Origin of the sequence: Pseudoalteromonas sp. PAST1, assembly GCF_021532515.1 — a bacterium.
Classification (GTDB): Bacteria; Pseudomonadota; Gammaproteobacteria; order Enterobacterales; family Alteromonadaceae; genus Pseudoalteromonas; species Pseudoalteromonas simplex.
Window position 1 is genome coordinate 57,672 of record NZ_JAKGBH010000005.1, and the last position, 57,671, is coordinate 115,342.

At 40.7% G+C, this 57,671-nt stretch carries 53 protein-coding genes (2 of these 53 cut by a window edge); 19 read left to right on the forward strand and 34 right to left on the reverse strand.

What is annotated here, in order from left to right:
* Positions 1-36: the end of a TonB-dependent receptor gene (locus L1272_RS03545; protein WP_228482563.1), read on the forward strand. Its footprint begins 2,490 nt before the window's first position; the window shows 36 of its 2,526 coding nt (coding positions 2,491-2,526); its start codon lies off the left edge, out of view; the stop codon is at positions 34-36.
* Between the two features lie 70 nt (positions 37-106).
* Here the strand turns inward: L1272_RS03545 and L1272_RS03550 are convergent, their stop codons facing one another.
* The gene (locus L1272_RS03550; RefSeq protein WP_054551729.1) at positions 107-712 is read right to left on the reverse strand and encodes a peroxiredoxin C; all 606 of its coding nucleotides are present in this window, start codon (positions 710-712) and stop codon (positions 107-109) included.
* A gap of 279 nt (positions 713-991) precedes the next feature.
* On the opposite strand from L1272_RS03550, the gene L1272_RS03555 reads away from it, so the two are divergent.
* Complete coding sequence (locus L1272_RS03555) at positions 992-1,873, forward strand: NAD-dependent epimerase/dehydratase family protein (RefSeq protein ID WP_235372760.1); 882 nt, start codon at positions 992-994, stop codon at positions 1,871-1,873.
* A 51-nt stretch (positions 1,874-1,924) separates the two neighbouring features.
* On the opposite strand, the gene fadR is transcribed toward L1272_RS03555, so the two are convergent.
* The gene (gene fadR, locus L1272_RS03560) at positions 1,925-2,638 is read right to left on the reverse strand and encodes a fatty acid metabolism transcriptional regulator FadR (RefSeq protein ID WP_054561887.1); all 714 of its coding nucleotides are present in this window, start codon (positions 2,636-2,638) and stop codon (positions 1,925-1,927) included.
* A gap of 232 nt (positions 2,639-2,870) precedes the next feature.
* On the opposite strand from fadR, the gene nhaB reads away from it, so the two are divergent.
* Complete coding sequence (gene nhaB / locus L1272_RS03565) at positions 2,871-4,451, forward strand: sodium/proton antiporter NhaB (RefSeq protein WP_054551954.1); 1,581 nt, start codon at positions 2,871-2,873, stop codon at positions 4,449-4,451.
* Positions 4,452-4,540: 89 nt separating this feature from the next.
* Here the strand turns inward: nhaB and tyrA are convergent, their stop codons facing one another.
* From tyrA to ffh, 6 genes are all read right to left on the reverse strand, one after another.
* Complete coding sequence (gene tyrA / locus L1272_RS03570; RefSeq protein ID WP_235372761.1) at positions 4,541-5,674, reverse strand: bifunctional chorismate mutase/prephenate dehydrogenase; 1,134 nt, start codon at positions 5,672-5,674, stop codon at positions 4,541-4,543.
* Between the two features lie 268 nt (positions 5,675-5,942).
* The gene (gene rplS, locus L1272_RS03575) at positions 5,943-6,302 is read right to left on the reverse strand and encodes a 50S ribosomal protein L19 (protein WP_054551733.1); all 360 of its coding nucleotides are present in this window, start codon (positions 6,300-6,302) and stop codon (positions 5,943-5,945) included.
* A gap of 33 nt (positions 6,303-6,335) precedes the next feature.
* Entirely contained in the window at positions 6,336-7,103 is a 768-nt protein-coding gene (gene trmD, locus L1272_RS03580) for a tRNA (guanosine(37)-N1)-methyltransferase TrmD (RefSeq protein ID WP_054551734.1), read from the reverse strand.
* Entirely contained in the window at positions 7,103-7,636 is a 534-nt protein-coding gene (gene rimM, locus L1272_RS03585; protein ID WP_054551735.1) for a ribosome maturation factor RimM, read from the reverse strand. Before rimM ends, trmD begins: the two co-directional genes overlap by 1 nt.
* Before the next feature lie 17 nt (positions 7,637-7,653).
* On the reverse strand, positions 7,654-7,902 hold the full coding sequence (gene rpsP, locus L1272_RS03590) for a 30S ribosomal protein S16 (protein ID WP_054551736.1): 249 nt from the start codon (positions 7,900-7,902) through the stop codon (positions 7,654-7,656).
* 240 nt (positions 7,903-8,142) lie between these two features.
* A complete protein-coding gene (ffh, locus tag L1272_RS03595) occupies positions 8,143-9,519 on the reverse strand; it encodes a signal recognition particle protein (protein ID WP_054551737.1) in 1,377 nt (458 codons plus the stop codon).
* A gap of 243 nt (positions 9,520-9,762) precedes the next feature.
* Between ffh and L1272_RS03600 the strand changes: the two genes are divergently transcribed.
* The 3 genes from L1272_RS03600 (at position 9,763) to L1272_RS03610 (ending at position 12,900) form a co-directional block, all read left to right on the forward strand.
* Positions 9,763-10,566, forward strand: a complete 804-nt coding sequence (locus L1272_RS03600) for a cytochrome C assembly family protein (RefSeq protein WP_054551738.1) — start codon at positions 9,763-9,765, stop codon at positions 10,564-10,566.
* Between the two features lie 61 nt (positions 10,567-10,627).
* Entirely contained in the window at positions 10,628-11,896 is a 1,269-nt protein-coding gene (locus L1272_RS03605) for an HlyC/CorC family transporter (protein WP_138601544.1), read from the forward strand.
* Between the two features lie 164 nt (positions 11,897-12,060).
* Entirely contained in the window at positions 12,061-12,900 is an 840-nt protein-coding gene (locus L1272_RS03610; protein WP_138601540.1) for a mechanosensitive ion channel family protein, read from the forward strand.
* Between the two features lie 44 nt (positions 12,901-12,944).
* On the opposite strand, the gene L1272_RS03615 is transcribed toward L1272_RS03610, so the two are convergent.
* Positions 12,945-13,553, reverse strand: a complete 609-nt coding sequence (locus tag L1272_RS03615; RefSeq protein WP_054551741.1) for a transglycosylase SLT domain-containing protein — start codon at positions 13,551-13,553, stop codon at positions 12,945-12,947.
* Between the two features lie 136 nt (positions 13,554-13,689).
* Positions 13,690-15,264 (reverse strand): glutamate--cysteine ligase, encoded by a 1,575-nt coding sequence (gene gshA, locus L1272_RS03620; RefSeq protein WP_054551742.1) that lies wholly within the window; start codon positions 15,262-15,264, stop codon positions 13,690-13,692.
* A 386-nt stretch (positions 15,265-15,650) separates the two neighbouring features.
* On the opposite strand from gshA, the gene L1272_RS03625 reads away from it, so the two are divergent.
* Positions 15,651-17,198 carry a methyl-accepting chemotaxis protein gene (locus tag L1272_RS03625; RefSeq protein ID WP_235372762.1) on the forward strand — a complete coding sequence of 516 codons (1,548 nt, stop codon included), beginning with the start codon at positions 15,651-15,653 and terminating at the stop codon, positions 17,196-17,198.
* Between the two features lie 58 nt (positions 17,199-17,256).
* Here the strand turns inward: L1272_RS03625 and clpB are convergent, their stop codons facing one another.
* The 3 genes from clpB to rluD all read right to left on the reverse strand — a co-directional run bounded on the left by clpB (position 17,257) and on the right by rluD (position 21,638).
* Entirely contained in the window at positions 17,257-19,833 is a 2,577-nt protein-coding gene (gene clpB, locus L1272_RS03630) for an ATP-dependent chaperone ClpB (RefSeq protein WP_235372763.1), read from the reverse strand.
* Between the two features lie 99 nt (positions 19,834-19,932).
* On the reverse strand, positions 19,933-20,655 hold the full coding sequence (pgeF, locus tag L1272_RS03635; protein WP_235372764.1) for a peptidoglycan editing factor PgeF: 723 nt from the start codon (positions 20,653-20,655) through the stop codon (positions 19,933-19,935).
* A gap of 5 nt (positions 20,656-20,660) precedes the next feature.
* Complete coding sequence (gene rluD / locus L1272_RS03640) at positions 20,661-21,638, reverse strand: 23S rRNA pseudouridine(1911/1915/1917) synthase RluD (RefSeq protein WP_235372765.1); 978 nt, start codon at positions 21,636-21,638, stop codon at positions 20,661-20,663.
* A 129-nt stretch (positions 21,639-21,767) separates the two neighbouring features.
* Here rluD and L1272_RS03645 point away from each other — a divergent pair, with 129 nt between their 5' ends.
* Entirely contained in the window at positions 21,768-22,526 is a 759-nt protein-coding gene (locus L1272_RS03645) for an outer membrane protein assembly factor BamD (RefSeq protein WP_054551747.1), read from the forward strand.
* Between the two features lie 97 nt (positions 22,527-22,623).
* Here L1272_RS03645 and L1272_RS03650 read toward each other — a convergent pair whose 3' ends face one another.
* The gene (locus tag L1272_RS03650; RefSeq protein ID WP_054551748.1) at positions 22,624-22,962 is read right to left on the reverse strand and encodes a P-II family nitrogen regulator; all 339 of its coding nucleotides are present in this window, start codon (positions 22,960-22,962) and stop codon (positions 22,624-22,626) included.
* A gap of 138 nt (positions 22,963-23,100) precedes the next feature.
* Between L1272_RS03650 and L1272_RS03655 the strand changes: the two genes are divergently transcribed.
* Positions 23,101-23,649, forward strand: coding sequence for a GspH/FimT family pseudopilin (locus L1272_RS03655; protein WP_166339017.1), 549 nt, complete (start codon positions 23,101-23,103; stop codon positions 23,647-23,649).
* Positions 23,650-23,721: 72 nt separating this feature from the next.
* Positions 23,722-24,261: a GspH/FimT family protein gene (locus tag L1272_RS03660; RefSeq protein ID WP_199529258.1), complete on the forward strand. Its 540-nt coding sequence runs from the start codon at positions 23,722-23,724 to the stop codon at positions 24,259-24,261.
* A 6-nt stretch (positions 24,262-24,267) separates the two neighbouring features.
* Here L1272_RS03660 and L1272_RS03665 read toward each other — a convergent pair whose 3' ends face one another.
* From L1272_RS03665 to murJ, 15 genes are all read right to left on the reverse strand, one after another.
* Complete coding sequence (locus L1272_RS03665; RefSeq protein WP_235372766.1) at positions 24,268-24,693, reverse strand: type IV pilin protein; 426 nt, start codon at positions 24,691-24,693, stop codon at positions 24,268-24,270.
* Positions 24,694-24,847: 154 nt separating this feature from the next.
* Positions 24,848-28,033, reverse strand: coding sequence for a pilus assembly protein (locus tag L1272_RS03670; RefSeq protein ID WP_235372767.1), 3,186 nt, complete (start codon positions 28,031-28,033; stop codon positions 24,848-24,850).
* A 12-nt stretch (positions 28,034-28,045) separates the two neighbouring features.
* Positions 28,046-28,558, reverse strand: coding sequence for a pilus assembly PilX family protein (locus tag L1272_RS03675; protein ID WP_194441679.1), 513 nt, complete (start codon positions 28,556-28,558; stop codon positions 28,046-28,048).
* 416 nt (positions 28,559-28,974) lie between these two features.
* A complete protein-coding gene (locus L1272_RS03680) occupies positions 28,975-31,980 on the reverse strand; it encodes a PilC/PilY family type IV pilus protein (protein WP_235372768.1) in 3,006 nt (1,001 codons plus the stop codon).
* A gap of 15 nt (positions 31,981-31,995) precedes the next feature.
* A complete protein-coding gene (locus L1272_RS03685; RefSeq protein ID WP_235372769.1) occupies positions 31,996-32,478 on the reverse strand; it encodes a pilus assembly PilX family protein in 483 nt (160 codons plus the stop codon).
* Complete coding sequence (locus tag L1272_RS03690; RefSeq protein ID WP_235372770.1) at positions 32,466-33,461, reverse strand: PilW family protein; 996 nt, start codon at positions 33,459-33,461, stop codon at positions 32,466-32,468. Before L1272_RS03690 ends, L1272_RS03685 begins: the two co-directional genes overlap by 13 nt.
* A 1-nt stretch (position 33,462) precedes the next feature.
* Positions 33,463-34,017, reverse strand: coding sequence for a type IV pilus modification protein PilV (pilV, locus tag L1272_RS03695; RefSeq protein WP_194441683.1), 555 nt, complete (start codon positions 34,015-34,017; stop codon positions 33,463-33,465).
* A gap of 183 nt (positions 34,018-34,200) precedes the next feature.
* Complete coding sequence (locus L1272_RS03700; protein ID WP_228482538.1) at positions 34,201-34,911, reverse strand: LytR/AlgR family response regulator transcription factor; 711 nt, start codon at positions 34,909-34,911, stop codon at positions 34,201-34,203.
* Entirely contained in the window at positions 34,908-35,933 is a 1,026-nt protein-coding gene (locus L1272_RS03705) for a sensor histidine kinase (protein WP_235372771.1), read from the reverse strand. The genes L1272_RS03700 and L1272_RS03705 overlap by 4 nt, the downstream gene beginning before the upstream one ends.
* A gap of 38 nt (positions 35,934-35,971) precedes the next feature.
* Positions 35,972-36,901: a 4-hydroxy-3-methylbut-2-enyl diphosphate reductase gene (gene ispH / locus L1272_RS03710; RefSeq protein ID WP_235372772.1), complete on the reverse strand. Its 930-nt coding sequence runs from the start codon at positions 36,899-36,901 to the stop codon at positions 35,972-35,974.
* Positions 36,901-37,341: an FKBP-type peptidyl-prolyl cis-trans isomerase gene (fkpB, locus tag L1272_RS03715; protein ID WP_054551758.1), complete on the reverse strand. Its 441-nt coding sequence runs from the start codon at positions 37,339-37,341 to the stop codon at positions 36,901-36,903. Before fkpB ends, ispH begins: the two co-directional genes overlap by 1 nt.
* A complete protein-coding gene (gene lspA, locus L1272_RS03720; protein ID WP_054551759.1) occupies positions 37,338-37,838 on the reverse strand; it encodes a signal peptidase II in 501 nt (166 codons plus the stop codon). Before lspA ends, fkpB begins: the two co-directional genes overlap by 4 nt.
* A gap of 9 nt (positions 37,839-37,847) precedes the next feature.
* Entirely contained in the window at positions 37,848-40,673 is a 2,826-nt protein-coding gene (ileS, locus tag L1272_RS03725) for an isoleucine--tRNA ligase (RefSeq protein ID WP_235372773.1), read from the reverse strand.
* A 25-nt stretch (positions 40,674-40,698) separates the two neighbouring features.
* Entirely contained in the window at positions 40,699-41,625 is a 927-nt protein-coding gene (gene ribF, locus L1272_RS03730) for a bifunctional riboflavin kinase/FAD synthetase (RefSeq protein WP_187490126.1), read from the reverse strand.
* Between the two features lie 73 nt (positions 41,626-41,698).
* Entirely contained in the window at positions 41,699-43,279 is a 1,581-nt protein-coding gene (gene murJ, locus L1272_RS03735) for a murein biosynthesis integral membrane protein MurJ (RefSeq protein WP_268795023.1), read from the reverse strand.
* A gap of 243 nt (positions 43,280-43,522) precedes the next feature.
* On the opposite strand from murJ, the gene rpsT reads away from it, so the two are divergent.
* On the forward strand, positions 43,523-43,783 hold the full coding sequence (gene rpsT / locus L1272_RS03740) for a 30S ribosomal protein S20 (protein ID WP_036967030.1): 261 nt from the start codon (positions 43,523-43,525) through the stop codon (positions 43,781-43,783).
* A gap of 96 nt (positions 43,784-43,879) precedes the next feature.
* Here rpsT and L1272_RS03745 read toward each other — a convergent pair whose 3' ends face one another.
* On the reverse strand, positions 43,880-44,263 hold the full coding sequence (locus L1272_RS03745; RefSeq protein WP_054551762.1) for a response regulator: 384 nt from the start codon (positions 44,261-44,263) through the stop codon (positions 43,880-43,882).
* A gap of 151 nt (positions 44,264-44,414) precedes the next feature.
* Between L1272_RS03745 and L1272_RS03750 the strand changes: the two genes are divergently transcribed.
* The 3 genes from L1272_RS03750 (at position 44,415) to smrA (ending at position 46,197) form a co-directional block, all read left to right on the forward strand.
* The gene (locus tag L1272_RS03750) at positions 44,415-44,858 is read left to right on the forward strand and encodes a hypothetical protein (protein ID WP_235372774.1); all 444 of its coding nucleotides are present in this window, start codon (positions 44,415-44,417) and stop codon (positions 44,856-44,858) included.
* Positions 44,859-44,958: 100 nt separating this feature from the next.
* Positions 44,959-45,204, forward strand: coding sequence for a hypothetical protein (locus tag L1272_RS03755; RefSeq protein WP_054551958.1), 246 nt, complete (start codon positions 44,959-44,961; stop codon positions 45,202-45,204).
* Positions 45,205-45,615: 411 nt separating this feature from the next.
* Positions 45,616-46,197, forward strand: a complete 582-nt coding sequence (gene smrA, locus L1272_RS03760) for a DNA endonuclease SmrA (RefSeq protein WP_054551764.1) — start codon at positions 45,616-45,618, stop codon at positions 46,195-46,197.
* 61 nt (positions 46,198-46,258) lie between these two features.
* Here the strand turns inward: smrA and L1272_RS23100 are convergent, their stop codons facing one another.
* Complete coding sequence (locus L1272_RS23100; RefSeq protein ID WP_262387613.1) at positions 46,259-46,393, reverse strand: hypothetical protein; 135 nt, start codon at positions 46,391-46,393, stop codon at positions 46,259-46,261.
* A gap of 95 nt (positions 46,394-46,488) precedes the next feature.
* Entirely contained in the window at positions 46,489-47,409 is a 921-nt protein-coding gene (locus tag L1272_RS03765; protein WP_235372775.1) for a 2-hydroxyacid dehydrogenase, read from the reverse strand.
* 124 nt (positions 47,410-47,533) lie between these two features.
* On the opposite strand from L1272_RS03765, the gene L1272_RS03770 reads away from it, so the two are divergent.
* Positions 47,534-49,252 carry a lysophospholipid acyltransferase family protein gene (locus L1272_RS03770; protein ID WP_138616947.1) on the forward strand — a complete coding sequence of 573 codons (1,719 nt, stop codon included), beginning with the start codon at positions 47,534-47,536 and terminating at the stop codon, positions 49,250-49,252.
* A 50-nt stretch (positions 49,253-49,302) separates the two neighbouring features.
* Here the strand turns inward: L1272_RS03770 and dapE are convergent, their stop codons facing one another.
* Positions 49,303-50,481 carry a succinyl-diaminopimelate desuccinylase gene (gene dapE / locus L1272_RS03775; protein ID WP_235372776.1) on the reverse strand — a complete coding sequence of 393 codons (1,179 nt, stop codon included), beginning with the start codon at positions 50,479-50,481 and terminating at the stop codon, positions 49,303-49,305.
* 70 nt (positions 50,482-50,551) lie between these two features.
* The gene (locus tag L1272_RS03780; protein WP_054551768.1) at positions 50,552-51,970 is read right to left on the reverse strand and encodes an MATE family efflux transporter; all 1,419 of its coding nucleotides are present in this window, start codon (positions 51,968-51,970) and stop codon (positions 50,552-50,554) included.
* A gap of 233 nt (positions 51,971-52,203) precedes the next feature.
* On the opposite strand from L1272_RS03780, the gene L1272_RS03785 reads away from it, so the two are divergent.
* The 4 genes from L1272_RS03785 to L1272_RS03800 form a co-directional block, all read left to right on the forward strand.
* Positions 52,204-52,857, forward strand: coding sequence for an OmpW/AlkL family protein (locus L1272_RS03785; protein WP_235372777.1), 654 nt, complete (start codon positions 52,204-52,206; stop codon positions 52,855-52,857).
* Positions 52,858-53,184: 327 nt separating this feature from the next.
* On the forward strand, positions 53,185-55,398 hold the full coding sequence (locus tag L1272_RS03790; RefSeq protein WP_235372778.1) for a CapA family protein: 2,214 nt from the start codon (positions 53,185-53,187) through the stop codon (positions 55,396-55,398).
* A 9-nt stretch (positions 55,399-55,407) separates the two neighbouring features.
* Positions 55,408-57,318 carry a hypothetical protein gene (locus L1272_RS03795; RefSeq protein ID WP_138601489.1) on the forward strand — a complete coding sequence of 637 codons (1,911 nt, stop codon included), beginning with the start codon at positions 55,408-55,410 and terminating at the stop codon, positions 57,316-57,318.
* Positions 57,318-57,671, forward strand: partial view of a poly-gamma-glutamate biosynthesis protein PgsC/CapC gene (locus tag L1272_RS03800; protein WP_235372779.1) — the 5' end (the start) only. The gene runs 2,760 nt beyond the window's last position; only the first 354 of its 3,114 coding nucleotides appear in the window; it begins with the start codon at positions 57,318-57,320; the stop codon falls past the right edge of the window. The genes L1272_RS03795 and L1272_RS03800 overlap by 1 nt, the downstream gene beginning before the upstream one ends.

The following is a 57,671-nucleotide window of genomic DNA, read 5'->3' on the forward strand; positions in this document are numbered from 1 at the left end:
TATTTCTATACTAAGCTAACAATGCGCTTTAACTAAATCTCATTGAGCTTAAAAACAAAAACCCGCCAAATTGGCGGGTTTTTTAATTCTTTAACTTAGGCCTAAATTATAGATCGCCTTCGTTTTCAGAAAGGAACTTAGCAACACCTTCAGGGCTTGCGTCCATACCTTTTTTGCCTTCAGTCCAACCAGCTGGACATACTTCACCGTGCTCGCTGTGGAACGCTAGCGCGTCAACCATGCGGATCATTTCGTCGATGTTACGGCCTAGAGGAAGGTCGTTAACTACTTGGTGACGTACGTTACCTTCTTCGTCGATTAGGAAAGAACCACGGAAAGCAACACCTGCTTCTGGGTGCTCAACATCGTATGCTTGACAGATTTCGTGTTTAACGTCTGCAACTAGTGCATATTTTACTTGACCAATACCACCGTCAGCAACGGCAGTGTTACGCCATGCATTGTGTGAGAATTGTGAATCGATAGAAACACCAATTACTTCAACGCCACGCTTTTGGAACTCTTCAAAACGCTTATCGAAAGCGATTAACTCTGAAGGACAAACGAAAGTGAAGTCTAACGGGTAAAAGAAGATAACTGCTTTTTTACCTTTGATAGTTTCTTTTAGGTTGAAGTTTTCAACGATTTCACCGTTACCAAGAACAGCTGCTGCAGTAAAGTCTGGTGCCTGACGGCCAACTAATACACCCATTTTTATCTCCAAATATTTGAGTTTATTTCCAATTGCCTAAGCAATACTCACATAGATATGGTTACTAAAACGCAAAAACCAAGTGTAAGTATTGATAAATTGCAAGATAGTGTAATGAGGTTACAGACAAATGAACAATCGAAAAAAGCGATATGCCTAATCGGAAAAATTGATTTATAAAAATATTACGTAACTCTTGAAGCAAACAATCGCACAGAGCTGCAAAATCAGCAGCTAAAATCTGATAAAATATGCCGAGCTAAGCAACTAGGTAGAAAAATGAAAGTTTTGATCACAGGTTCAGCAGGTCGGGTTGGCCGTGCAATTTATATCAAGTTAATGAGCAATTATAATGTCGTTGGGATGGATAAAGCGCCCTGCTCTACAGCTGACTTTGTGGGTGATATTCGTGACCAACACTTAATTAAGAGAGCTCTTCAAGACATCGACGTGATAATCCATACAGCCGCTTTACATGCCCCTCATGTTGGCCTGCACTCTGACGACGATTTTTACACTATAAATGTGGAGGCGACAGAACAACTGGCACTGTTAGGTATAGAAGCAGGCGTAAAACAGTTTATTTTTACCAGCACCACAGCGCTCTATGGTTCAGCTTCAACGCCATTAGGTCAAGCGGGTTGGGTAAACGAGGATATTATTCCAAAGCCAAAATCCATTTACCATAAAACTAAAATTGCCGCCGAAGCCAAGCTTGAAGCTATGTCAATAAAGCACAAATTACCAATCACAGTATTACAGATGTCTCGCTGTTTTCCTGAACCTGCCGATATTATGGCGCTATTTCGTAATAGCCGTGGCATCGACGCTCGCGATGTTGCCAATGCTCATTTATGTGCAATCGAGAAAAAACTAAGTGGTTTTAATCGCTTTATTATTTCAGGCGTTACGCCTTATTCAAAAAAAGATTGCCAGTCGCTTTATAAGCAAGCAGATAAAGTCATTATTGAAAAAATCCCAGCATTAGCAGATGCATTCAAGGAGCGAGGCTGGCTATTACCAACGAGTTTAGACCGAGTATACGATTCAACTAGAGCGCAGCAGCAACTTGGCTGGCATCCCAAACATGATTTTAATAGTGTTTTAGCAATGCTTGATGATGAAAGCGCTGAAGTACTCCCGGTGCTTAAAAGTAACTAACAAAAAACCCAGCTTTTAGCTGGGTTCTTAAATGAATATCAATACAGACGCTTAGTCCATGATATCTTCTGGCATATCACCACGAATTTGTTGCCAAATTTCACCTGTTTGATGACCATATTTACGCATCATTGAAATCGCACCGTCGTGTTCACGACGCTCTGCCAGTTCTGTTAAATCTTTATAAAATTGACGCGCTAATTCACGAGTCCGAGAATCAGAGAAGTAGTGGCAGCCAATTTTTGAGTAGAAACCTTTAAAGCCATTTAGGATAAGAACGTAAATGCGGTTATTACCCGCAACTGCTAATTCATGGTGAACTTTATAATCGTAATCAGCAAATGCTTGCGCACTGTCTTCTAGCTCTTCACTTTGCGATAAAATTTCAATTACACGCTCAGGAGCAAGCTTAATAGCCGCACGGGTATAAATTGCGCTGATATTTGTGCGTGCAGAAAGTAATTGATCTGTAAGCTCTGGCATTTTGTCTTCATCTAGTCGCGCTAGCGTTTCTAAAATGTTCAGGCCCGAGGTTTCCCAGAAGTTATTTACACGGGTAGGTTTACCGTGCTGAATCGTTAGCCAGCCATCACGGGCTAGACGCTGAAGTACTTCACGTAAGGTTGTACGTGTAACACCTATCAGCTCAGATAATTCACGCTCAGCTGGAAGAATTGAGCCAGGCGGAAAGTCACCATTCCAAATAGATTCAACAATGTATTCTTCAGCAAAACCTGCTGGGCTTTTCGCTTTAAAAATTCTCATTCACTTTCCACTTGAGTTAGCAACTACTTTTACCGCATTTGGTGTTCAACTCACTGATTGTACCAGATGATAAGCAACTAACAAGTAAACTAACTCGGCAGTACATAAAAATCTATAAGATCTAGTTAAATAAATGGCCTTTTGGATTAAAAGTACATCAAATAACAATACTATCGATATAATCAATTTCTATTTATTAACAATAATAACCAGCACTGATATAGGTATGGCCATGCAGCAGCGCGTTTTACCAGCTCTATTTAAAAATTTTTTAGGAACTTCACCAAAGTGGTACAAATACACCATTATTGCGTTTTTACTAATCAACCCGGTGTTATTTCAACTTAATCCTTATCTGGCAGGATGGGTATTAGTGTTAGAGTTTATTTTTACACTCGCCATGGCACTTAAATGTTACCCGCTACAACCGGGTGGTTTACTGGCAATTGAAGCCTTGTTTATCGGCATGACAACAGCAGGTCAAGTTGAACATGAGATAGTACAGAATATCGATGTGATCCTGTTACTTATCTTTATGGTTGCTGGTATCTATTTTATGAAAGACTTACTTTTATATATCTTTACAAAGCTGGTTGTTTCGGTACGAAGTAAAACCGTATTATCCCTGTCGTTTACGATAGCTGCCGCATTTTTATCTGCCTTTTTAGATGCGTTAACGGTGATGGCCGTTGTTATTGCCGTCGCGATGGGCTTTTACAGTATTTACCACAAGGTAGCATCAGGCAAAGACTCCAGCAGTGAGCATGATATTAATGACGATAACCAAGTTCGCCCAGTCAATCGTCAAGAGCTTGAAGAGTTTCGTGCTTTTCTTCGTAATTTATTAATGCATGCATCCATAGGTACTGCCTTAGGCGGTGTTTGTACTATGGTAGGCGAGCCACAAAACTTGATCATTGCAGAGCGTGCAGGCTGGTTATTTGGCGAATTTTTCTTCCGAATGTTGCCTATTACTTTACCCGTTATGATTGCAGGTATTGCCACTACTTTCTTACTCGAAAAAACCAAAACCTTTGGTTACGGCGCAAAACTCCCTGCCCCCATCCACACGATTTTATCGGATCATGCTAAAAAGCTAGAGAAAAAACGCACTACACGCGACAAAGTAAACCTAGCGATTCAAGCTTTCATTGCTGTTTGGTTGATCATAGGTTTAGCCCTTCACTTAGCCACTGTTGGTTTAATTGGTTTGTCTGTTATTATTTTTGCCACGGCCAGTGCAGGTATTATTGAAGAGCACCAATTAGGTAAAGCATTTGAAGAAGCTCTACCATTCACAGCGTTACTTTGCGTATTCTTCTCAATTGTTGCAGTTATTATCGACCAGCATTTATTTACACCTGTGATCGCATGGGTACTTACTTTCGAAGGTCAGCTGCAACTGGTGATGTTCTTCATTGCCAACGGTATTCTTTCGATGGTCAGCGATAACGTGTTCGTGGGTACTGTGTATATCAATGAAGTGGCTGCTGCGTTACAGGCAGGTCAAATTACCCGTGATCAATTTGACCTATTAGCTGTGGCAATTAACACAGGTACTAATTTACCAAGTGTTGCTACGCCTAATGGACAAGCTGCCTTCTTATTCTTGCTTACATCAACATTAGCCCCTGTGTTAAGACTATCTTATGGACGCATGGTATACATGGCGCTACCTTATACCATAGTGTTGACGATTGTTGGCTTGAGCATGACCTTATTCAGCCTTTCAGATATGACTGACTTGCTGTATCAATGGGGCTTAATCAATCACCATAGCGGTGCGTTACCTGGCTCATTAGGTGGTCATTAAAACGATTATTTAAAACAAAACATTTGAAACTAAAAAGCCCGCTTGATGCGGGCTTTTTTGATAGAGCTCTTTTTTGCTAGATTAGATGTTTAATCAAGCACTTTCGCGTCGTTTGCTTTGTTGAGTAAGCTGCGGCTTTGCGTTAAGAAATGTGCAGTTGCATCAGAGAAGTATTCTTTTGCATCAGCAAATGCGGCAATCAATGATGCTTTATCCCCTGCTTTTAGCTTTTCTAGCGTGTCTGCAAAAGTATCTTGGTAGTTGGCAAGCAGTGCTTCTACATCGTCGAATTGTGCTAACATGATGTCAGAGTAAAGCTCTGGCGATTGGGCAAATAAGCGCCCGACCATCATTAACTCTAACTGATAAATGGGTGATGAGCAGCTGCGAAGCTCTGCAAGTGTATGGCTTTGCTTGGCAAGAAACTGGCCATATACAAAAGTTGTTAAGTGACGCATAACCTGAATGATCTGCATTGCTTCATCGTGTTTTTTAGCATCCATTTCAACTACTTGGCAGCCCCAAACTTGTAGTTGTGCCATTAACCCTTTAGCTACTTCATGATCTCGCCCTTCACACACGACCACCGTTTGTTTTACCCAATGTGAAATATCTGGGCCAAACATGGGGTGTAAGCCAACTACAGGGCCGCTATGAGCCGCCATAAGTGCTTTTAAAGGTTTTTGCTTAACAGAGGTAATATCAACCAGCAAACAGTCATCATCAAGTGTCGGTAGCGCAGCGACAACTTGCTCAAGTGCATTAATTGGCACACTGACAAGAACCAATTTTGCCCCTTTTAATATCGTCTCACTTTGTGCTTGCTGTGCTTTATCTAAAATACGCACTTCATAACCTGAACGAGTAAATTGTTGAGCAAATAACTGGCCCATGGCACCTTCACCACCCACAATTACAATGGGTGATAATTGGGGTGCAACACAGGCAAGGCTACCTTGTTGGTTTTGATACGCTTCACGCATCATACGACGCAATATATCTTCAACTAACTCAGGGTTAACCCCTTGTGCGACAGCTTCTTGACGACGAGCTGCAAGTAACTCAGCCTCGCGATCTGGGGCATGTAATGGTGCTCCGATTTGTTGCTTAATTGCGCCTATTTTTTCTGTAATCCCATTACGCTTTGCCAGTAATGCCACCAATTGCGCATCACATCCATCTATTCCTGCTCTTAAATCAGCTAGATCATTCACTGTTACCACGTTACTACACCTCAAACCCTATAAACGTAAATATTTATATACAAAAAAGTAAAGCTTTTAATACAAATTATAGTAACAGGATAACAGCCAAAGCACAAAGCCCCAACGCTCTTGTAGCATAGCTTATAAAGGGATAAATAGGAGTAAGTAGATAAGTTAGAAGGGAGTATCTCTCAGAGGGGTAAATTATTTTTGTGGTATAAAAACCAAAACGGGTTGCAACCTAAGGCTGCAACCCGTTTTATTTTGCGTTGTAAAACAGCGCGTATTAGTTAAGTTTTTCTCTAATACGTGCAGATTTACCAGAACGCTCACGTAGATAGTAAAGTTTCGCACGGCGAACTGCACCGCGACGTTTAACTGAGATACTATCGATAAGAGGGCTGTGCGTTTGGAATACACGCTCAACACCTTCACCGCTCGAGATTTTACGAACTGTGAATGCTGAGTGAAGACCACGATTACGCTTAGCGATTACAACACCTTCAAAGGCCTGTAGACGCTCTTTGTTACCTTCTTTTACACGTACCTGTACAACTACTGTATCACCAGCGCCGAATGCTGGTACGTCTGTTTTAAGCTGCTCTTCTTCAAGCGCTTTAATAATATTTTGGTTTACTTTTGCCATTATATTTCTCACTTTCCTAGGTGTAACTGTCTTCTAGCCACAAGCTTGTTGGTACTCTTGCTGAAATTCAGCAAGGAGTGCCGCTTGCTCCTCAGTCAGAGCTAGGTTATGCAACAAGTCAGGACGACGAAGCCAAGTTCTACCAAGTGATTGCTTTGTGCGCCACTTAGCGATTTCTTGGTGGTTTCCGCTGAGTAATACAGCAGGCACCTGTTTATCATCCAATGTCTCTGGCCGTGTATAGTGAGGACAATCAAGCAAGCCATTCGAAAATGAATCCTGCTCAGCTGACTGGTTATGACCTAACACCCCTGGTACTAATCGTGCTACTGCATCAATTAGCGTCATCGCGGGTAGCTCACCACCACTTAAAATAAAATCACCAATTGACCATTCTTCGTCAACGTATGATTCTATGATTCGCTCATCTATACCTTCATAGCGACCTGCAATTAAAATCAGCTTTTCTGATTGTGCAAGCTCGCTTGCACCTTGCTGATCTAATTTGCGCCCTTGCGGGGACATATAAATTACTTTTGCACCATCACCTGCCGCTTTTTTGGCGTCAAGGATAGCTTGTTTCAATGGTTCAACCATCATTAACATGCCAGGACCGCCCCCGTAAGGACGATCATCCACGGTTCTATGCTTATCAGTGGCATAGTCACGTGGGTTCCAACAGTTAAAGTCGATTAGACCATTTTTAACTGCGCGACCTGTTACCCCTTGGGTGGTAATAGCATCAAACATGTCCGGGAAAAGGCTTATCACCCCTACCCATAGCGAACTCGTTTGTGACATTAAAACCCTGGGTCCCAGTCTACGGTAATTTCTCTTGCATCATGTTTAACTTCTTTAATAACAGAATCTGTTAAGAAAGGAATTAAACGCTCTGCTTGGCCAAATGCATCTTTTTTGTTTGCTTTCACAACCAAAACGTCATTTGACCCTGTCTCCATTAGGTCATCAACAGTGCCTAAGTTATAACCTTTATCAGTTATAACAGACATGCCGATCAGATCTCGCCAATAGAATTCACCTTGCGGTAATTCTGGTAGCTGCGCTGCATCTACCGAGATTTCTGCATTGGTTAAAGCCATTGCTTCGTCTCGGTCGTTTACTTGCGCAACTTTAGCGATAAAGCCTTTGTTGTGGCGACGCCAGTCGACCACTTCTAAGGTCTGCCATTTACCTTGTTGCCCTATCAACCATGGGCTGAAATCGAAGATCCCTTCGGGATCATCAGTAAATGAATGCACCTTAAGCCAGCCCTTTATACCATACGGGGCACCGAGCTTTCCTACTGTAATATACGAGGTGTTCTCTTGACTCATGGTTACTCTTACGCCTATTAAGCCGCTTTACGAGCGTCTTTAACTAACTTAGCTACGCGATCTGAAAGAGATGCGCCTTGACCTACCCAGTGATCAACACGAGATAAATCTAAACGTACTTTTTCTTCCTGACCAGAAGCGATTGGGTTAAAGAAACCTACTTTCTCGATGAAGCGACCGTCACGCGAGAAACGGCTATCCGCAACCACAATTTGATAGAAAGGGCGTTTTTTAGCGCCACCACGTTGCAAACGAATAGTTACCATACCGTCCTCTACATTAGATTGACTGTTTTCATTAATAAGATTTACTCCCCAATACGGGAAGCTGGGGAATTGTACGAGTTTTTTGCAACATTGCAAGTAAGAACTGCTGCAAAATGTAAGTTTAGTTGATTAAACACTGATCTGGGCTTTAAATCTTACATGCAGCTAACAACTACGCATAAATTATCTACAAAAAAAGGAGCTATATGCTCCTTTTTATACATTTAATAGACAGTACTATTAAAATTTAGGGCCACCACCCATCATCCCTGGTGGTAACATGCCTTTCATGCCGCGCATCATTTTCTTCATGCCACCCTTGCCTTTCATCTTCTTCATCATCTTCTGCATTTGCGTAAATTGCTTAAGCAGTTTATTGATTTCTTGCACCTGAGTACCAGAACCTGCTGCAATACGTTTTTTACGCGAGCCTTTGATGATTTCAGGACGGGCACGCTCTTTTGGCGTCATAGAGTTGATGATGGCTTCCATTTGTACGAAAGTTTTATCACCCATCTGGCCTTTTACAGCGTCTGGTAGGTTTTGCATGCCTGGCAGCTTATCAAGCATCGACATCATACCGCCCATGTTCTTCATCTGACGAAGTTGCTCAGCAAAGTCATCTAATGTGAAGCCATCACCTTTAAATACTTTTTCGGCAACTTTAGCTGCTTTCTCTTTATCTACTTTCATTTCGACTTCTTCGATTAATGAAAGTACATCACCCATACCTAGGATACGAGAAGCAATACGGTCAGGGTGGAATGGTTCAAGAGCATCAGTGCGCTCACCCACACCCATAAACTTAATTGGCTTACCGGTAATATGACGAATCGATAATGCAGCACCACCACGGGCATCACCATCGGTCTTGGTTAAGATCACACCACTTAAAGGCAGTGCTTCATCAAATGCTTTTGCAGTGTTTGCCGCATCTTGACCTGTCATCGCATCAACAACGAATAAGGTTTCGATTGGGTTAATCGCGCTGTGAAGTGCTTTGATCTCGTCCATCATGTCGTTATCGACGTGTAAACGACCTGCGGTATCAACTAATACCACATCAATGAATTTCTTCTTCGCGTGCGAAATCGCATTGTTTGCGATATCAACCGGCTTTTGTGAAATGTCACTTGGGAAGAACTCAACACCCACTTCATCAGCCAGTGTTTCAAGCTGTTTGATTGCTGCCGGACGATAAACATCGGCACTCACAACTAATACAGACTTCTTTTTACGCTCTTTTAAGAATTTAGCTAGTTTACCAACACTGGTCGTTTTACCAGCACCTTGTAAACCCGCCATCATCACTACCGCTGGCGGCTGTGCATTAAGGCTTAGCTCTTCGTTAGCTTCACCCATGGCTTTTTCAAGTTCTTCACGAACGATCTTAATAAAGACTTGGCCAGGGCTTAAGCTTTTTGTTACCTCAACACCTACGGCGCGTTCTTTAACTTGCTTAACGAATTCACGAACAACAGGTAATGCAACGTCCGCTTCCAAAAATGCCATGCGGACTTCGCGTAATGTATCTTTTATATTGTCTTCAGTTAGGCGTCCGCGGCCACTGATATTTTTTAAGGTTTTACCTAAGCGTTCTTGGAGATTCTCAAACATGTAAAGGTTCCGATAAAACGTGTTGCACCTGCAATGTACATAAATCAAACAAGTTTGGTGACAATACAGGCAATATTAAAATTTAATTCCTAGCAGTATACCGTAAATGGTGGTCGACAATACAGTGTTCAAGTGCGCAGTTTGAGTTTCTTTTTACAAACTCTATGCTTTTGCCTTGCTATAAAATACAATGGCATCAAAGAGACAAGGATTTATCGATATAAATTAAGTGGCCAAAACACGATGATTATTAGTTTAACTATTATTGCTAGTTTGTTTTATGTGTTAGCAACGTCACATGTGCTATCACGCCTTTTTCACAAACAAGGTCCAAGCCAAAAACTCACAGTCATTCTTAGCACTGTGGCTATCCTTGCTCATATGCTATTACTGGTTAATTCAGTTTTTCGTGCTGACGGCCAAGATTTAAGTATCGTCAACGTTGCTTTATTAACCTGTTGGGTCATTGTGGTGTCGGTAACTGCTGTGTCTCTCAAATTCCCTGCGACTTTATTGTTGCCAGTTGTTTATGGTTTTGCAGCCTTACTGACTCTTGCCAGCTTGTTTATACCACATCATGTGATTTTGCAATCAATCGATGTTGAGCTTGGTTTAGTTACTCACATATCGTTATCACTGCTAGCCTATTGTGTTTTGATAATCTCAACACTTTATGCTGTACAGTTCTACTTTATTGATAAGCGCCTCAAACGCAAAGACTTGGCAATTGTACACAGCCACCTCCCTCCTTTAATGGTGGTTGAGCGTCAGCTATATCAATTACTCACGCTGGGTACTATCTTACTGACTTTTGCTCTCCTTTCTGGGTTCATCTTCTTAGAGGGAATGTTTGCCAGTGAGTTTATCCACAAAACAGTCTTATCACTAATTGCTTGGCTCATTTTCACCGTGGTCACTGTAGGTCATTTACGCCAAGGCTGGCGTGGAAAGCCTGTGGTGTTTTCGATCATGATAGCCGCTTTTATCTTGTCACTTGCTTATTTTGGCAGCCGTTTCATCCAAGAAGTGGTTCTAAATAAGTTTTAACTTGACTCAGCAAGCTGTCTCTAGCTTAATATGCACTGATTTATAAAAAAAGGATCCATCCTTGGACGACATATCGACTAGTACCCTGTTTATTATATTGGGATTATTGATACTTATTTCTGCTTATTTTTCTGGTTCTGAAACTGGAATTATGTCAATCAACCGAATTCGCCTGCGTCATCTTGCTAAAGAAGATCACCGTGCAGCGAAGCGCGTCAGCAAACTATTAAGTCGCCCTGACAGACTCATTGGTCTGATCTTAATTGGTAATAACCTTGTAAATATCGCTGCAGCACAGGTTGCAACGATTATTGGTATTCGTTTGTATGGTGATCTCGGTATCGCTATTGCAACCGGCGCGCTAACGCTGGTTGTTTTAATCTTTGCCGAAGTAACGCCAAAAACACTTGCTGCGCTCTACCCAGAGAAGGTTGCTTTTCCAAGTTCAATTGTGCTTAAAGGCCTTTTGAAAATCCTTTTCCCGTTTGTGGTTATCGTAAACTGGATGACCAACGGCATGTTACGCTTGTTTGGTATTACCACAGCACAAATTGAAGAGCACAGCTTAAGCAAAGAAGAATTAAAAACTGTGGTGAACGAATCAGGTGCACTATTACCTGCTCGCCACCAAAGTATGCTGACTTCAATTTTAGATTTAGAGCAAGTCACTGTTGAAGATATCATGATCCCACGCAACGAAATTGTTGCTATCGATATCAATGATGACTGGAAGCTTATCAGCCGCCAACTTACTCATGCACAACACACTCGCGTTTTGTTGTATCGTGATCAAATTGATGATGCTGTTGGCTTTATTCACTCACGTGATGCACTGCGCCTATTAACTAAAGAGCAGTTTGATAAACCATCACTACTGCGTGCAGTACGTGAAATTTACTTTATCCCTGAAGGCACATCACTGAACACGCAACTACTTAAGTTCCAGCAATCAAAAGAGCGTATTGGCTTAGTCGTGGATGAGTATGGTGATATTCAAGGTCTAGTAACACTTGAAGATATTCTTGAAGAAGTTGTGGGTGATTTCACTACAACTCAAACGCGTACACCGAGTGAAGAAGTAACAGAGCAAGATGATGGCTCAGTACTTGTTGATGGCGGTGCTAATATTCGTGATTTAAATAAAGAAATGGGTTGGGAGCTACCGATTGATGGCCCGAAAACGCTAAGTGGTTTAATTGTTGAATACTTAGAGGACATCCCTGACTCAAACCTAAGCTTGCGTATTGCCGGCTACCCTATTGAAGTTATTGAGATAAAAGAAAATATGGTGAAGTTAGTTAAAGTTATTCCAAGTAAACGCACTGACTGACTGCTAACTAAACTTAAACAAAAGGAGTAGCTTACTACTCCTTTTTGTTACTTATAGCTTAATTACCTCTGAAGATTCACATTTTAAAAGCTAACCCGCACAACCAAACACAAATTCCTCTACTATTATTTTCTTTTGCATATATTGATATAAAAGGGAAAATAATGGACGAAATATCAATCGAGAAAATCTATAACCAAGCCATTGAATTACTGATGCTTTACGGGCCGAAGTTTATTCTGGCAATTCTGGTTCTAATCATAGGTTGGTGGCTAATTGGTCGTATTGCCAATATGGCTGAAAAATCAATGAATAAGGTCAAGTTCGAAGTTGGCCTTACGCACTTTTTAGTCTCTTTTATCTCAGTCATTCTAAAAATACTATTACTGATCTCTGTTGCTTCGATGATTGGTATAGAGACCACGTCATTTATTGCAATGCTAGGTGCTGCTGGCCTTGCGGTGGGCATGGCACTGCAAGGTAGCCTTGCTAACTTTGCAGGTGGCGTGCTTATTTTATTCTTTAAACCTTTTAAAGTGGGTGATGTAATCGAAGCACAAGGCTATATGGGGAAAGTTGTTGAAATACAAATTTTTGTCACCGTTTTACTCACCTACGACAATGAAAAAATTATTATCCCTAATGGCACGCTATCAAACGGCTGCGTTAAGAATAAGTTCGCAGAACCTCTACACCGTGTTGCAATCGAATTTGGTATTAGTTACGGAGATGATGTTCATAAAGCACGTGATGTGCTTATGAGCGTGCTTGATGATTATGATTTGGTATTAAAAGACATTGAAGATAAGAAACCATCTGTTCATGTTAGCCAGCACGGTGAAAGCCATATCGGCATGTTGGTATGGGCGTGGGTGGAGTCTGATAACTACTGGCCAGTGTATTTTGGCTTGTACGAGCGAGTTAAAATTGCCTTCGACGCTGCAGATATCACTATCCCATTCCCGCAAAGGGATGTTCATATTCACCAGTTTCCTGGTAAATAAAGAAAAAGAAGCCCGCTAATTGATGCGGGCTTTTTATTTATGTACTAACTAAATAAACGCTCAAACCAGTTCTTATCTAAATCTGCTTCACATTTTTTAAGTTGAGCGCCATAGCGGCTTGCTCGATGTTTAACTTTATTTGCAACACTCATTAGCCACTTCTTACTTTTGTAAGTGCCTCGCTTGTAGCCGCCCCACCCTTCGTGATAATTAAGGTACTGCGCATAGGCATCCCACTTTGATATACCATTTACTTTATGGGTTTTGTAAACGAACCAAGCCATAAAATCGATTGCATCGTCAAAATCATCTCTGTCTGCACCGCTATTACCTGTTTCGCGAATGTAATCAGACCATGTTGGGGTTTTTGCTTGTGAGTAGCCATATGCCGAGCTGGCACGGCCGATTGGAATTACCCACAAGAAGTACTCCATTGGCGGCGCTGCATCATGACGAAATGAACTTTCTTGATACATCATGCTCATCAGTACATGTTTTGGCGAGCCCCATTTTTCTTGTGCATCACGGGCATCGTAATACCAATCGGGTTTTTCTTCAAAAATTTTACAAATATCATGAGGTTGCTCAGGAGGAGCCGTTGCACAACCAGCCAATGATGCGGCCAGCGATAAAATAATTATACTTTTTTTCATTTTTTTATGGATCTCGCTGAACTTTTTCTCGTCAGGTCAGTCTGAACTTATGAATGCAGCAGTATAGCATTGTTTCATCCCTGAAGAATCTTTGACGCAGCCTCCCTAGGCTGCGTTTTTTTATGCCTACAACATACTAAGCTTTAGAAAAATAGTCATCTAAAAATGCAGTGAAAGATACACTGTCTGCCGCTTTAACTTCACGCTCTTTAAGCACCGAGTCAGCCGCTTGCTCTGCCAAAAATGCTTGATCATAAAATTGGTAATCTGCATCAAGGTGACTTTGCTTGTACTGCTGTGCAAGTGCTAAAGCGAAATGACCATTATCCTGGTTTTCATTTGCAAGTGCTGCTACATATCTACCAGAAAAGGTTTTACTAGGATCCTCGACCCAGGTTACCATTTCTTTTATAGTTTCAGAGTAATAGCTCACACCGTAAGCTTTATCCATGTACTGTGCTACTGGGTGTAATTTATCAAAAATAGCATGCGCCCACTCAGTTAAGCTAGTAGCCCGCCCTTCTTTTGTTAACATTAACTCTGGATCACGACCATCATTAACAACCGCATCTAAATTTGCAGTACTTAATTTTTGCTCTTGCCAATCCATTTCTGGAGATTCGCTTAATAGGCAATAGGTTAAGAAAACATCTAAGAAGCGGATTTGCTGTAGATCAATTCCAGTTTCACTAAACGGATTAACATCCAATGCACGTACTTCTATATATTCTATACCGCCACGTAACAACGCATCAGTGGGTGTTTCACCCGAAGCTGCATTACGCTTAGGACGAATTGGCGAGTAAAACTCGTTTTCGATTTGCAGTATGTTTTTGTTTAGCTGCTTTGGTTCGGCACTTTTATAATCATCAAGATGACCATACAAATCCGAAGATAAGTGGATTGCTTCTTTTAACCCAGCTACATATTCTTCTAATGAGTTATACATAACACGCAAAGACGATTGTGCACTATTTGTGTAGCCAAGATTTCCCAGACGTAGTGCTGTACCGACTTCTAAATAAAGCGTGCCTTTACCTAATTTTTTAAAGGGTAAATCTGTTTCACGCCCTTGTAGAAACGAATTACACAAAGCCGGTGAAGCACCAAACAAATAACTGATAAGCCAAAGCTCACGCTTAAAATTGCGGATCAGACCTAAATAACCTTGTGATATAAAGTCCGACAAGCTTACTTTACTTTCATTTAGCTGATATAAGCTCTGCCATAAGGTTTCAGGAAATGAAATATTAAAGTGAACACCAGCAATCGCTTGCATCATACTGCCATAACGATTTTTAAGGCCTTCACGATAAAGTGTTTTCATACGCCCTATATTTGAATCACCAAACTGCGCCAATACAATGTCGTCTTGATGCTCAATAAAACATGGCATACTAATCGGCCATAGAAGTTCATCATTCATATGTGACAATGTGAACTTTTGTAAGTCTTTTAGCTGGGCTAGGGTTTGCTCAGCTGATGTGCTCACTGGAGTGATAAATTCTAGCAAAGATTCAGAAAAGTCAGTCGTGATATGCTCATTAGTTAACGCACTCCCCACGCCTTTTGGATGCCCCAGCTTTGATATGTGACCACTTGGTTTGATCCTTAAAGCTTCTCGCTCGATACCACGTTTAATCCCATTAATTGCGTTAGGAAATTGAGCTGTTAACGCTGCTAGCGTTTTATTTAAATCATGTTTTATCAAAAATGCTTCCTCGAGCCAGGTGGCTTTAATCCTAAGTGTATGGGGGCTAAAAATAATTACTCAAGAGCCAATTATAAGTTTCTGAAAAGTCCTTACACTGAAAGTTAATCTTGCCACTGTAAGTCATATTATACAATTGCTTTAGTGACCGCTGTGACGAGTATAAATTTTATTAGTGCAAACAAAGACCGAAACAAGATAACAATTCTTTCATCCAATACTAAAGAACTAGAGCAACCATATTTTTTCTGCTTCGTTATTGTTCTAGATCAATTCTCTTAAACAATTTTTAAAAGTTTAACAAAGATCAATCTTCAAGCTCTTCCCTTACATTTTTCTGAGTTTATAATCCGCGCACCATAAAAAAGTATATTTCAAGGACTCATATGCGTCGTGGGCAAGAAATCATTAATCAGGAAGTAACATACTCTGACAATCAAGAGCTTGTCTCTACCACTGACTTACGTGGTGTTATCACATACGTAAATAAGGAATTTTGTGCTATTGCTGGTTACAGCGAAGAAGAACTCCTCGGAAAAAACCATAACATAGTACGCCACCCAGATATGCCTAAAGCGGCATTTAAAGAGATGTGGGAAAAACTAAAACAAGGTCACTCTTGGCGTGGCATGGTGAAGAACCGCTGCAAAGATGGTCGCTACTATTGGGTCGATGCGTTCGTAACGCCAATTTACGAACATGGGCAGTTAGTTGGCTATCAATCTGTACGTACCAAACCAACTGAGCAATTAAAGAGTCGTGCAAAAGCGCTCTACACTAAAATTAATGATGGTAAATCAATCGCATCATTGCGTGAGAATATTTCACTAAGACAAATAGTGTCTGCGATTTTATTAGTTGCAGGTATTGTTGGTTTAGCTGTGGCCGCGTCATGGATGATTGCTTTAGCCGCATGTGCGCTTATAGCGCTACTTTTTGCTCTAAATTATGACGAACTGGTTGTTACGCCTAGCCATTTAAAGCAGCAACGTGCAGAGTTTGATTCAGTATCAAGGTATGTCTATTCAGGATCACATCCATTTAGCATTGCTGCCTTTAATCAGCAAATGCTGTTTGCAAAGCTCAGAACGGTGCTCGGTCGTGTTAAAGACTCTACTTACTCGTTTAAAAATATTGCCACCAGCTTAGATAAACAATCGTCACTAACTGAGCAAGGCATTGCTGCACAAAGTCAACGTTTGAGTGATATTGCCACAGCAATGACGCAAATGAGCGCAACGATTGGCGAAATTTCTGCTAATACTCATCATACAGCTGATAAGGTTAAGACAACTTATCAAAGCTGTAACGATATCAAACTGCATATTGAAGATAACAGTAGCATGGTGTCTGATCTAGCTAACCAAGTAGAGCAAGCTGCCACTACTGCTAACTCTCTTGCTAGTGAAGCTGACAAAATAGGCCAAGTAATGAGTGAGATTGAAGGCATTGCTGAACAAACAAACTTATTAGCACTGAATGCAGCAATTGAAGCAGCACGTGCAGGTGAGCATGGCCGTGGTTTTGCAGTTGTAGCAGATGAAGTACGCGCACTTTCTTCACGTACTCAAAATGCAACTTCGCAAATTCACAGCTCAATTAAAGAAATTCAAGATACTTTATTTAGCTGGTCTAAAGTGATGCAATCAACTAAAGCGCAAGCAGATAGTTGTGTTGATACGACTGCTCACACTCAAACTGAGCTAGCGAGCATCTTCGCGCAAATTGATGAAATATCAGGCCTTGCGACTGAGATATCGACGGCTGCTGAGGAACAACAAGTTGTCAGCACCGATATTCGCGAAAATGTAGAAAGCATAAAAGGACACAGCGAAGAGAACTTAAAGCTTAGCTACAACGTGGCTAAAGATGCAGCGGGGCTTGTTGAAGGCTCACGCAAAGTTAACGATATGCTGTTAACCTTTAAAGTTTAAACTTAACTGATACAAAATGCCGCATCATAAATGATGCGGCTTTTGTTTTTTAGGCTAATTAACGACTCGAGAATACAAGTCCATTCTCATCAGCATCAATATGAATGATGGCACCTGGCTGGTAATCCCCGCCTAATAATCGCTGTGCTAATGGGTTTTCAATGGTATGTTGAATAGCACGTTTTAAAGGCCTTGCACCATACACAGGATCAAAACCACTTTCTGCGATGCGGTCTAAAGCTGCATCTGTAACTTCAAGAATGTAGCCTTTTTCAGTTAATCGCTCACGTAGCTTACTTAACTGAATATCAGCAATTTCTTTAATGTGCTCATTAGCAAGTGGGTGGAATACCACGGTTTCGTCGATGCGGTTAATAAACTCAGGGCGGAACTGACTGACCAATACACCCATCACTTTTTCTTTCAACCCGGCATAATCATTTGAACCCGCTTGCTCTTGGATAATATCTGAACCCAAGTTAGAGGTCATGATGATCACCGTATTTTTAAAATCAACGGTGCGACCCTGACCATCTGTTAAGCGGCCATCATCAAGCACTTGCAGTAAGATGTTAAATACATCAGGGTGCGCTTTTTCGACCTCATCCAATAAAATGACTGAATACGGACGACGGCGTACAGCTTCAGTTAAATAGCCGCCCTCTTCATAGCCAACATAACCCGGAGGTGCACCGACTAAACGTGCCACCGAGTGTTTCTCCATAAACTCCGACATATCAATGCGCACCAAGGCATCTTCAGTGTCAAACATAAAGCTGGCTAGTGCTTTTGTCAGCTCAGTTTTACCCACCCCTGTTGGGCCTAAGAATAGAAATGAACCGATTGGGCGATTTGGATCAGCAAGCCCAGCGCGAGAGCGACGAATTGCATTCGCAACAGCGACAACGGCTTCATCTTGACCAATCACTTTGTGATGTAATTGATCTTCCATTTGCAGTAGTTTTTCACGTTCACCTTGCAGCATTTTCGATACCGGAATGCCTGTCCAGCGCGATAAAATCTCCGCAATTTCGTCTTCACCTACTTGGTTTTTAAGCAAGCTCATTTCTTGCATTTCAGCTTGCGAAGCAAGGTCGAGTTTACGCTCAAGCTCAGGTATACGACCATATTGTAGTTCAGACATGCGCTGTAAATCACTAGCACGACGTGCCACTTCTAAATCAAGGCGCGCTTGCTCAAGCTCAGCTTTAATAACTTGCGTGCCTTGCAATGAGGCCTTCTCGGCATTCCACACTTCGTCTAGCTCGCGGTATTGTGCTTCAAGTTCAGTGATCAGCTCTTGCATTTCGGTGCGGCGCTTTTGACTCGCTTCGTCTTTTTCTTTCGCCAGCGCATTGTCTTCCAGTTTTAACTGAATAATACGACGTTCTAGCTTATCTAAAGACTCAGGTTTTGAGTCAATTTGCAAACGAATTGAAGAACCCGCTTCGTCAATTAAATCTATTGCCTTATCTGGTAATTGGCGATCGCTGATGTAACGGTGCGACAACTGCGCCGCAGCAACAATAGCCGGATCGGTAATATCAACTGAGTGATGCAGCTCATAACGCTCTTTTAAACCACGTAAAATCGCAATGGTGTCTTCAACCGATGGTTCATCAACAAACACTTTTTGGAAACGACGCTCAAGTGCCGCATCTTTTTCGATGTATTGACGATACTCATCAAGGGTTGTGGCACCCACGCAATGTAACTCACCACGGGCAAGTGCAGGCTTTAACATATTACCCGCATCCATTGCACCGTCTGTTTTACCTGCGCCTACCATAGTATGAATTTCATCAATAAAAAGGATGACTTGACCTTCTTCTTTGGCAAGTTCATTCAATACTGATTTTAAACGCTCTTCAAATTCACCACGGTATTTAGCACCCGCAACCAAAGCACCTAAATCAAGCGATAATACTCGCTTGTTTTTTAAGCCTTCAGGTACTTCTCCATTGATAATTCGTTGCGCAAGGCCTTCGGCAATTGCCGTTTTACCTACCCCCGGCTCACCAATTAACACCGGATTATTTTTAGTACGGCGTTGTAATACTTGGATAGTACGACGAATTTCGTCATCACGGCCAATGACTGGATCAAGCTTACCTTGCTCTGCTCGCTCAGTTAAATCGATGGTGAATTTTTTTAATGCCTGACGAGTTTCTTCAGCATTTGGATCTTCTACTTTTTGGCCGCCACGAATGGCTTCAATTGCAGATTCAATCTTGCTAGAAGTAATATTCAGTGCTTTAAAAATTTCGCCTAATGGACCTTTATCATCACACGCGGCAAGGACAAATAACTCACTCGAAATGAATTTATCTTTTCGTTTTTGAGCGTATTTATCACATAAGTTAATTAACGAAATCAGGTTATTTGACAGCTGAACATCGCCACCAATGCCTTCAACTTTAAACAGTTTTTCGATTTCTTGAGATAACTTGGTATTTAACTCATCAGCACTGACACCTGCTTGTGCAAGTAGCGCACGCACGCTTGAACCATTTTGCTGAAGCAATGAATACATTAAATGCACAGGCTCAATAAATTGATGATCGCGCCCAAGTGCTAATGACTGCGCATCTGAAAGCGCAGATTGAAATTTACTTGTAAATCTATCTAAACGCATAAAAGGTTTACCTATTAAAAAATCTAATTGCTTAATTAATGGGTATGCTTAGTGATTTGTTCAAGTAAAAGAAGAAAATTTAATCGTATAAAAGGCGTATTAATTGCGCCAGATCAAGCTCGCCATACGGCCTGTTTGTCCGTCGCGGCGATAAGAGAAAAACTGTGATTTATCAGTGACAGTACAGTACTCACCACCATATATTTTAACCACGCCTAATTGTGCCAGTTGCTGACGTGCCAGTAAGTAGATATCAGCCATGTATTTTTCATGTTTGGCTGTAAAGGCTTGTTGATGCACAGGGTTTTGTAAGCAAAAACACTCTTTAACGTCTTGCCCGACTTCAAATTGCGAAGGACCAATGGCAGGGCCTAACCAAGCAATAATATCGCTCGCTGGCGCTTGAAAGTGCGAAACCGTGTTTGCCAATATACCTTGCGCTAAACCACGCCAGCCACCATGGACAGCAGCGACTTCATCCCCAGAACTCGAGCAAAGCAATACTGGTAAACAGTCTGCGGTCATTATCGCCAGCGGCTGCTTTATTAATCGGGTGTAAAGCGCATCAGCAGAGCGTAGTTCGCTTAAATCAGACTGCTCATCAATCACGACTACATCGCTGCTATGTGTTTGGTTTAACCACACAGCAGGGTTTGGCAGCTGATTTGTAAGTAAGGCGCGATTTGCAAGCACAGCTTGCTCATCATCACCAACATGTAAACCCACATTAAAACTATCAAAGGGTGCAGCCGAAACACCGCCCTGTCGGGTGGTACTCAGTGCGCTAACAGAGTTTGGGGCAGTCCATGCTGGTGTGATCATAAAGCTTAAAACTCGATATTTGGGTTTGCTTTAGTATCAGCGCGTAAAGCTTCTGTCATAGCTGCCATATCATCTGGAATTGGCGCTTGCCAAGTCATTAGCTCACCAGTGATTGGGTGCGCAATTGATAGCTTAACAGCATGTAATGCTTGGCGTTTAAAGTCGCGTAGCATTTGAAACAGCTCAGGTGTAGCACCTTTTGGCGGGCGCGGACGATCACCATACAGTTGGTCGCCAACTAATGGGTGGTTTAAATAAGCCATGTGTACACGAATTTGGTGAGTACGGCCTGTTTCTAGGCGTAAACGTAAGCGTGTATGTGCACGGAATTTTTCTGCAACACGATAATGCGTAACCGCTGGTTTGCCCATTTCATGCACGGCCATGTGAGTACGTTTTGTTGCATGACGACCAATTGGTTTTTCAACCATGCCACCAGCAGTCATTGTGCCATTACAAATTGCTTCGTATTCACGGGTGAAGTTTTCACGCTTTTGTAATGCAGATACTAAATGTGTTTGTGCCGGAATTGTTTTCGCCACCACCATTAAACCAGTAGTGTCTTTATCTAGACGATGCACAATACCCGCACGAGGTACATTAATAATGTCAGGATAATGGTGCAGTAAAGCATTTAATACCGTGCCATCTGGGTTACCCGCACCTGGATGAACGACTAATCCCATTGGTTTATTAATTACCAAAATATCATCGTCTTCATAAACGATGTTTAATTTGATATTTTGTGCCTCATATTCACGAGGGGCTTCGATGGTTGTTTCTACACTCACCATTTCGCCACCGAGTAGTTTTTCGCGCGGTGTGTTTAATATTTCACCGTTTACAGTGATTTTATCATCCAAAATCCACGTTTTTATACGTGATCGAGAATAATCAGGGAACAATTGCGCTAATACTTGGTCTAGACGTTTACCGCCAAGGTCAATTGGAACCTCGGCTTGGAGAGAAATTTGCTCTGACATTAGTAACTTTACCCAATTTACCAGTGCAAGCTGTGCTCGACTGGGTTAGAATCGCTTTAATATAATACGTATAGTTTACTCGGTTTTCCTCACTTGGCCTAGCCGAAGACATCGAAGGTAAGAAATAAAATGATAAATAAAATAGGGAAACGTGCGTTCGCCATAGTTTTTTCAGTATCTGTACTTGGCTTAGGTGCCTGTTCATCAGCACCGGATCAAGAAGATATCCAACGCGTTCCTAATAAATCTGCACAAGCTTTATATGAAGATGCAAAACAAACATTAGATTCTGGCTTATATGCCCGTGCAATTGAGCTATTAAGCGCTATTGATTCTCGCTACCCTTTTGGTCCTTTATCAAAACAAGTACAAATGGACTTAGTGTATGCGCATTATCAAGCAGGTAATACTGAGCAAGCACTCGCAACAATCGACCGTTTTATTCGCTTAAACCCAAACCATAAAGACTTAGACTACATGTACTACATGCGTGGCTTGGTAAACATCAAAGCGGATGAAAACGCATTCCAAGAATATTTTGGTGTAGACCGTGCTGACAGAGATGCAAACCGTACTCGTGTCGCATTTACAGACTTATCAACGCTATTAAAACGTTTTCCTAACAGTGCTTATGCGCCAGAAGCGAAAAAACGTTTAGTGTGGCTACTGAATAAAATGGCTCGCTATGAGTTAAAAGTTGCTGAATACTACTATGAGCGTGAGGCATACCTTGCTGCAGCAAACCGTGGTAAATACGTGGTTGAGCACTACTCACAAAGCAGCTACCTTGATCAAGCGCTAGAGATCATGGAAAAAAGCTACAACAAACTTGGCTTACCTGAGCTGAGTGAACACGCTAAAGCAACACGTGAAGCTAATAAGCGTTAAAAATAAACTAAAAGCAAAAAAGGCGCCTAAGGCGCCTTTTTTAATATTTGCGATCGAATATACCCAAACCACCTCAAGGTGCGAGTTTCAGTTGGAATTAAATCGCATCTTCGTCTTCTTCAGCGGTACGAATTCGTACTACACGCTCAACGTCAGTGACAAAGATTTTACCGTCACCAATTTTACCTGTTTGCGATGTTTTAACGATAACATCGATAGCACGGTCAACATCTTCATCGCTTAATACGATATCTAGTTTCACCTTAGGTAAAAAGTCCACCATATACTCAGCACCGCGATAAAGCTCGGTGTGCCCTTTTTGACGGCCAAAACCCTTAACTTCGCTAACCGTCATACCTGTGATGCCCACGTCTGATAATGCTTCGCGTACATCATCAAGCTTAAATGGTTTAATAATTGCTTCGATTTTTTTCATTTTCGGATTACTTATTATTTCTCGATTGCCTCGATTTTAGACAATCCCATTGCTGATGGCAAACAAAGCTATGAATTACGGTGATTAAATCAGCAATCATGATATTATTAAACAAAGTGATTCAAAATAGAGACAACAATGAAATCATTGCAACAGGGTTTTACATTATTGGAGTTAATGGTCACGATTGCTATTGTAGGTATTATTGCAACTATTGCGATCTGGGATAGCTCAGACATGCTTGAAAATGACCGTGCAGAGAGCTATTTGTTAGAGTTAAAACGCACACTCAGTTTTGCACGCGCAAAAGCAACAAGTAGTGATGCAATTATTGTTGTTTGTAGTGGCAACACTTCAAGAGTTGAAAGTAACAGACGAGTTCCATGTTTAAACGATTGGAGCCAAGGTACTGTATTCGTCTTTTTCGATTCGAATCAAAATGGCGTTTATAACCCAAGAGTTGGCGATATCATTTTAAGAGTCATGGAAGAAGTTCCAGAAAGCAGTCAGTTAAATTTCACTGGAGATAATTCTATTATTTTTGATACCAGCGGTATGCTCACGTCAAGTCAAGGAAAGTTCACTTACTGCCCTTCAAAAGCTGATGACGATAATAACAAACAACTAGAAGTATTTACCTCAGGGACTGCTTTATATATTGGTACTACGACAGATGGCTGTAATTAAGCTTGGTAAATTGACAGCCCACACTCTCGAATTATAGTTAAATAAACAGTCGCAATTTTGGAGTCTTCAAGGATGAAGGCATTTACAACTCTGCGCAGCCTCAATGGAGCGACGTTAATTGAAAGCCTAATAGTGTTATCAATTTTATCACTCCTGCTGCATTTCGTCTTATTTGAATATAAGCCACTTCTGGCCAAAAACCGTTTAGAAAGCAACATGCAAACGGTGAAAAGAGCGCTGCAGTTTACTCGCCTAAAAGCGCAAACAAATGATGCCTATGTCACCTTCTGCGCCTTAAAACACAACAGATGCAACAAAGCTATATGGCACAAATCGTTAACCGTTTTTGTAGACAGAGGCGTGCTAGGTGTATTTGAAAGTGGTGATACCAAATTAATGGAAATCGAAGCGATTAATAAATTTGATATGCTGACTTATCCGCGTCATTCAGTCACATTTAGCCCAGCAGGTATGCCGATGGGGCTAGGTAATGGTACTTTTATCTACTGCCCAGAATATAGTAAAGCAAGCCTCAAAGGGCTTGCTATAAGCGTTAGTCCATTTGGACGGGTCAGGTTAATTGATACTGATAAATGCCAAACTGATAATTGATAAAGCTTATTTACCCCAACATGTGCTTGAATCAGCAGACCCTGTTGACGTTTTTAAACCCGTATCAGAAATAGATAAAGTTTTGCACTCGCTATCCTGTAACGGCGGTCCAGACTCAGGTGTTGCCTTAAATATAAATGTACCTGCGTCATTATCTACCTCGACACTAATGGTATAAAAGTTATTTTCTGTAGTACTAGAAACACCTAAATCAGCAATTGTGCTTGTATATTCTCGATTATCGACAAAATACTGCTCTTGCTTATTAGCTGCATCTAATAACGAAGTAATTGCCTCAGTTCGAGCAGTACGTTTTACGTGCTCAAAATAACTAGGAATAGCAATGCTCGCGATGATCCCCAAGATAGCTACAGTAATCATAAGCTCGATTAGCGTAAAACCGTTATGACCCTTTTTTCTTATAAAGTTCATTTTTTAAAAACCTATATGATTGTTTTTTTACAGGAATTACCCCTATTTGTTCTTATCTTAGATGGCTAACAATAATTATGCAATTAAGGCGAGTATTCAAATCGCTACCACATGCTCTGCCTTAACATCTAAGGCAGAGCATTCGCTTAGTGCTTTATTGGCTATTATCGTTTCGCTCTTGCTTGTAGATGAAAGTTTGTTGTGTTTTAAAGCCAAAGCCAATAGGCACTGCATCACTAACAAGCTTAATTTTACCGTCTTCAACAGTTATACCTGGACCTAAGATTTCTTGAACCTTAAATGGGTTTTCTTGCCCCTTAATACCAGGTCCAATTGTTAGAAATTGACTTAACTCTTCGACTTTATCTTCAGTATCTTTAATGACATCTGGGTTGTCAGGATCAGGTAAGTCATCACAATAGCCATTATTATTATTATCAACACAACTATTCCCCACGCCAAAATACAACTGAGGTGTGTCCGGAACATCATTGGAAGTAGTAAATTTCAGGCTATCGTAAACCTTTGTGCCATAGTGTAAATGAAAGGCATATACGCTTCCTGAGCCACCAGTTAACGAGCACTGGTTAGTTGTCTCGGTTGCAGAAGCAGGGGTATAGCTTGTGAAATAGGCAACACCCCCTATAACTGTACTCGCAGCAAGTGATTTTTCTCCCACTGACGGGAGGTTATAATACCAGCCTTTATAAGCTCCAAGTTCAACTTCTAGCTTGGTAAATTTATCAACATTATCCAGCGCATTACCAAATGGATCTGAATCCATATTCATTAAATCAGATTGAGTGATTACTTTGGGTACGTCACTACCTACAAAAGATTGAGTAACTGTATTAATATCTCGAATCATGAAAAGTTGATCCTTAGTTACTGTTGAAGTTGGCTTTGAACGATTACCACTGCCAACTAAAACTGCATCAAAGGGTGTATCTTTTCGAGAAAATATTTTTTTCCCATTAATAGTTGTTTCTGTTACCTTACTGAACATAGTTCTTGCTATCAGCGGCTTGTAGAAAAAACGCCTATCTTGCGTACTCAAAGAACTGCCCAAGCTTGCAAGTTTGAAGTGAGTCCAGGGACTATCAGAGCTATTTGGTTTTTCACTCGGCATATCTATTCGCCAAATATCACCACCTGTGTCAGTTGCATATAAACGGTCAACAAAGCCATCATAATCCGAATCAAGAACACTAACATCAGCCGCAATACTGTGCTTACCTTTAAAACCGTTTTCGGTTGGAGTTAGTGCCCAAATTTTATTTCCTGTTTGCGCATCAACAATATAGATCCCGCGGCCTTCGTTATCATCTGTTCGGATCACGTTATCCTTGTTGGTGTCGTAACCTGCACCAAAAATCAATACAGGGCGGTTTTTGTAACCTTCCATATTAATATAGGTAACCGTAGGCTTAGACCAAGTTTGACCTAACTCTTTGAAGTCACCGGAACCACCTTCAATAGGTTGATCCCACAGTAAACTTGGTGAGTCGGGGTTTGTAATATCTAAGCCATAGTAATAATTACCACCACGCCTCAAACCAAAAAATGCCCAAACACGATCACTCCCATTTACCACACCATCATTATTTTTGTCATCGAAAAATACAGATATTGGACCATCAACACCATATACTTTAGTGTTCGCTTGATTCTCTCGTAGCGGCCTAATTATTTTGTACAAACTACTTGGAATAAATGCCCAGCTTTCTTTAAGAACGTCCTTTTTATCTTGGAAAAAGTGTAAAAAGCCTGCATTTGTACCAATTAAAATGCGAATGTCATCATTACCATAATCAATTGTAACGGGTTTAGAATGTAGCGGATCACCGAAAATATCTTGTCGCTGGTCCACTGATGAAGAATCTCCATCCTCGTTATCAACATCTATCCCGCGCGCCCAATCAATTGTTTTTTGTAATTGTGACTTATCAACCCCAAACAACTTCGCGGCTTTTTCATCGCCACCTAAGGCACTCGAAACATTTGCTTTTGTAAAATCTACTAGACTAGACTTACCCGCGTCTGTGTATAACTTTCGCGATGCTAGTTTAGTTAAATGTAGATTTACGCCACCACGTTGCACTGTATTTCCATCAGCTTCTTCATTAGTTGGTAGCCAGAACGTTCTCGTTTTATTAGAAATCAAACCATCTTCATTAAGTGCAGATTTACCTGTTGAATCAACAATTTGATCACCAGACACTTTTAATTTTTTCAAATTTCCACGCCAACGCGCACCCGTTTCAGGGTAAAACATAGCGTAGTAAATCGATTCGCGGCTACGGGTTTGATCAACATTGTTACTCGCGATTGACGGTGAAGTGAAACTATCATTTACTTCACGGATTTGGGTGATTGTATTTTTCAATGCCTCGGATAATTGCTCCGACGTATTCGCATGCAGGTACTGGCCACCGCCTAATCGAGCGGTTTCCGAAAGTAGAGTTTTACCGTTATTACTCATCCCACTACCAAAGCCGATGGTATATACACGCCCTGTTTCATGGATATCCGTTGTGGTTGGCCTTAAGTCGACTTCAACATCATCAGTGCCATGTATGATCTGAGCTAACTTGTGTAGGAGAACCCCTGCAATTTTATCTGAGTTATAAAGGTAGGTCCCAAAATGAGAGTAAAAAAGATTGCTAATATTTCCATCTTGTTGATTATCTGAACCTGCAGAAGGGTCACCATCGGTCATATAAATAATATTGACCGAGTTATCACAACGCTTAACTTCTTCGGAGTTATCAAATGGAGAAATATAGGTATAGTCGTATTTTGGATTCCACCAACTACCTGTCTGTTTCCTTTTCTCAATTGACGTATCTCTGAGCGCTTCATTAACTTTTTCACCGTAAAAAACATTTTGTCCTGTAATATACAGATATGCTTCCCAGAGGGTTTCTGTTAGAGGGGTCCCCCCATTTGCAGGTAAGGCGGCAATTGTTTGTTTTAAGAAGGAACTAGACGAACCTATCCCAGATAATACATAACCACCATCAGTACTATTAAAGCGCATCAAGCCAAAGTCAATATCGTCATTACCTTCAACTAAGCTTGTTATAGCACTTTGTGCAACACCTAACCGACTATCAGAACAAAGGATATAGCCTGAATAATTACTGTAACCACAGCTGTTACCAGTCGATGTTGAGAAGGCCATACTTCCAGAAGTATCGAATACAATTAATACGCGAGGTTTCTCATCGAGATCAACATTATGATTGACATAAAGCTCTATATCTTCGGCGTGGCCCAAAAAACTAATTACAGCTAATGAAGCTAGCAATATTCGTTGAGTAATTTTTTCTATATTCATTACTTTTCTCCACTAACCACCGGTATTGAGGCTAGCCATTTCTTGGGCAACGCCTGTGCTGATCGTTAAGGTATGTTTACTCTTAGTGCCATAAGTAATAGTGGTATCAACTTGGACCATGTTACATGATACACCGGCAGTAAAGTTAAATTTACGTGGGCATGGTAAATCTAGCACACCATTATTTAGGTTTGTCATAGTATTAGATGCGCCATCCATATCATCCATATCAAAACCTCCCTCAGGTATTTCAGATGCTTTCATTAAAAAAGCACTATTGCCACCTGCTGCCGCTTCATTAGCGATAACTTTTTGCACTATACCAATTAGACTATTTTCGGCCGTTTCTCGCTCTTGGGCTGAGTTTGCAACTTTAATATCTACACTACTGCTACTCATCAATGTAACAGCAATACCTGTTACAGCAACGACCATAATCAATGCTATAACTAGTACAATACCCTGCTGTTTATGCAAACTTGAAACGCTATATTTTTTATTTCTATTGATTAAAACTTTTTCCATAACCAACCCATTTAAAAATATCCACCCAACACCCTTAGCGAAAATTCAACTATCAAAAACAAAAGCACTATAAAAAGCTAGCAAATTAATACTAGTACAAGATTATTATAAAAAATATATAATATCAATCCAAAAATGTTAATCAGCAATGTTAAACAATGAGATAACAACGATTTAAAAAATAAGATCCAACATTTTCAAGAACATAGAAGTATAAAAAGAATAAAATCATAAGCTAACCATAAAGAGGGAATGAAAATGCAAATCTATAAAAACAGAGCCTACAATTTAAAAATTTGAAGAAATTTATATTATTAATAAAAACCCATTTAAACAAAAAAAGCCCAAATAAATTTGGGCCATCTGAAATAAGAAAATAAGATTTTAATATATAACTACAAGCTATTATCATTCCTCTATAGTTTATATATATAGCTTTGTTTGACTTTTAATTTAAGAGGTTCTTTATCATATAATTGAACTTTTCCATTTTCATCAATCGTCGGCATTGGGCCATTAATAGATCCAACCTCTATTTTCTCACAATCTTCAATGCAATTTATATCTTTTGGAGGTAATGGAAATAGGTAAACTTTTCCATCTTTCACATACATTGTCGGTGTATCGGGTAATTCTGAAGCAGTTGGGCTCCTCCACCAATCGTAAACTTTTGTTCCGTAATGAAGATGAAAAGCATAAAGGTAGCCTTGGCCAGCAGCAATAGAGCATTCAAAACGTGACTTTGAGCTTGTATCTGGTTTATGAGTAGTAAAATATGCAATCCCACCAATTACAGTTGCTTTGGCTGTGGCTTTTTCTCCCCACCCTAAATTGAAAAACCACCCATCTTTACCAGCTAGGTCTACTTCTAATTCTTGAAAGTCATGTATATTATCAGTCACTTTTGAAAAAGGATCACTGTTAACATTCATTAAATCTGTTTGTTTAATTGTCTCGGGTATCTCGCTATTTTTGAAGCTGCGAGTTACAGTATTTGCATCACGGATCATGTAGAGTTTGTCACTCACTTTTAAATTTAAAGGATCAGTACGATCTCCACTACCAATAAGTACCGCATCAAAAGGGGTATCAATTCTTGAAAAAGTTTTTTCACCATCGATTGTTGTTTCTGTTACTTTACTGAACAGAGTTCTAGATACATAAGGCTCATAAAAAAATCGACGGTTGTTATTGCCTAACTTTGCCAGTTGATAGTGCGTCCAGTTACGAGAGTCATTTGTAGCTAAATCTACTCGCCAAATACCACCACCTGTGTCACTTGCATACAATCGGTCTGTATATCCATCATAGTCAGAATCAAGTAAATGTATGTCTGAAGCTATACTATGCTCACCTTTAAAGCCACCTTCTGAGTTTGTTAACGCCCATAATCTTTTACCTGTTTCTGCGTCAACAATATACAACCCTCGACCTATTGAGTCTGCTGAGATAGAGTTATCTTTGTTAGTGTCGTAACCCGCACCAAAAATCAGAACAGGTCTATTTTCATAGCCTTTAAGATTAATAAAGGTAACCTTTGGTTTAGACCAACTTTGCGCCAGCTCTTTAAAACCTGCAGCGCCACCAACAATGGGAGCACCCCACATTAACTTCGGCGAATTAGGGTTTGTAATATTGAGTGCATAATATTCATTACCACCCCGTCTTAAACCAAAAAATGCCCACACCCTATCAGCACCATTAACAACACCGTCGCTATTCTTGTCATCAAAGAATATTGAGATTGGGCCATCTACCCCATACACCTTACTTCGTTTTTCTTTATCTCTTAATGGCTTAATAATTTTATATAAACTTCTTGGTATAAATGCCCAGCTTTCACTCAATACATCATTTTTATCCTGAAACATATGTAAATAGCCTGCATTAGTGCCCACAAGTATGCATACATCATCATTCCCATAATCTATTGTGGCAGGTTTAAAATGCAATACATCTCCAAAAATATCATGTCGAGTGTCATTAGTAAGGCCGTCTTGATTTTCATCATCAACATCACGGCCTCTAGACCAGTCTATAAGATCAAACACTTCATCTGGATCAGACTCAAAATCTTCAGCGGCTTTAAAACGATTTCCGTAATGGATAATGACTCTATAGTCAGTAAATGGAAGCATTCGACCACCAGAAACATTTGTCAAAACCTTCCTGTCTTTATTAGGGATACTAGATTGGGTTGATAAAAATAAATTAACACCTCCTTTATCAACAAACCCACCATCTGCTTTTAGACTCTCATTTGATTGCCAATATGTTTTAGCTTTAGATAAAATTGCGCCATTACTATCAAGAGCAGGTTTAGCATCCGCACCGATAATTACACCATTTGAAACTTTTAGCTTTTTCAGATTTCCTCTCCAACGAGCATGATTTGAAGGCAAAAACATTGGAAAATATACTGCATCACGGTGTGATAATTTATCTGAATTATTTGATGCTACCGCTGGCGAAGAAAAAGTTGAGTTAGCCTCTCTAATATTGTCAACAACATAAGAAAATGCCTCACTTAGCGCTTCTGGAGAGTCTGCGAAAATATAGTCACCCCCCCCATTATCAGCAGTCGCCTGTAAAATATCTCCTGCGTTTTTGGCTAAGCCTTTACCAAAACCTATCGTGTAAACATTTGCGCCATCTACAACACTTGTTGCAGGGTAAATATCCCTTTTTTCATTCTCTTTACCATGAAGAATTGTTGCCATTGATGGTAAATAACTCTTCCCAACTGCTCCTGGTTCAGTACCATAAATACTTTTGTACAAGCGTTTAATAAAGTCATCTTGATTAAAATCCCAATAAGGCTCACCGTCTGTCATCAAAATGATATTAACGCTATTATCGCAACGAATTGGATCACCTGAGTTCTGCTTGAAAGGAGAAATATACTTACCACTTTGTTCTATAGAAGTATCGCGTTCAACGGGGTCTACTAAATTAGCATAGAATATTTCATCGCCCGATAGGTATCGCCACGCTTCTGTAATGGTTTCAACAAGGGGTGTTCCTCCCTGTAAAGAATTTACATCCCAGTTTCTTATGGTATTTTTAATCGCCTTATGGTTTGTACCAATTCCATGAATAATATATCCACCAGTGCCTTTAATAAGCCGCATTAAACCAAACTCAATATCACTATTGTCGTTAATTAATTTAATCATCGCCTCCTGTGCGACTTCTAATCGACTTCCTTCGGGACATAGTATGAGTTTCCCCTTATTCATACAGACTCTGCCCGTCTCTATAGAGAATGCCATGCTATTTGATGTATCAAAAACGAGTAAAATTCGTAACTTTTCGTCTTCCGAAACTTTATAATTTATATATAGATCAATATCTTCAGCAAAAATACTTGGGCTGAAAACACTAAAAAAAATAAAAAATAGGCTACTTAATTTGATTTTCATACTAGCCTTACTCCATTAATTATCACTATTTAAGCTCAGCATTTGTTGAGCTATTCCTGTTGTAATAGTGAGGTTGTGCTTACTTTTCGAACCATATTTAATAACTGAATTTATCTCAATCATATTGCACTTTAAGCCTTCGGTATCGTCAAAGCGCCTAGGACAATTCAATGGCAGAGGGCCTTCATTCCTGTTAAACATCCTGTTTGTAGTATCACCTAGGTTACCTAAGTTAATACCAGCGTCACCAATTTGTTCCTTATTTAAGAAAAAGCGGCTGTTACCTCGCGCACTTGCTTCATTTGCTATAATATTTTGTACATCACCCATTAACACGTTTTCAGCTACTCCCCGCTCTTGAGCTGCATTAGTAATTTTTATATCAACACTACTGCTGCTTAACAGAGTTACTGCAATCCCCGTAACCGCCACCACCATGATCAAAGCAACGATTAACACCACCCCTTGTTGTTTCCTTTGCAAGGTTAGATGCGCCATAAATTTGCTCCAACATTATTCAAGCGTATTGTTGTTGTGAACACGGCTCGACGAAAATTATCTTTGAAACTCAGCTCTTTCTTACTGGCATCTTCACCCAATGTGTAAGTCTGGTTTTTTAGTTTTAAGTTTGAATCCGGTAAGAGCGATCTAACAAGTAAAAAAACTTGTACTGTTAAAATGCCTCTTCGATTTTCCCAGTCGCTGTTTGTCATTTGGTTTATGCTTTTGTAAGTATCTACTCGGCTATTGTTCGTGGTATCTAGACCAAATACAAAATGCATATTCTCCACGCCTTCCATCACACTTTCAGTTTCCATTTTCTTTTTCACTGTTAGGCGTTTTCGGCGTAAAACGGGGACTTTAACTGATTGATCATTTATTTTGAATGAGTCTTCAACAATATAGTAAACATGGTGTCGATAACGCCATATAGTTGCATTACCATTGATAGATGCGGCCAAAATTGGACCTTTTCTAAATTCAGCCCGCTCTTGCTCAGCAATGAAGTAGTAATAGTCTTTGCTTGTCTGGTTAGGTTGGATCTGCAGCCCTTCAAGAAACTTCATCTGTAAAACATCAGTATTTTTCTTTGCATTGTTGATACAACTAAGCGCAGAACCATCTGAGGTTTCTACTGCATAAACCGAGCGAAAATTACTATTTGCACTGTCAGCAGGGAAGCTCGCATTATTGAGGCCTTCTGAGCAGTCACCTGTAGGGTTATTTACAGCATCCGTATTAGTATTTTCATCTGAGAACGAGTCTTCATAGAATGTTCCCCAAAAGCCAATCTGTTCTATATCACGCTGCATGATATTTAAAGCTAACCGACCTGTTTCCTGCAATTCACCAATCGTCATGGTGTCTCGTGTTGTTACTTTCATACTTAAATAAGTAAACATCACCCCACCAAGCACTATGCCGCCAATGAATAAAGCGACCATCATCTCAACAAGTGTAAATCCAGTTTGCTTTTTCATCTTATGACCTTAAGTATATGTAGCTTTCAAGCACGACTAAACGGCGCTTGTCGTTTTGTGTTCCACAATCAATAGCAGCTGTCGCATTATTTGCTTTTTGCTCCTGCCTACCTTGCCAGCTGATCACCACCCTTATATTAAATTCACTCGCATTTCCTGCTGCGACTGGGGTGTTATTTATACACACAGTGGCATTATCTAAAGCACCCGTATTTTCACGAGCTTGAATTGCGCGGATCCATTGTTGTTTATCAAACTCAGCTATATTTTTTGCAGTACAAGCGGAGTTAAAACATGCCTGAGCTTTGTCGGCTGATGATTGACTACTAAACTCTCCATTGTATAAACCGGCAAAACCCGAAGAGTCATTTGCTCTCATACGTTGGATTATGTCATTACCAAGTGCCACAGCAGCTGCACGCTGCATTGAATCAAAGCTAGCTTGTTTTGCTTTAGCTTGTAAGGCCACGGCACCTAATAAACCAAAACTCAAAATAACAAAGGCAATAAGCACTTCAATAAGCGTAAAGCCTTTCTGCTCAGAATGTTTAATCATGGTGAAGTTCATTGATACTTTTACATACCATAAGAATATTACGACACAGATAAATAACAATCTGTATATGGACAAGCGGTCATAATGCGCGATAAACGGTACCGAAACTTTCTTCAGAGCAAAGTAATAAACAATAAAGAAGCTGGGACTTTAGGAGATAAGCTGCTGCATTGAGAGTTTTTATTATTTACCCATTACAGCTTTTACATTTTTAAGCTCTCGACGACTAACAGACAAAGGCTCTTTAAACTGCTTCATCGTGACTGTATGTCCACCAGAAGAAGGACTATTAAGGCTTACAATTTGTTGCTTATTGACAAGTGTATTACGATGAATTCTGAGTAGCCGCAGAGGATAGGTTTGCTCAAGTTGTTTTAAACTTTGCTCAACAAGTGCCTCACCTTCAAAAAACACCACCCGCGTGTATTTTTGCTCTGCAATACAGCAAATAACATCATCTATATTTACTCTTCTTAATACGCCTGCAAGTTGATAGCAAATATAGTTATTTTCAGGTGTTAATACTTGAGTTCGGTTTAATTTACTAAGCTGCGCCATTGCTTTTGTTAAAGCTTGCTCGGATACAGGTTTAACTAAATAGCCATCTACTGCGAGCTCAAATGCAGTTAACGCATACTCAGGATGCGCTGTTAAAAACATCACTGCTGGGGGGATCGAAAACTGTTTTAGTTCAGCAGCTACTTCAAGGCCCGACTGCTTGGGCATATTAATATCCAGCATCACTAAATCAGGCTGGAGCTGCTTACAAAGTTCAATCACCTGTTCGCCGTTACTGGCTTCACCTACAACTGTGCAAAGTTCGTTGGTAGCTAATAAACGTTTAATACGCGCCCTTGCTAAAGGCTCGTCATCAGCAATTAAAATTTTTATCATGCGCTTCTCTTCTTAGGTATCACCAGTTTCACCCTAAAGATCTCATCACGAACAGTCGTAGTCAGTTGCGCTTTTTGATGATAGAAAAGTGACAAACGCTGACGGATGTTTTCAAGTGCCATACCGTTGCCTGCTCGTGAATGGCTCCCTTGCTTCGCTACAGGGTTAGTTATAATGAAAGTATAAGCTTTGTTCGATTGATACATCTCGACAGAAATGTTGCCCTGCTCTGCTGGCTCTACGCCATAAAAAACCGCATTTTCAATAATCGGCTGTATTGTTAGACACGGAATATCTATATCTGGCAACTCGTCAGGTAATTTCCAGCTTAATGCTAGGCGTTCGCCATAGCGCCAACGTTCAAGTGCCACATACTGCTGGCATAAAGTGATTTCATCAGCAAGCTTTATGGCTTTACCGCTGCGCATTGCGGCCTGCGACAGCGCCGCCAGCGCCAAAATTGCTTGTTCAGCCGCCTCAGCATCATAATGGGTAAGCTCAGCAGCAGTGTTTAAACTATTAAACAAAAAGTGAGGGCGTATTCTTGCTTGTAATGCATCAAGTTCAGCCTGCGCTAACGCTTTCGTTTTTTGCTCTTTTTGATTATGAATAAGCAGGAATTGGCTGAACAACGCGGTGACCAAAAATATGATCAGTAAATTACTGACAATAAAGTTAGCTCTCGACTCCATAGCGAACACATCTGAAAACACAGACAAAAACAGCCAGCTAAAAACAGACGTTAATGCCAGTAAAGTGGATATCAGAATGAATAACTGTTTAGGGTGCGACAGCTTTGTAAGTAGAGCCCGGCATACATACAGTAACGACAAGCTTGAAAGAAAAATTAGATGTAAAAAGCAGCTAAATATAGCTAGACGTAACCAAACATCACCTAAGCTCATTGGTGAAAAGGCGAGTAAAATAGCAATGACTTGGCTGACGATCAGTGTGGCAAGGACACCACGAGATTGAAAAAGAGCCGCAATCAGCAAGCCGTTTGAATTAGGCTGTTTGCTCATGGGCTCCTCTTTTAACTGTTGACTACTATTTGCTTAGATTAGCGTAGCTCAACAGGAACGGCAAATACTATGTTCTCTTCTTCGCCAGGATTTTCAACAACTTGATTGCCACCCAATTCTTTTAGACGAGCAATAACTTGTTGAACTAAAACTTCTGGTGCAGATGCACCTGCAGTAACACCCACCGCATTTACATTGTTGAACCAATCAGCTTCAACATTACTTGCATCATCAATCAAATAAGCCATAGTGCCCATTTTATCGGCAAGCTCACGTAAACGATTAGAGTTAGAGCTATTTTTAGCCCCAACTACAAGCAATACATCCACTTTATCAGCTAAGTCACGCACTGCATCTTGACGGTTTTGCGTAGCATAACAAATGTCATCTTTACGCGGGCCATCAATTGCTGGAAACTTAGTGCGTAATGCATCAATCACATCTGCTGTATCATCTACAGATAACGTTGTTTGGCTACAGTAAAACAGGTTCTCAGGGTTTTTAACCGTTAAGTTTGCAACATCTTCTGGCGTTTCTACTAAGTAAATACCACCTGCTTCGTTATCGTACTGCCCCATTGTACCTTCTACTTCTGGATGACCATGATGGCCAATTAACACACACTCAGTACCTTTACGGCTTGCACGTGTTACTTCCATATGTACTTTTGTTACCAACGGGCAGGTTGCATCAAATACCTTAAGGTCACGACGCTTTGCCTCGCTTCGAACAGCTTGTGATACACCATGCGCACTAAAGATAACAATGCTGTCGTCAGGAACCTGATCTAGCTCTTCAACAAAGACTGCACCGCGATTTTTCAAGCCATCAACAACATATCGGTTGTGAACGACTTCATGACGCACATAGATTGGCTTTTCAAAGATATCGAGTGCGCGCTCCACAATACTGATTGCACGGTCAACGCCTGCGCAAAAACCACGTGGGTTCGCTAATAAAATATCCATTAACCTGTTACCTCTAAAATATCGACTTCAAAGGTTAAGCGTTGCCCTGCAAGTGGGTGGTTAAAGTCAATAGTAACTGACTCACCTTGCACTTCACGAACAAGACCAGGTAACTCTGTACCATCAGGCTGAGTAAAGGCAATAATATTACCTACTTCAGCAGGCGTGTCTGCACCAAACTTGCTGCGGTCAACATAGTAGATGTTATCTGGATTTGGCTGACCAAATGCATCTTCTGGCTCTAATGCAAATGACTTACTTTCACCAGCCGCTAAACCGAGTAAACACTTTTCAAAGTTTGCTGTCAGGCTGCCATCACCCATTCGCAATTTTGCAGGCTTATTATGTACTTTAGTTGAATCGGCTGCTGAGCCATCTTCTAACTTAATTGAGAAATGAAAGATCACTTCAGAGTTTTCACCAATTACAGCTTGGCTCATGCTTGTTGCTCCTTAGGACTTTCGCCTGTGAAGGCATCAAATAAAAGTAATGCGGCACCGATACAAATCGCACAATCGGCAATATTAAAAACAGGAAAGTGCCAGTTTTCGTAATATACATGCAGGAAGTCAATAACATAGCCATACGCGATTCGGTCGTATAAATTGCCTATTGCACCGGCTAAAACTAACGCATAAGCAGAACATAATACCTTGTTAGACGCAGGTAAACGTTTCAGCCACCACACTAAAAGCACACTGATCGACACTGCAATCAAACTAAAGAACCAGCGCTGCCAGCCACCTGAATCACTCAAAAAGCTAAATGCCGCACCATAGTTGTGTACATAGGTGAAGTTAAAGAATGGCAGAATATCTATCGACTCTTGATAGGCCATGGTATTAACGACAAGTGATTTTGTCGCATAGTCTACTACCAAAAGCAGTAGACTAAGCCATAACCAAACCAAGCCACTTTTTCCGGCTAGTTTGCTCACAAACAACTCCTATGCGAACTGACGCTGTTCACCATCGCCGTCAACATTGCTTACACAACGGCCACAGATTTCAGGGTGTGCAGGATCAGCACCTACATCATCACAGTAATGCCAACAACGCTCACATTTTTCAGCGGTTGTTGCGGCAACTTTAATGTATAAGCCATCAATTTCTGTAGCTTGCGTATCCTCTGGCTGCGTAGTCACAGTTTCAACTGTCACGCCTGAAGTTAATAGTACAAAGCGCAGTTCATCACCTAATGCAGCTAATTTCGCGCTTAGCTCTTCACCTGCATAGATGCTTACGTTTGCTTGTAGAGTTGCACCAATAACTTCTTCTTTACGCGCCGCTTCTAGCACACGGTTTACTTCATCACGAACGTTTAGGATTGTTAACCAATCATCGTTGCTGAACTTACCTTGTGAAGAGGCTTGCAAGCCATCGTACCACACTGAGGTGAATACAAACTTGTCACGCTCACCTGGTAATGCTTCCCAGATTTCTTGCGCAGTGAAGCTTAAGATCGGTGCCATCCAACGGGTCATTGCTTCGGCAATGTGATAAAGCGCAGTTTGACATGAACGACGCGCATGGCTGTCGCTTTTCGCTGTGTATTGACGATCTTTGATTACGTCTAGGTAGAACGAACCAAGCTCACCAGTACAGAAGTTCATTAGCTTTTGCGTTACAAGTAGCATTTGGTACTTGTCGTAAGCCGCTAAGATTTCATCTTGCAGCTCAGCTGCACGGCCCACAATCCAACGGTCAAGCTCAACCATGTCTTCAATAGCAACTTGATCTGTTTTTGGATCAAAACCACTTAAGTTCGCAAGTAAATAACGGCTCGTATTACGAATACGACGATAACGGTCTGCTGAACGTTTAAAGATTTCATCAGATACAGTCATTTCAGCTGTAAAGTCAGTTGATGCAACCCATAAGCGTAAGATGTCAGCACCTAGTTTGTTCATCACGTTTTGTGGTGAAATTACGTTGCCTAATGACTTAGACATCTTACGGCCATTTTCATCAACCGTGAAACCATGTGTTAGCACTTGCTTGTATGGCGCATGACCATTGATAGCAACCGATGTCATCATTGACGACATAAACCAACCACGGTGTTGATCAGAACCCTCTAAGTAAAGATCAGCAGGACCGGTTAAATCTTCACGTGCATCAACCACACATGCGTGAGTCACACCTGAGTCAAACCATACATCTAGCGTATCTTGAACTTTCATGTATTGCTCAGCGTCATCGCCAAGTAAAGTAGCTGGATCTAAGTCATACCAAGCTTGAATACCTGATTTTTCAACTAATTTCGCCGCTTCTTCGATAAGCTCTTGTGTATTCGGGTGAAGCGCACCAGTGTCTTTATCAACGAATAATGCAATTGGCACACCCCATGTACGTTGACGTGAAATACACCAATCAGGACGGCCTTCAACCATGTTTGCAATGCGGCTCTCGCCCCACTCAGGTAACCACTCAGTCTTTTTGATTTCGTTTAATGAATCTTGACGAAGGTTAGCTTGGTCCATACTTACGAACCACTGTGGCGTAGCACGGAAGATAATAGGTGTTTTATGACGCCAGCAATGTGGGTAGCTGTGCGTAAGCGCATGATGATGCAATAACGCATTGTTTTCAGTTAATACGTCAATGACGCTCGCATTCGCTTTGAATACGTGCTGACCTGCAAACATTGGTGTGTCAGGTAAGTAAACACCGTTAGCACCAACAGGGTTAGCTACTTCTAAACCATAAGCAAGACCTGCCGCGAAATCTTCTTGACCGTGACCTGGTGCAGTATGAACAACACCAGTACCAGAATCAGTCGTTACGTGATCAGCCACAATCACAGGCACTGTGAAGTCATAGAACGGGTGAGCAACCTGTAAGTTCTCAAGTGCAGCACCTTTTACATAACCGAGTACGTGGTAATGTTTGAAGCCATAACGGTCCATAGCATCTTTAACTAGCTCAGAACCTAAAATTAGACGTTGCTGTGCACCTTCGTCATCAATTTGTACAAGGGCATACTCAAGCTTTTCGTGAACGGCTACTGCACGGTTAGCTGGTAATGTCCACGGTGTTGTCGTCCAGATAACAGTACTAACTGCACCGCTACCTTCATGGCCTTCAGCAAGTTCAAACGCATTGATTACAGCATCTTGATCAGCAAACTGAAAACGTACATCGATTGCTGGAGACTGTTTATCTTGGTATTCAACTTCTGCTTCAGCAAGTGCTGAACCACAATCTGTACACCAGTGAACAGGCTTAGCACCTTTGTGTAAGTGACCATTTTTAATGATGCGACCAAGCACGCGAATTGCGTTCGCTTCAAAGTCAAAGTTCATTGTTAAGTAAGGCTTGTCCCAGTCACCAAATACACCAAGACGTTTAAAGTCTGTTTTTTGACCCTCGACTTGTTTTTTGGCGTATGCGCGACATTTTTCACGGAACTCAGCAGCAGACACTTTCACGCCTGGCTTGCCTACTTTCTTTTCAACCATTAATTCAATTGGTAAACCGTGACAGTCCCAACCCGGCACGTAAGGTGCGTCGAAGTCAGACAAGGTTTTTGACTTAACAATAATATCTTTAAGAATTTTGTTTACCGAGTGGCCTAAATGGATATCACCGTTTGCATACGGAGGGCCGTCATGCAAAATGAAGGTTTTTTTACCTTTTTTAGCGCTGCGAATTTGACCGTAAAGATCGTCTTCATACCATGTCTTAAGCATCTTTGGTTCACGTTGTGCCAAATTGCCGCGCATTGGAAACGCTGTTTCCGGTAAATTCAAAGTATGTTTGTAGTCGCTCATTAATCCTACTTTCCGTATCGGCTACCTAATTTAAACCAAAACACTGCTTAGCGGCGGTTACATCATCTGCAATCTGCGCCGTCAGTTGTGTTAATGTCTCGAATTTTTTCTCATCGCGAAGCTTTTTAATTAGCTCCACGTGCATAAATTGTCCGTAAATGTCTTGCGCAAAGTCGAAAAGATGAACCTCTAACAATGCGCGTGTCCCATTAAATGTGGGTTTGTTGCCAATATTTGCAACCCCATATAATTCTTTATCACCCACTTTTGCTCTTACCGCAAATACCCCATTTACTGGGCATACTTGGCGTTTTAGCGCTATGTTGGCCGTTCTGAACCCTAATTCACGACCTTTCGCCCAGCCATGAATAACACGCCCAGAAATCGCATAGCCATGACCTAACATGGTTTTTGCATCTTCCAATTGCCCTGCAGCAAGCGCATGGCGAATAAGGGTACTACTCACTCTATCATTGAGTCTGCGAAAACTTGCAGTACTTTTCACATCCATGTTCAGCTCAGCGCCCATGGTTTTTAGTAACGCAAAATCGCCACGACGACGTTTGCCAAAACAAAAGTCATCACCAACAGTTAATGCTTTAACGCCTAGCTTTTCAATCAGTACTTGGCTGACAAACTGTTCTGCTTCCATGTTGGCAAATTGCTGATTGAAGCTAATACAAATCACTCGTTCCACGCCTAATTTAGCAAGCAAACTGAGCTTATCACGTAGTCGAGTTAAACGCGCGGGTGCATTATCTTTGGCAAAAAACTCTTGTGGCTGAGGCTCAAATAACATCACGGTACTTGGCAATTGATGCTTTTCTGCGTCTTGCAGCAAGCCTTTAATCACTTCTGCATGACCTAAGTGCACGCCATCAAAATTACCAATGGTCAACACACAGCCATAATGCTGCGCGCGAATATTGTGAATACCTCTAATTAACTCCATGCCACCTTTTTGCCTTTATCAGCGAGCCCAAAACATTGATATCGGGCTTGAAGCGCCGATTATAATCTTTTTTTTAGTTTGATTCAGTAGTTGCAACACTTTTTATCGTATTTAGTCGCACACCTAGAATGAATAAGGCCGCAAAGTAAACAAAAACCGCCAGCACTAATAATCCACTCAACAGCAGCACTTGCTCAGTAAAGTGCCATGCTTTCCAGGCAAATTGCTGGCCCACATACCATACAGATGCGGCCATTAATAAACTTGAAAACAAACACTTAAAGGTGAAACCAAGGCTCATCGCAGAAAACTGATAAACGCCTTCTTTACGTAGTTGATGATACAACAAATAGGCATTACAACTGGCCGACATCGCGGTTGCTAACGCTAACCCCAAATAGCCAATAAATGGAGCTAGCATAATGTTAAACACCATATTTAACACCAGTGTTTTAATACCAATTTTTACGGGGGTTTTAGTATCTTGACGCGAATAAAAGCCCGGTGCTAACACCTTGATTAACATAAAGCTAACCAGTCCAACTGAGTAGGCCATGACACCGTAACTTACCGCTTTTACATGATCAATTTCACCGTCCTGAAATGCACCATGATCAAATAAAACCGTAATAATGAGCGGGCTTATCACCATTAAACCAAACATAGCAGGCAAGCCTAAGAAAATAACAAATCTCACCCCCCAATCCAGGGTTAGCTGAAAATCTTTTGTGCTTTTAGTGCTATGTAGCTTAGACAATGCGGGTAAAATTACCGTCGCGATACCGATACCGAATAAGCCAAGAGGAAACTCAATTAAACGGTCTGAGTAGTAAAGCCACGCGATAGAACCGGTCATCAACATTGAGGCAATCATGGTGTCGAGCAACAGGTTTATTTGACTGATAGACACGCCAAACAAGGCTGGTAGCATGAGTTTTCGCACTTTTTTAACGTTTTCATCTTGCCAGCCCCATTTTGGGCGGCTCAGCATACGGGCACGGTACAAAAATGGCAACTGAAACAGTAACTGCACTACCCCCCCAACAAATACGCCAATGGCAAGGGCATAAGCCCCAACTGAAAATTTATCGTGCAATAAAACTGCGCAGCTAATAATCGATATATTCAACAGCACAGGTGTAAACGCTGCAACAGCAAAGCGATTATAGACGTTCATGACCGCACCGCTCAGGGCAACCAAACTCACGAAAAATAAATAAGGGAAAGTCAGTTTTAACAGTGCACTGGCCAGTACGAACTTCTCGGCATTTTCGCCTCCTTGCCACCAATCAATAAACCAGCCAGTTCCAAATAAGGCCGCTATAACTGGAGAAGCAATAACTCCGAACAGGGTAACAATTAATAAAATAGTTCCTAACGTACCGGCTGCTTGAGCCACAAACAACCGGACTTTATCATCACCTTGTTGCTCTTTTATCTCAGATAAAACCGGCACAAATGCTTGAGCAAAGGCTCCTTCAGCAAATAAGCGTCTTAGGAAATTAGGAATTCGATTGGCAAATAAAAACACATCCGCAGCAGCACTGGCACCTAGGAGATTCGCCACAACCGCATCTCTTACTAACCCTAAAATACGCGAGATCATCGTCATTGCACTAACAATCATCCCAGAACGAAATAATCCTTTTGCCACCTTAAACCCATTATCAAAAAACTTCTAAGATGGGCGATTATGCCTAAAATATCTTTAAAGCACTAGGCTCGAACCCGACCCTTTGTTACAATGGCGATATTAACTGCTAAAGCGGCAAATTGATGTTCGTTATAAGGAGCAGTTTTTCTTGAGATGTCAAAATTTCGTTGACATTCATGATAAAAACAGGCATATTCCACGGCCTTTAAATTAAGCTTATTTTAAGATTGTTAGGAGCAAACCTTGGCTAACATCAAGTCTGCAAAAAAACGCGCTATTACGAGCGAAAAAAATCGTCAACATAACGCAAGCCGTCGTTCAATGATGCGTACTTACTTCAAAAAAGTAGTTGCTGCAATTGAAGCGGGCGACAAAGAAGCTGCACAAGCGGCATTCGCTGTTGCAACACCTATCCTAGACCGTTACGCAACTAAAGGTCTAATCCACAAGAACAAAGCAGCTCGTCATAAGAGCCGTTTAGCAGCTAAAATCAAAGCGCTATAATTTGTTTTTGATGAATATGAAAAACCGGCTTTTGCCGGTTTTTTTTTGTTTGTAATTTAACAAGGCACTTTTCTAAATGCCCCAATAGTTAATTAGCTAGACAATTTCTAGTTCTGGGTAAAACTTTTTCAGCATTGCCGCAATTTTCTTAGGTGTAAACGGTTTTACTACAAATCCTTTAGCGCCCTTTTCAATTGCTTCTTTAACGTTTTCTACTGTTGAATGAGCCGAAACCATCACGACATTCGCTTCGGGCGAAATTTCATTTATTTGCGTGATAATCTCTTTACCATCTCCATCGGGTAATTCAATATCTAGAAAAATTATATTGAACTCTTTCTCTTTACATGCGCTTAAACACTGTGCGGCTGTAGAAGCTTCACGTACATTATCGATACCAAGGTGCATTAATGTTTGATTTAGAAAACTGCGGACCGTACCTACGTCGTCCACAATTAGAATTGAAAGCTGCGTATCCATACTATTCCTCTTAAACTATGAAGATAAACACTCATTGCACTGTAGAGTGTAACGCATTTAAGCTATGAGTGATTTGAATTTGACTATTATATCAAAAACTTCGTTATAATCTCATTATAGAGACCTATATTTAAAAGGCCAGATAAGCTTTATGTCTAATAAAATAAAAAAACAATCTTTACTTGGTAAAGCTCCTGCACGAAAGAAACCAACACAAGCGAAGCGCCAAAGACCAGTAAACCAACAACAAGCGCGCGCACTAGCTGCTCAGCACAGTGCTCCTGAAGTAAAACTCAAGAAAAGCAAAACACGGTGGTATGTACTCGCAGCAGTTGTATTAATTCTGCTAATTACGCCAAAACCCGTGTTAATCACTTACGAAAAGCTAGGTATGGTCTCACAAAGTATATTTTGGCCCGGGGTTTTTGGTTATGGTGCAAACTTATTTGATTCTACTCTTAGCCCCCGTGCAGACCTAAGCCGCAACATTATTTACCTGTGCCAAGATAAGCGTAAACCAGACACCTGTCAGAAGTACCGAGTTACAGAACAAAATGGATTTTTTGCAGCGATGAAAAAGCTGATAATGGATTAAAAAATCTAATCCGAAAATTTAAAATTACTTGGTTGAAAGCTGTGTAAAAGATCACCATAATGGCGCTCCTTTTTCAACACAGACACGATCAGATACGACCATGCTAAACGAGCTAGATTGGCTTTTAAACTTAACGTTACTTGCACTAGGACTAGGTGCATTTTTTATTAACCAGCTAACATTACTGCGTTTTGCAGCGATTAGCGCGTGTAGTTTATTATTTTTATCGTTTAGTTTAGATCTGATGTCATCAAGCGTAATATCAAACATGAGCTTGGTGTTGATCAACACATTTTATTTATTCAAGGTCTACACATTTGGCCAGTTGAATATTAATCAAGGTTAATCTTCCCCTAAGATAAATTGATAGAATAGGCTATATCATCTATCAGCATTTATGCCCAAGCAGTCCCCTGCTTGGGCTTTTTTTTGCTTACAAAATGGTTGAACTGAGATACCATAAACGGCGTATATATACCCAAGCCACCTCAAGATGCAGAATTCAGCGTTTCACAGGTGCTTAATATCAAGGCGTTACTTTGCAAGAATGGTGGTCCCTTTTAAGAAGTAACAACGATGAGAGTAAGTGCCTGTGAAACGCCCAGAGGGTTGGTTTAAAAGCGATTTATACTGCGTTATTGATTTTAACAATAGAACCACTATTATTTGCAATCAATGCCTTGCCTAAATCGCTTTTAATTCCAACTGAAACTCGCACCTTGAGGTGGTTTGGGTATAATTAATTTGGAGGTACCTTATGTCATTAAACGACTTCGACTTATTTCTCTCATCTATGGAAGACGTAAAACCTCTTAAGCATGACACTGTTCAATTTGATTCCACCAAGCAAGGCCCTTCTTTAGCGCAACAAGAAAAACGTAAAGCAGCTGAGTGTGATTTAGCAATTGATGAAAACTATTTGCGCAGCGAGTTCGTCGAGCTGTTAGATCCTCATGCCATATTGGCATTTAAAAAAGATGGCGTACAAGGCCAAGTATATAAAAACTTACGTTTAGCTAAATATCAACTCGATGCCACGCTTGATTTGCATGGTCAGCCTCTTCAACGTGCACGTAGTACGTTATTTAATTTTATCGATGACTGTCATAAACGAAATATTCGTGTCGTACTTATTCGCCATGGGATTGGTATCAAAAATAAATCACAGCCAGGTATTTTAAAGAGCTATACCAATAAGTGGCTGCAAGAAATTCCAGCGGTTTTAGCCTTTCACAGTGCCCTTAAGCATCATGGTGGTAGTGGTGCAACGTATGTGATGATTAAAAAATCTGACGAGAAGAAACACGAGAACAGAGAAATCCACTCAAAAAGAAGTTAGTTGAATAAGCGATTAAAGTGCAGCATCTAAACGTGCTGCACTCGATGAGCATGCTGTGTGGTTATGATTGACTAACTTCAATGTCCTGAACTGGTTGCTCCGATGCATTAGCTTGGTTAAACCATGCTGACACACCTAAAACGATAACTGACACGACGACCAGACTAAATTTAGCTCCACTTTGATTAGATTTCATAACGCCTCTTTTATTATTGTTTTTTTATTGAGCAACTCCAGAATAGCAAAATTACAGATGTTAACAAGACGTTTATTAAACAAATTTACAATGTGTCAATAACCTTTTGTTCTATCAACCTGATTTATTAGCTCTTTACCTTCAGTTAATCTTTTGGCATTACCTGCAATTTGCAACGAGACAGACTCTAAATCTGAAATTGCAGCACAGTGAGGCGTTAAGGTCACCTTTTGATGAGACCAGTAAGGGTGCGCCTGAGGTAAAGGCTCTTCGCTGAATACATCAAGGGTGGCGCCACGTAATTGCTCACTATTAAGTGCCTCGAGTAAATCTTCATCGACAACATGTTTGCCTCTGGCAACATTAATTAGCACCGCATGGCTTTGTAGTTTACCCAGCAGTGATTTATTGATAATGCCCTGAGTGTGTTGGTTAAGTGGTAGTAAGCACACGAGATAATCAATTTGACCGAGCATGTCATCTAACCCCTGCTGTGTGTAATAGGTGCTTACTTCAACGTCGTGTTTTTCACTATTAGACCAAGCACTTACTTGAAAACCATTTGCGAGTAAACGCTTTGCACTGGCTTTGCCTAATTCGCCGTAACCTAAGATACCCACATGTTGATGTGAATACGCTCGCTTTGGCTTCCAAGTACCCGCTGATTGTTTTAAATAATATTCTTTGAGTCTCAGCTTGTGCGCCAATACATGCCCCAATACATACTCTGCCATATCATTAGCAAGGTTATCATCAACAATTCTAACAACAGGAATATGCGCTGCTATCTTTGTTAAGTCGATGCTATCAACGCCTGCACCAAATGAAGAAACTGCTTTTAAATTTACTAGTTTAGGCCATAAATCAGCGGGCGCATTCCAGGCCAGTACAAACTCTACGGCTTCGTAGTCTGTGCACTCAGACCAAAACTGTACGTCAATCTCTGGTAATAACGCTTGTAATCGAGCAATTAATTGGCTGCAATCTCGGCCTGTTACAGCTACAAGTAAAATCATTGTCTTCTCCATTTTAGCCTCGAACACGAAGCGCTCTTTAAAAAGTCACACAACTGCAACCTAACTGTCACAGCGAACTCTTACCCTAACCTCATCGCTAAATGCGTTTATGTTTGAGGTTTGTATGATCAGTGTTGATAAAGTAATAGAAGCAAATTTACCACAATTAGAAAATTCGCCAAAAGTAAAAGGCTTAGTAAAGAAAGGTCTGGGTTATTTATTACATGAGCAAGAATTTGTTGCCTTTGGTGATGCATACCCACACTTACAGGGGCTTGAATTTGTAGAGCAAGTACTTGATGAGCTAGACTTTGACACGCGCTACAAGCCAAAGCAAATGGAACATATTCCTAGTGAAGGTAATGTCGTTATTGTCGCTAACCACCCTATCGGCTCTCTTGATGCATTAGCGCTGATAAAAGTCTTATCAAGTGTACGTCCTGACTTAAAAGTCGTTGCAAACCGCATGCTGATGTCAATCACTCCGATGCACTCGTTACTCCTTCCCGTTGATAACCTCTCTGGTACGAGTAAAAAGAAAGAACTCGCTAATATCCAGCAACACTTAAAATCAGACGGTGCATTATTAATCTTTCCTGCAGGTGAGGTATCGCGCTTAAGTCCAACGGGCATTAAAGACTGTAAGTGGAACAGTGGTTTTTTACGTATGGCAAAAAAAGCCAACGCACCTATTTTGCCTATTTACATCAAAGCGAAAAACAGCCCGTTATTCTACGGCACCTCAATGATCTACAAACCCTTAGCCAGTTTGTTATTAGTCAAAGAGATGTTCAAACAACGACAAAAATCATTAGAGTTTGAAATTGGCGCGTCCATCCCACCTGAGTCATATTTAATCGAAAATTTAAAAGATAAAGAAATAGCTCAGTTGATAAGAAAACAACTGTATCGACTTATCACAAAAAAACCGCTGCCGTTAAAAACGCAAACCCCCATTGCCAGTCCTGAAGCAACGAAAGACCTTAAAAAAGCCATTGAAGAGTGTGAGCTATTAGGTGAAACCTCTGATGGTATGAAAATTTATTTATATCAATACTGTGGTAGCTCACCGATTTTCCGTGAACTAGGACGACTTCGTGAAATTGCGTTTCGGGCAGTCGGTGAAGGCAGTGGTAAACGCCGTGATATAGATAAATACGACATGGATTATCAACACCTCGTTCTGTGGGATGCTAAGCAACTTGAACTAGTCGGCGCATACCGACTTGCCTGCGCACAAGACGTTATACAAAAACATGGCCGCAAAGGTTTATACACCGATAGCCTATTTAGCTACAGCGATGATATGACACCGTATTTTGAAAAAGGCATTGAGCTCGGTCGCAGTTTTGTGCAACCCAAATACTGGGGCAGAAAGAGCCTAGATTATTTGTGGTTTGGCATTGGCGCATTTGTGAACCGGTACCCGCAATATCGCTATTTATTTGGCGCGGTCAGTGTGTCAAACGCGCTCCCCGAGCAAGCTAAATCGCTATTGGTTCACTATTACCAGCATTATTATGGTGCTAAACAAGTATTAGCCATTCCAAACAATGAATATCGCCATACCGAATCACAAAAAGAGCAATGTGCTCAGTTATTTGCTGGGGATGATATTAAAGAAGATTTTGTTGAACTTAAGCATGTGCTTGCCAATATTGGTGCGCAAGTCCCAACCTTATTCAAACAATACACAGAGCTTTGCGAGCCAGGAGGCGTACAGTTTTTAAGTTTTAGCATCGACCCTGAGTTCAATAATTGCATTGATGGATTAGTGCTTGTCGACTTAGATAAAGTAAAAGCGAGTAAAGCCAAACGATACTTAGGGCAGCCACGCGAATAGTCGTTATAAAATAGCTTAAAAAAGTCGGCATATTCGCCGACTTTTTCTTTTTAATTAAAGATATTTCTAAGCGCAGCTAAGTATATTTGCTCAATAGTTTTTAAATCTGCGATAGGAACATGCTCATTAACTTGATGAATGGTATGGTTTCGCACGCCACATTCAATCACTTGCGTGTGCTCATTAGCAAAAAATCGCCCATCTGATGTGCCACCACTGGTACTAAGCATAGGGAAGCTGCCTGTTACTTTATGTACGGCTTGTTCAAGCTGCTGCAACAAGCAATTGCTCGCCTGATGCAAGGTATAAAATGATTCGCACGGACGCTCCCAAACAAGCGTTAGCCGCGAGGCTAAATCTGCCAATGCAAACTGAATTTCTTCTTTAACGTCTTTACTTTTGTAGCCATGACTATAACGTACGTTAAACGTGATCTCACATTGAGCCGGCACAAGATTATCGACCACATTGGCTATATTAATGCCGGTTACTTGCAGTGTTGTTGCCGAGCTTGTTTCATCTTTGTGCCAGCTAATTGCCGTTAAGCGCTTTACGACCTCTGCACTTAAATGTGCAGCGTTTATGGTGTTTTCTGGATAAGCAACATGCCCAGCTTTACCTTGAATAGATAATCGAGCAGACAACGCGCCTCGCCTGCCATTTTTAATGGTATCACCCACATGCTGATGACTCGTCGGCTCGCCAACAAGGCAACCATCAAGCACAACACCTTGTTTGGCTAGACGCTCAGCAATCAATAAGGATCCGTATTCAGCTTCGCCCTCTTCATCTGAGGTTATTAACCAGTAAAATGTGCCGCGTTTATTGCTATTTTGCGCTAAAAAACGTTTTGTTGCGCAAAGCATCGCAGCAACACCGCCTTTCATATCTGCTGCGCCACGGCCATAGACACTGCCATCGACTATCTCGCCACTAAAAGGATCAACTCGCCAATCACCTTCTGCAGCAGGGACCACATCAATATGGCCAGAAAAAGCAACGATAGGGCCTTCACCAAAGGTGATTTTAGCAATTAAATTAGTAACATGATTAAAGCTAAATACCTCACAATCAAAGCCAAGCTGGCTTAAGTTACCTTCAAGCCAATCAATTGCACCAGCTTGAGCGGGCGTTACCGATTTAAATCGGAGCAAGGTTTGTAATGTTTCAACCACCTCAGATTGCACCGACTGGTGCGTTACTAACTCTACATTTGATATCAAACTCATAATAACCCTAATCAGTTAGAAAGCTTAGGTTATTACAACGAGAGATTATGACCGCAGTGTGAAACTTAAATTAATGATTTCCTTCTTCAATAAGGGTTTCTTGGGTTACCTTGGCAATGTCTTTGTCTTCTTTGGTTAATTGTGTTCGTTGCCAACGACCAGCTGCGAACCAAAGATAAGTAATAATCGCCACAAGTACATTCGTAATAGCAAACGAATACCAAATCCCCTGCGGTCCAAGAGAGGTATGCTTAGACAAAATATACGCGGCAGGAAATTGAATAACACATTGTGAAAGCAGTGACACAACCATCGCATTTAGCATGTTGCCTGAAGCCCTAAATGCAGCGACTACACAAAGCTGCACGCCTATTCCGCCCCAAGTTAAGCACATAACCCGAATGAACTCTGCACCACCCGCTATCACAGACTCATCATCAGGAATGAAAAAAGCCACCAAGTATTCAGCAAACAGATATGCAACAACACCCACTATTGTCAGGCCCAGCAGTCCCCAAAGTGAGGCTAATCGTGTTATTTGTGCTGCACGCTGTGGATTTCCCGCCCCCATGTTTTGACCAACCAAAGTCGAAACAGCCATTGAAAGACCCATTGCCGGGATCATCACCATTTGTAAAATATTAGATCCAACACCATAAGAGGCAATCGTGTGCGTACCAAAGCTTGCCACCAAAAACGACATAATGATTAAACCAAAGGCTCGCGCAGAGAGTTCAACCGAGCCTGGCGCTCCTAAAAAGAAGGCTTGCTTCATATACTGCCAGTCTGGTTTAAAACTAGAGAGTTTAAGTTGAATGCCGTGACGCCCTCGCAAAAACACCCATACCCCGATTGCAGCCGCTAAACTTTGCGTGATAAGTGTGGCTAATGCAGCGCCCATTACGCCAAAACCCGAAAAGTCACCAAAACCAAAAATCAGTAAGGGGTCAAGCACAAAATTGAGTAACACAGTACCGCTTACAATATAGAGCGGCACCTTAGTTTGCCCTATACCACGCATTAATGCTTGAAACATGGCATAAATAAATACAAACACAACGCCGATAAAAGATACATGCATAAATTTAAGGGCATCACCAAACACTTGATCTTCAACACCTAATAAAGTCAAAAAATATGGTGAAAGCATATAGCCTATTAAGCCAAGTATGGTTGCGGTAATTGTCACCATTAACATAGTTTGGGCAGCAACGTGATTAACCTTATCTTGCTGACCCGCTCCCATGTATTGAGCGGATAAAATAGCGCCCGCCATTGCCAACCCAGAGCCAATAGCAATCACTAAAAAAGTGACCGGCATACTGACAGAAACGGCAGCTACTTGCTCTGCCCCTAAGCGGCCTACCCAAAATGCATCGGTCAGTTGATAAGCCGACTGCAAAATATTGATTAAGATGATCGGGATACCTAATTTAAGTAGCGCTTTTGAAATCGAGCCATGAAGAAATAAGTGCTGAGGATCAGCCATGCAAAACACCTAATAAGCAAATAACACCGTTAGTTTACCAGCCGCAACTGAATATAGAGTCAATAAGAGTCAATCTTTTTTTGATCTTCCCATTTAAAAACTTAATCTAAATCAAAAAATGGCTTCACTTAGTTCAAACATTTTTGAAACTTTGATCTAGAACAGGTTTTGTCCGCTGCAACTTAGTAATAATAGCCTCAACCAAATAAGACAAGTAGTTCGCGGAGAACAACATGAAAACTAAATTAAGCATTGCATTACTTACTTCACTATTAGCACTCTCTCCTGTTGCAAACGCAAACTTAAGCGTGAATGTAGGTGCAATTAATGTAAACCCTGATAACGACAGCTCAAAAATCAATGAAGCGCCAACGTTAGGACTTCGTGGCGATGACAATACCCAATTAGGTATTACGATTGATTACTCTTTTAATGACAACTGGGTTCTTGAATTAGTTGCAGCGACACCATTTAGCCATGATGTTCAAGGAACTGGTGGCTTAGCGGGCAATAAAATTGCCGATATTAAGCAATTACCACCATCACTAATCGCCCAGTACCACTTCTTAGACTCAACTTATAAGTTCCGTCCTTTTGTGGGTGTAGGTATTAACTTTACAACCTTCTTTGATGAGAAACCTTCTGCGGCTTTAAAAGCAACATTAGGTACTGACGATGTAGAAGTGAAACTAGATGATTCATTTGGCTTTGCAGCTCAAGCTGGTTTTAACTACATGATGAGTGAAAACTGGGGCCTACATGGCATGGTTTCACTAATCGACATCGATACAGACGCAACAGTTTATGCTGACGGCGCAAAGGCATTAACTTCAACGGTAGAAATTGACCCAGTTGTTGCTATGTTCGGTGTTAAATACAAATTCTAACTTTCATTTTGTGAAAGCCCATACGCACAAAAAGGCCATTTAATGGCCTTTTTTTTCATCTTCATTTAGTCGATTACAAATTTATTCTTTAACTCTGGCATCATATTTGTTAAACCCTAGTAAACAAATTATATTTTTGAAAAAAAACATTTTTTTGAGCTAAACTTCAATTTAAGACGTATTTATTTTGCTAAATTTCAACGGACTAAGAAATATCTGAATTTTCAGAGCCAGCGGTTATTGTTCCCGATAACCAACAAAGATACAATATAGCAATAATAATATTGACCTATACAATGTAAAAAAAATGATAACGAGGCTTGCCTTTTGAAAAAGATTATCAACTATTTACTTATAATTTCATGTTTAACCTTAACAGCATGTAAAGTGAAAGACCCTGATGAAGATAAGCCGCAAGAGCAAAAGCAAGATTCCATCAGTGCTAGAGAAACTTTACTTGCTGGTAAGGCTGATTTATCCCTATCAGTGGTGGATGAGAGTAAAGCCAATTTAAGTAATGTTGTCATAAAAGTCGCAGGACAAAGCTACACATCAGATGCCAATGGCAAAGTTAACATTAGCGATTTGCCTTATGGTAACCATGCCTTAATGGTGCAACAAAACGGTTACTTTGCAAAAGCAGGGGTTATCGTTAATCAACCAAATTATGCAACTTCTCAAGTACAATTAGAAACAAAAGCTCAAAACAGTAAAAGCCTGATTTTTGCTGGAGATACTATGTTTGGACGCCGTTATTTAGATCCAAGCTTATCGACTATGGGAACAAACATCCCCGATGTTAAAAATGCACTTATTCGCCCTGAAACAGCTGGGGCAGATAGTGTTGCAATTACTGCCGATGTTGCTGAGCTATTTTTAAATGCAGACTTTGCTTCCGTTAACTTTGAATCACCAGTAACAAGCAACCCTAGTGCCGTTCATCCAACAAAAGAGTTTAGCTTTTTTTCTTTACCTGATTCACTCCAAGGACTTTCAGCCATAGGCGTTGACTATTTGGGGCTCGGTAATAACCATGTGTATGACTATTTACAATCGGGTCTTGAAGACACACTTATAGAAGTTGCAAATGCGGGGTTCTTACACAGTGGTGCTGGAATAAATGACACTGACGCTCTTGCACCTGTGAATGCTAGTCTTGGGGACATTAACTTAACACTTTTTGCTGCAACCTCTATCACTGGAGATGAGCATGAATTTAATTATGTTGCAGAGCAGAGTAAAGGAGGTGCGGCAGATCTTACCAATGCAAATGCAGTAAATGATACTCTACAAGCGCTTGATACTAATAATTTTATAATTGCACAAATGCATGGCGGTGATGAATATAGTTACTCGCCAACAAGTTATATAGACGGTCGGTTCCAAGCTCTTTCTTCGCAAAATACTGATTTATTAATAGCTCATCACCCTCACGTTGCTCAGGGTTTTGCTGTTTATAATGATATTCCTGCAGTACTCGGCTTAGGTAACTTTGTGTTTGATCAACCTAGATTAGACACTCTATTAGGTGTTGCGGTGATGATTGACCTAAACGCAGACACACAAACAGTAAATCGTGCCTTTGCTTACCCTATTTACATTGAAGACTACATGCCTCGTTTTACCACTGGCTTTTTAAGTAACTATTTAGTGCGCCGTCTAGCAGAGTTCTCAGATGACTCGGTAACGTTAATACCGCGTGACAATTATGCTGAAGTATATTTCTCTAAAGACCAAGCAACAAAGCGTACTTCACAAGTGATCGTTACACTCGATAGTAGCAGTGACATAATTGACTTACGTCAATATGCACCATCATCCGCTGCATACTTGTCTAATATTGAAGTGACTAGTGGTGAGCTTAGCAATAGTATTTTAGGCCGAGACATCATGGTATTCGGCGATTTCGAAGACTGGGATAACGACTCAGAAGCTTTTGAGGTAAGTCGCTGGGATCATACTAGTGATAGCGTTTTTCCTTGCACCGATAAACCCTACGCTGGGATTCAAGCTCTTTGCTCTAGCCGCGATGAGTTTGACAATACCCCTTCCATCATTCCTTTTAGACACACTATGCGAGTGATGGAATTGATTGACGAAAATGGAGCGCCATTATTGAGTAAAGATTTCTCATTATATGGCTACTTACAATCTGAGAATGGTGGCAAGCTAGAAAGCTTGTTAACTTATACAACCGAAATTGATGATCTTACTTTTTCGGAAAATGAAGTAGTTATCAGCAACGGAGGTGATAACTCGTGGCAAGTATTTAGCCATGATTTCAGCTTACCTTCTGACGACTTTACCCTTGGCCCAAAAAACTTACCGCCTCGTGGTATTAAGCTTCAATTTAGACAATATGCGCCAAGTAATGGCGAAGCAATAACGCGCTTAGACAATATCGCGATGATCACTTGGCAAAACCCAATCAGTCTTGAAAATAAGCAATGGCAAACCAGTAAAATGCATGGATTTGACTTTTTAAAAGTCTCTGCAAGTAATGATACGAGTATAAAGCTCACTTTCACTTTACTTGACTAAGGAGGAGCAGTGGCTGTATTTCAACAATTGTTACGATTGAGGCACCAACGTGCGTTTTGGTTAACAGTTAGCTTATTTGCGATTGTAATGTTCAGCAATTTACTGAACCTATTTCAGGCAAGTAATGCTTTTTTATACCAAGCACTTGAGCCATTAGGTCAAACACAGCAAACTAATATCGTATTAGTCAACAGTGATAATTTGAGCAATAATCACCAGCAGCTGGTAAGTAAACTTCATGATTATAAACCAAAAGCGATTATTGTCTTAGCCGATGAACCTTTGCAGCCCTTACCGATAGACAATGTATTCTATCCGTACTCAAACAAAAGCTATTGTGTCCCTCATGTAATTGCTTGGGCAACCTATCAGATTCAAATTCCTTCTCAAGAGGGTTTGAATTGCATAAGTATTTGGCAAGAAATATTTGATTATGAAAATAATCAAATAGCCTTGATTGACTTTAAGCTCGCCGTGGCCGCTTTACCAAAATTTAGTGCTCAAAGAGTGCTTAACTTTGATGTTATGAGTGAACAATTAGAAAATAAAGTCATCATTGTGGGTCAAAAAGCTTCCTCATTTAACGTGCAAATACACGCGCCAAAACTTAACGGCTTACATGACCCACTATTACTCACGGCTTACATGGCTGACAGTATTGATAAGAACACTGTAGTAACACTGCTAAAACCAACCTACTCTATTGTTATTGAATTAATTTTAGTGGTGGTTCTGCTTTTTAGTTTTCAGAAACTATCACTCTTTTACTCATTTTTCATTGCCTTCATGAGTATTTTTGTCTGGTGCACAATTGGTTATTTTTTCGTTGAATCAATGCAGATTTATATCCCAATAGGCCAGTACATTATACTTACCTTTATCACCCTTCTCTGGATCCTAGTTGTCCGCAAAGTAACAGAGGATGCAGAGCTTAATGTTGTGGTAAATAATATCCAACAAAAGATGATGGGACGCTTCATACCACAAAGCTTTATAGATCAAGCTTCGCCTTGGGACCCTATTATTCAGTTAATTAGTCAACAATTAGACTTAGAGAAATCAATTTTCCTTGCTCGCAAAGAAGATGATCACCGAGTTGTAGAAATTCGTGCAATGAATTGTAATTTAGATGACATACAAGAAATGCGCAGAGATTATCAACGAACGCCCTACAGTAATGCGTTAAAGTCATTGGGGATAGTGCAAATAACTCGACCTTTTTTTAAACATGTTAGTGCGAATGAAATTGAATTTATGGTACCGCTTGTTTATGCCGGTGATGTACGCGGTTTCTGGGCACTTTCAGTGATCCCAAATACGCAGTTCAATCAACAAGCCTTTGAAAAGAATGTTAATAGATTTGCTGCTCAAGTCGCTGAATTGCTATTCCATTACCATATTTTTAAAGCCACTGAGAGAAAAAATAAAACTCTAATTAACCAACTACTTAACTTGAGACTGCATGAGCCTACGAGCCAGCGAGTTAAGCGCTCTATTGATGAGATGGAGCAAAAAATGACAACTTTAGAAATGGTATTCAGCCACACTCGTTCTGCTAATATTTTGTTTAACTTATTTGGCCAAGTTATTCAGACGAATGCCGCATTAGAGCAATTTGCAAAACAACATCAAATTGCTGTCTTTGAGATGACTGCATTAGATCTATTATGCCGCTGTTGCAAACTGGATACTGAGGTTGCCAAGGGCAAACTTCGTTATGTGACGTTAAACAAAGCTGAGATAAGTTTACCTGCCAAACTTAATAACCGAAACTATACGCTAAGTATTAAAGCACTGAACACCGACAGTTCGCAAACTGCCTCAGGCGAACCATTTCAAGTATCAGGTATCTTATTTGAATTTATTGATAACCATGCTGTCATAGACGAGCAAGAAGCCACTAAAGAGGACCAAAGTTAATGGACTTTGTACTCGCGCTTTTTCCTGCAGGCACAGGCTTAGGCCAGTCTGTTATTACTACCGTATGGGTAGGTACTGCGGTCGTCTGCTTGTTAAATTTGCGTTTTGGTTTCCCTCTGACGGGGCTTGTTGTACCAGGCTACCTAGTCCCTTTACTGATTATTAGCCCAACCTCAGCTGCGATTATTATTATCGAGGCAATCGTTGTTTATGCATTAATGCGCTTTAGTGCTCATTATATGATGGAAAAGTTTGGCTATGGAGAAATGTTTGGGCGGGATCGCTTTTTCGCCATAATCTTGCTTAGTATTCTTGTGCGTGTCTGCATGGACACATTGTTTTGGCCTTTAATT

What these genes read in the sequence shown, in the direction of transcription:
- L1272_RS03550 (WP_054551729.1), bottom strand. Translation starts at nt 712, where the DNA reads ATGGGTGTATTAGTTGGCCGTCAGGCACCAGACTTTACTGCAGCAGCT.
- L1272_RS03555 (WP_235372760.1), top strand. Translation starts at nt 992, where the DNA reads ATGAAAGTTTTGATCACAGGTTCAGCAGGTCGGGTTGGCCGTGCAATT.
- fadR (WP_054561887.1), bottom strand. Translation starts at nt 2,638, where the DNA reads ATGAGAATTTTTAAAGCGAAAAGCCCAGCAGGTTTTGCTGAAGAATAC.
- nhaB (WP_054551954.1), top strand. Translation starts at nt 2,871, where the DNA reads ATGCAGCAGCGCGTTTTACCAGCTCTATTTAAAAATTTTTTAGGAACT.
- rplS (WP_054551733.1), bottom strand. Translation starts at nt 6,302, where the DNA reads ATGGCAAAAGTAAACCAAAATATTATTAAAGCGCTTGAAGAAGAGCAG.
- trmD (WP_054551734.1), bottom strand. Translation starts at nt 7,103, where the DNA reads ATGTCACAAACGAGTTCGCTATGGGTAGGGGTGATAAGCCTTTTCCCG.
- rimM (WP_054551735.1), bottom strand. Translation starts at nt 7,636, where the DNA reads ATGAGTCAAGAGAACACCTCGTATATTACAGTAGGAAAGCTCGGTGCC.
- rpsP (WP_054551736.1), bottom strand. Translation starts at nt 7,902, where the DNA reads ATGGTAACTATTCGTTTGCAACGTGGTGGCGCTAAAAAACGCCCTTTC.
- ffh (WP_054551737.1), bottom strand. Translation starts at nt 9,519, where the DNA reads ATGTTTGAGAATCTCCAAGAACGCTTAGGTAAAACCTTAAAAAATATC.
- L1272_RS03600 (WP_054551738.1), top strand. Translation starts at nt 9,763, where the DNA reads ATGATTATTAGTTTAACTATTATTGCTAGTTTGTTTTATGTGTTAGCA.
- L1272_RS03610 (WP_138601540.1), top strand. Translation starts at nt 12,061, where the DNA reads ATGGACGAAATATCAATCGAGAAAATCTATAACCAAGCCATTGAATTA.
- L1272_RS03615 (WP_054551741.1), bottom strand. Translation starts at nt 13,553, where the DNA reads ATGAAAAAAAGTATAATTATTTTATCGCTGGCCGCATCATTGGCTGGT.
- L1272_RS03625 (WP_235372762.1), top strand. Translation starts at nt 15,651, where the DNA reads ATGCGTCGTGGGCAAGAAATCATTAATCAGGAAGTAACATACTCTGAC.
- clpB (WP_235372763.1), bottom strand. Translation starts at nt 19,833, where the DNA reads ATGCGTTTAGATAGATTTACAAGTAAATTTCAATCTGCGCTTTCAGAT.
- pgeF (WP_235372764.1), bottom strand. Translation starts at nt 20,655, where the DNA reads ATGATCACACCAGCATGGACTGCCCCAAACTCTGTTAGCGCACTGAGT.
- rluD (WP_235372765.1), bottom strand. Translation starts at nt 21,638, where the DNA reads ATGTCAGAGCAAATTTCTCTCCAAGCCGAGGTTCCAATTGACCTTGGC.
- L1272_RS03645 (WP_054551747.1), top strand. Translation starts at nt 21,768, where the DNA reads ATGATAAATAAAATAGGGAAACGTGCGTTCGCCATAGTTTTTTCAGTA.
- L1272_RS03650 (WP_054551748.1), bottom strand. Translation starts at nt 22,962, where the DNA reads ATGAAAAAAATCGAAGCAATTATTAAACCATTTAAGCTTGATGATGTA.
- L1272_RS03655 (WP_166339017.1), top strand. Translation starts at nt 23,101, where the DNA reads ATGAAATCATTGCAACAGGGTTTTACATTATTGGAGTTAATGGTCACG.
- L1272_RS03660 (WP_199529258.1), top strand. Translation starts at nt 23,722, where the DNA reads ATGAAGGCATTTACAACTCTGCGCAGCCTCAATGGAGCGACGTTAATT.
- L1272_RS03665 (WP_235372766.1), bottom strand. Translation starts at nt 24,693, where the DNA reads ATGAACTTTATAAGAAAAAAGGGTCATAACGGTTTTACGCTAATCGAG.
- L1272_RS03670 (WP_235372767.1), bottom strand. Translation starts at nt 28,033, where the DNA reads ATGAATATAGAAAAAATTACTCAACGAATATTGCTAGCTTCATTAGCT.
- L1272_RS03675 (WP_194441679.1), bottom strand. Translation starts at nt 28,558, where the DNA reads ATGGAAAAAGTTTTAATCAATAGAAATAAAAAATATAGCGTTTCAAGT.
- L1272_RS03680 (WP_235372768.1), bottom strand. Translation starts at nt 31,980, where the DNA reads ATGAAAATCAAATTAAGTAGCCTATTTTTTATTTTTTTTAGTGTTTTC.
- L1272_RS03685 (WP_235372769.1), bottom strand. Translation starts at nt 32,478, where the DNA reads ATGGCGCATCTAACCTTGCAAAGGAAACAACAAGGGGTGGTGTTAATC.
- L1272_RS03690 (WP_235372770.1), bottom strand. Translation starts at nt 33,461, where the DNA reads ATGAAAAAGCAAACTGGATTTACACTTGTTGAGATGATGGTCGCTTTA.
- pilV (WP_194441683.1), bottom strand. Translation starts at nt 34,017, where the DNA reads ATGATTAAACATTCTGAGCAGAAAGGCTTTACGCTTATTGAAGTGCTT.
- L1272_RS03700 (WP_228482538.1), bottom strand. Translation starts at nt 34,911, where the DNA reads ATGATAAAAATTTTAATTGCTGATGACGAGCCTTTAGCAAGGGCGCGT.
- L1272_RS03705 (WP_235372771.1), bottom strand. Translation starts at nt 35,933, where the DNA reads ATGAGCAAACAGCCTAATTCAAACGGCTTGCTGATTGCGGCTCTTTTT.
- ispH (WP_235372772.1), bottom strand. Translation starts at nt 36,901, where the DNA reads ATGGATATTTTATTAGCGAACCCACGTGGTTTTTGCGCAGGCGTTGAC.
- fkpB (WP_054551758.1), bottom strand. Translation starts at nt 37,341, where the DNA reads ATGAGCCAAGCTGTAATTGGTGAAAACTCTGAAGTGATCTTTCATTTC.
- ileS (WP_235372773.1), bottom strand. Translation starts at nt 40,673, where the DNA reads ATGAGCGACTACAAACATACTTTGAATTTACCGGAAACAGCGTTTCCA.
- ribF (WP_187490126.1), bottom strand. Translation starts at nt 41,625, where the DNA reads ATGGAGTTAATTAGAGGTATTCACAATATTCGCGCGCAGCATTATGGC.
- L1272_RS03745 (WP_054551762.1), bottom strand. Translation starts at nt 44,263, where the DNA reads ATGGATACGCAGCTTTCAATTCTAATTGTGGACGACGTAGGTACGGTC.
- L1272_RS03750 (WP_235372774.1), top strand. Translation starts at nt 44,415, where the DNA reads ATGTCTAATAAAATAAAAAAACAATCTTTACTTGGTAAAGCTCCTGCA.
- L1272_RS03755 (WP_054551958.1), top strand. Translation starts at nt 44,959, where the DNA reads ATGCTAAACGAGCTAGATTGGCTTTTAAACTTAACGTTACTTGCACTA.
- smrA (WP_054551764.1), top strand. Translation starts at nt 45,616, where the DNA reads ATGTCATTAAACGACTTCGACTTATTTCTCTCATCTATGGAAGACGTA.
- L1272_RS23100 (WP_262387613.1), bottom strand. Translation starts at nt 46,393, where the DNA reads ATGAAATCTAATCAAAGTGGAGCTAAATTTAGTCTGGTCGTCGTGTCA.
- L1272_RS03765 (WP_235372775.1), bottom strand. Translation starts at nt 47,409, where the DNA reads ATGATTTTACTTGTAGCTGTAACAGGCCGAGATTGCAGCCAATTAATT.
- L1272_RS03770 (WP_138616947.1), top strand. Translation starts at nt 47,534, where the DNA reads ATGATCAGTGTTGATAAAGTAATAGAAGCAAATTTACCACAATTAGAA.
- dapE (WP_235372776.1), bottom strand. Translation starts at nt 50,481, where the DNA reads ATGAGTTTGATATCAAATGTAGAGTTAGTAACGCACCAGTCGGTGCAA.
- L1272_RS03780 (WP_054551768.1), bottom strand. Translation starts at nt 51,970, where the DNA reads ATGGCTGATCCTCAGCACTTATTTCTTCATGGCTCGATTTCAAAAGCG.
- L1272_RS03785 (WP_235372777.1), top strand. Translation starts at nt 52,204, where the DNA reads ATGAAAACTAAATTAAGCATTGCATTACTTACTTCACTATTAGCACTC.